This is a genomic window from Streptococcus mitis, assembly GCF_009496285.1.
Lineage (GTDB): Bacteria > Bacillota > Bacilli > Lactobacillales > Streptococcaceae > Streptococcus > Streptococcus mitis_BP.
The window spans coordinates 1-57671 of the sequence record NZ_WIJK01000008.1; the positions used below are offsets into that span (position 1 = coordinate 1).

The 57671-nt window shown below is 41.4% G+C and carries 48 protein-coding genes; 5 read left to right on the forward strand and 43 right to left on the reverse strand.

Annotated elements, in window-relative coordinates; translation table 11 throughout:
• Positions 1-266: 266 nt before the first annotated feature.
• The 14 genes from GEZ89_RS03750 to GEZ89_RS03805 form a co-directional block, all read right to left on the reverse strand.
• A complete protein-coding gene (locus tag GEZ89_RS03750; RefSeq protein ID WP_153225013.1) occupies positions 267-1526 on the reverse strand; it encodes a TRZ/ATZ family protein in 1260 nt (419 codons plus the stop codon).
• A gap of 276 nt (positions 1527-1802) precedes the next feature.
• Positions 1803-3551, reverse strand: a complete 1749-nt coding sequence (locus GEZ89_RS03755; RefSeq protein WP_153225014.1) for an ABC transporter ATP-binding protein — start codon at positions 3549-3551, stop codon at positions 1803-1805.
• A 1-nt stretch (position 3552) separates the two neighbouring features.
• A complete protein-coding gene (locus GEZ89_RS03760) occupies positions 3553-5277 on the reverse strand; it encodes an ABC transporter ATP-binding protein (RefSeq protein ID WP_153225015.1) in 1725 nt (574 codons plus the stop codon).
• A 55-nt stretch (positions 5278-5332) separates the two neighbouring features.
• Positions 5333-6271, reverse strand: a complete 939-nt coding sequence (gene msrB, locus GEZ89_RS03765) for a peptide-methionine (R)-S-oxide reductase MsrB (RefSeq protein WP_153225016.1) — start codon at positions 6269-6271, stop codon at positions 5333-5335.
• Between the two features lie 229 nt (positions 6272-6500).
• Positions 6501-7370 carry a homoserine kinase gene (thrB, locus tag GEZ89_RS03770; protein ID WP_153225017.1) on the reverse strand — a complete coding sequence of 290 codons (870 nt, stop codon included), beginning with the start codon at positions 7368-7370 and terminating at the stop codon, positions 6501-6503.
• A gap of 1 nt (position 7371) precedes the next feature.
• Positions 7372-8658 (reverse strand): homoserine dehydrogenase, encoded by a 1287-nt coding sequence (locus GEZ89_RS03775; protein WP_153225018.1) that lies wholly within the window; start codon positions 8656-8658, stop codon positions 7372-7374.
• Positions 8659-8798: 140 nt separating this feature from the next.
• Complete coding sequence (yaaA, locus tag GEZ89_RS03780; RefSeq protein ID WP_153225019.1) at positions 8799-9521, reverse strand: peroxide stress protein YaaA; 723 nt, start codon at positions 9519-9521, stop codon at positions 8799-8801.
• 234 nt (positions 9522-9755) lie between these two features.
• Complete coding sequence (locus tag GEZ89_RS09555) at positions 9756-9890, reverse strand: DUF3953 domain-containing protein (RefSeq protein ID WP_228113867.1); 135 nt, start codon at positions 9888-9890, stop codon at positions 9756-9758.
• Positions 9832-9954 (reverse strand): hypothetical protein, encoded by a 123-nt coding sequence (locus GEZ89_RS09785; RefSeq protein WP_265586419.1) that lies wholly within the window; start codon positions 9952-9954, stop codon positions 9832-9834. Before GEZ89_RS09785 ends, GEZ89_RS09555 begins: the two co-directional genes overlap by 59 nt.
• Positions 9955-10039: 85 nt before the next feature.
• The gene (locus tag GEZ89_RS03785) at positions 10040-10450 is read right to left on the reverse strand and encodes a peptide deformylase (RefSeq protein WP_153225020.1); all 411 of its coding nucleotides are present in this window, start codon (positions 10448-10450) and stop codon (positions 10040-10042) included.
• A gap of 108 nt (positions 10451-10558) precedes the next feature.
• Positions 10559-13243 carry a cation-translocating P-type ATPase gene (locus tag GEZ89_RS03790; protein ID WP_153225021.1) on the reverse strand — a complete coding sequence of 895 codons (2685 nt, stop codon included), beginning with the start codon at positions 13241-13243 and terminating at the stop codon, positions 10559-10561.
• A 189-nt stretch (positions 13244-13432) separates the two neighbouring features.
• Complete coding sequence (locus tag GEZ89_RS03795; protein WP_153225022.1) at positions 13433-14401, reverse strand: glycosyltransferase family 2 protein; 969 nt, start codon at positions 14399-14401, stop codon at positions 13433-13435.
• Positions 14394-15425, reverse strand: coding sequence for an acyltransferase family protein (locus GEZ89_RS03800; RefSeq protein WP_153225023.1), 1032 nt, complete (start codon positions 15423-15425; stop codon positions 14394-14396). The genes GEZ89_RS03795 and GEZ89_RS03800 overlap by 8 nt, the downstream gene beginning before the upstream one ends.
• A gap of 1 nt (position 15426) precedes the next feature.
• Positions 15427-17037 carry a hypothetical protein gene (locus GEZ89_RS03805; RefSeq protein ID WP_153225024.1) on the reverse strand — a complete coding sequence of 537 codons (1611 nt, stop codon included), beginning with the start codon at positions 17035-17037 and terminating at the stop codon, positions 15427-15429.
• Positions 17038-17194: 157 nt separating this feature from the next.
• Here GEZ89_RS03805 and GEZ89_RS03810 point away from each other — a divergent pair, with 157 nt between their 5' ends.
• A complete protein-coding gene (locus GEZ89_RS03810) occupies positions 17195-18385 on the forward strand; it encodes a cation diffusion facilitator family transporter (RefSeq protein WP_153225025.1) in 1191 nt (396 codons plus the stop codon).
• 39 nt (positions 18386-18424) lie between these two features.
• On the opposite strand, the gene scrK is transcribed toward GEZ89_RS03810, so the two are convergent.
• Together scrK and GEZ89_RS03820 are read right to left on the reverse strand one after the other, a co-directional pair.
• Positions 18425-19312, reverse strand: a complete 888-nt coding sequence (gene scrK / locus GEZ89_RS03815) for a fructokinase ScrK (protein WP_153225026.1) — start codon at positions 19310-19312, stop codon at positions 18425-18427.
• Between the two features lie 140 nt (positions 19313-19452).
• On the reverse strand, positions 19453-21333 hold the full coding sequence (locus GEZ89_RS03820) for a sucrose-specific PTS transporter subunit IIBC (RefSeq protein WP_153225027.1): 1881 nt from the start codon (positions 21331-21333) through the stop codon (positions 19453-19455).
• Between the two features lie 363 nt (positions 21334-21696).
• Between GEZ89_RS03820 and GEZ89_RS03825 the strand changes: the two genes are divergently transcribed.
• Complete coding sequence (locus tag GEZ89_RS03825; protein ID WP_153225028.1) at positions 21697-23151, forward strand: sucrose-6-phosphate hydrolase; 1455 nt, start codon at positions 21697-21699, stop codon at positions 23149-23151.
• Positions 23132-24097: a LacI family DNA-binding transcriptional regulator gene (locus GEZ89_RS03830; protein WP_153225029.1), complete on the forward strand. Its 966-nt coding sequence runs from the start codon at positions 23132-23134 to the stop codon at positions 24095-24097. The genes GEZ89_RS03825 and GEZ89_RS03830 overlap by 20 nt, the downstream gene beginning before the upstream one ends.
• A 244-nt stretch (positions 24098-24341) precedes the next feature.
• On the opposite strand, the gene GEZ89_RS03835 is transcribed toward GEZ89_RS03830, so the two are convergent.
• The 26 genes from GEZ89_RS03835 to GEZ89_RS03960 all read right to left on the reverse strand — a co-directional run bounded on the left by GEZ89_RS03835 (position 24342) and on the right by GEZ89_RS03960 (position 47986).
• Positions 24342-24875: a hypothetical protein gene (locus tag GEZ89_RS03835; protein WP_075231433.1), complete on the reverse strand. Its 534-nt coding sequence runs from the start codon at positions 24873-24875 to the stop codon at positions 24342-24344.
• 272 nt (positions 24876-25147) lie between these two features.
• Positions 25148-26422 carry a hydroxymethylglutaryl-CoA reductase, degradative gene (locus tag GEZ89_RS03840; protein WP_153225030.1) on the reverse strand — a complete coding sequence of 425 codons (1275 nt, stop codon included), beginning with the start codon at positions 26420-26422 and terminating at the stop codon, positions 25148-25150.
• Complete coding sequence (locus tag GEZ89_RS03845; protein ID WP_153225031.1) at positions 26422-27594, reverse strand: hydroxymethylglutaryl-CoA synthase; 1173 nt, start codon at positions 27592-27594, stop codon at positions 26422-26424. The genes GEZ89_RS03840 and GEZ89_RS03845 overlap by 1 nt, the downstream gene beginning before the upstream one ends.
• Before the next feature lie 180 nt (positions 27595-27774).
• The gene (locus tag GEZ89_RS03850) at positions 27775-28224 is read right to left on the reverse strand and encodes a threonine/serine exporter family protein (protein ID WP_153225032.1); all 450 of its coding nucleotides are present in this window, start codon (positions 28222-28224) and stop codon (positions 27775-27777) included.
• 1 nt (position 28225) lies between these two features.
• Positions 28226-28984, reverse strand: a complete 759-nt coding sequence (locus tag GEZ89_RS03855) for a threonine/serine exporter family protein (RefSeq protein ID WP_153225033.1) — start codon at positions 28982-28984, stop codon at positions 28226-28228.
• 88 nt (positions 28985-29072) lie between these two features.
• On the reverse strand, positions 29073-30956 hold the full coding sequence (pknB, locus tag GEZ89_RS03860) for a Stk1 family PASTA domain-containing Ser/Thr kinase (protein ID WP_153225034.1): 1884 nt from the start codon (positions 30954-30956) through the stop codon (positions 29073-29075).
• Positions 30953-31693 carry a Stp1/IreP family PP2C-type Ser/Thr phosphatase gene (locus GEZ89_RS03865; RefSeq protein ID WP_075229315.1) on the reverse strand — a complete coding sequence of 247 codons (741 nt, stop codon included), beginning with the start codon at positions 31691-31693 and terminating at the stop codon, positions 30953-30955. Before GEZ89_RS03865 ends, pknB begins: the two co-directional genes overlap by 4 nt.
• A 15-nt stretch (positions 31694-31708) precedes the next feature.
• Positions 31709-33022 carry a 16S rRNA (cytosine(967)-C(5))-methyltransferase RsmB gene (gene rsmB / locus GEZ89_RS03870; protein ID WP_322741477.1) on the reverse strand — a complete coding sequence of 438 codons (1314 nt, stop codon included), beginning with the start codon at positions 33020-33022 and terminating at the stop codon, positions 31709-31711.
• Positions 33015-33950 carry a methionyl-tRNA formyltransferase gene (gene fmt, locus GEZ89_RS03875; RefSeq protein WP_153225036.1) on the reverse strand — a complete coding sequence of 312 codons (936 nt, stop codon included), beginning with the start codon at positions 33948-33950 and terminating at the stop codon, positions 33015-33017. The genes rsmB and fmt overlap by 8 nt, the downstream gene beginning before the upstream one ends.
• Positions 33951-33962: 12 nt before the next feature.
• A complete protein-coding gene (locus GEZ89_RS03880) occupies positions 33963-36359 on the reverse strand; it encodes a primosomal protein N' (RefSeq protein ID WP_153225037.1) in 2397 nt (798 codons plus the stop codon).
• 84 nt (positions 36360-36443) lie between these two features.
• Positions 36444-36758: a DNA-directed RNA polymerase subunit omega gene (gene rpoZ, locus GEZ89_RS03885; RefSeq protein ID WP_045763172.1), complete on the reverse strand. Its 315-nt coding sequence runs from the start codon at positions 36756-36758 to the stop codon at positions 36444-36446.
• A gap of 24 nt (positions 36759-36782) precedes the next feature.
• Positions 36783-37409 (reverse strand): guanylate kinase, encoded by a 627-nt coding sequence (gene gmk, locus GEZ89_RS03890; RefSeq protein ID WP_000775049.1) that lies wholly within the window; start codon positions 37407-37409, stop codon positions 36783-36785.
• Between the two features lie 136 nt (positions 37410-37545).
• Positions 37546-39159, reverse strand: a complete 1614-nt coding sequence (locus tag GEZ89_RS03895) for a ribonuclease Y (RefSeq protein WP_075231441.1) — start codon at positions 39157-39159, stop codon at positions 37546-37548.
• 217 nt (positions 39160-39376) lie between these two features.
• Positions 39377-39631 (reverse strand): Txe/YoeB family addiction module toxin, encoded by a 255-nt coding sequence (locus GEZ89_RS03900; RefSeq protein ID WP_153225038.1) that lies wholly within the window; start codon positions 39629-39631, stop codon positions 39377-39379.
• A 3-nt stretch (positions 39632-39634) separates the two neighbouring features.
• Complete coding sequence (locus tag GEZ89_RS03905; RefSeq protein WP_186822552.1) at positions 39635-39889, reverse strand: type II toxin-antitoxin system Phd/YefM family antitoxin; 255 nt, start codon at positions 39887-39889, stop codon at positions 39635-39637.
• A gap of 130 nt (positions 39890-40019) precedes the next feature.
• Positions 40020-41117, reverse strand: a complete 1098-nt coding sequence (locus GEZ89_RS03910) for a nucleotidyltransferase (protein ID WP_153225039.1) — start codon at positions 41115-41117, stop codon at positions 40020-40022.
• A gap of 9 nt (positions 41118-41126) precedes the next feature.
• The gene (locus GEZ89_RS03915; RefSeq protein ID WP_322741478.1) at positions 41127-41867 is read right to left on the reverse strand and encodes a class I SAM-dependent DNA methyltransferase; all 741 of its coding nucleotides are present in this window, start codon (positions 41865-41867) and stop codon (positions 41127-41129) included.
• A 274-nt stretch (positions 41868-42141) separates the two neighbouring features.
• A complete protein-coding gene (gene rsfS, locus GEZ89_RS03920) occupies positions 42142-42492 on the reverse strand; it encodes a ribosome silencing factor (protein WP_153225040.1) in 351 nt (116 codons plus the stop codon).
• Between the two features lie 12 nt (positions 42493-42504).
• Positions 42505-43005 carry a cysteine hydrolase family protein gene (locus GEZ89_RS03925; protein WP_016465503.1) on the reverse strand — a complete coding sequence of 167 codons (501 nt, stop codon included), beginning with the start codon at positions 43003-43005 and terminating at the stop codon, positions 42505-42507.
• Positions 43006-43599, reverse strand: a complete 594-nt coding sequence (yqeK, locus tag GEZ89_RS03930; RefSeq protein ID WP_153225041.1) for a bis(5'-nucleosyl)-tetraphosphatase (symmetrical) YqeK — start codon at positions 43597-43599, stop codon at positions 43006-43008.
• Complete coding sequence (locus tag GEZ89_RS03935) at positions 43599-44228, reverse strand: nicotinate-nucleotide adenylyltransferase (RefSeq protein WP_075231452.1); 630 nt, start codon at positions 44226-44228, stop codon at positions 43599-43601. The genes yqeK and GEZ89_RS03935 overlap by 1 nt, the downstream gene beginning before the upstream one ends.
• 51 nt (positions 44229-44279) lie before the next feature.
• Entirely contained in the window at positions 44280-44591 is a 312-nt protein-coding gene (yhbY, locus tag GEZ89_RS03940; protein ID WP_000060171.1) for a ribosome assembly RNA-binding protein YhbY, read from the reverse strand.
• A gap of 210 nt (positions 44592-44801) precedes the next feature.
• The gene (yqeH, locus tag GEZ89_RS03945; RefSeq protein WP_153225042.1) at positions 44802-45908 is read right to left on the reverse strand and encodes a ribosome biogenesis GTPase YqeH; all 1107 of its coding nucleotides are present in this window, start codon (positions 45906-45908) and stop codon (positions 44802-44804) included.
• Between the two features lie 2 nt (positions 45909-45910).
• Positions 45911-46438 (reverse strand): YqeG family HAD IIIA-type phosphatase, encoded by a 528-nt coding sequence (locus tag GEZ89_RS03950; RefSeq protein WP_153225043.1) that lies wholly within the window; start codon positions 46436-46438, stop codon positions 45911-45913.
• A 24-nt stretch (positions 46439-46462) separates the two neighbouring features.
• Positions 46463-47368 (reverse strand): magnesium transporter CorA family protein, encoded by a 906-nt coding sequence (locus tag GEZ89_RS03955; RefSeq protein WP_049508908.1) that lies wholly within the window; start codon positions 47366-47368, stop codon positions 46463-46465.
• A 51-nt stretch (positions 47369-47419) separates the two neighbouring features.
• Entirely contained in the window at positions 47420-47986 is a 567-nt protein-coding gene (locus tag GEZ89_RS03960; RefSeq protein ID WP_153225044.1) for a mechanosensitive ion channel family protein, read from the reverse strand.
• A 150-nt stretch (positions 47987-48136) separates the two neighbouring features.
• Here GEZ89_RS03960 and sstT point away from each other — a divergent pair, with 150 nt between their 5' ends.
• Positions 48137-49342: a serine/threonine transporter SstT gene (sstT, locus tag GEZ89_RS03965; protein WP_000821317.1), complete on the forward strand. Its 1206-nt coding sequence runs from the start codon at positions 48137-48139 to the stop codon at positions 49340-49342.
• A 213-nt stretch (positions 49343-49555) separates the two neighbouring features.
• Positions 49556-50527: an aromatic acid exporter family protein gene (locus GEZ89_RS03970; RefSeq protein WP_153225045.1), complete on the forward strand. Its 972-nt coding sequence runs from the start codon at positions 49556-49558 to the stop codon at positions 50525-50527.
• A 133-nt stretch (positions 50528-50660) separates the two neighbouring features.
• Here the strand turns inward: GEZ89_RS03970 and GEZ89_RS09685 are convergent, their stop codons facing one another.
• Positions 50661-57341 carry a G5 domain-containing protein gene (locus GEZ89_RS09685; RefSeq protein WP_228113865.1) on the reverse strand — a complete coding sequence of 2227 codons (6681 nt, stop codon included), beginning with the start codon at positions 57339-57341 and terminating at the stop codon, positions 50661-50663.
• Positions 57342-57671: the final 330 nt, after the last annotated feature.

The window sequence follows — 57671 nt, forward strand, 5'->3', positions numbered from 1 at the left end:
TTATAATCAGGTTTTTCTTTGTGAAACATAGGGAACACCTCACAACTTTTCTTACCTCTATTATACGACTTTACACAAAGAAAAGCCCTTAGAAACTGGACTTCCAAGGACTTTGTCTTCAATCTGAAAGAAGACTCACAAGGTCTTCTTTTTCTATGCATCCAACAGCATTACGGACAATACATATTCACTCAATGAACATGTTAGACTAAACTAGGTTAAGGCTAGACTAACCTAGCTTGAAAATGTTTTTAAAGAAAATCACTTTACAAGGCTACTGTTAATACTTGCCCTGCTCTTACAACCTGCTCTCCTGCAATGTAAACATCGTCGACATCACTGGATTTCACGGCATAAACGAGGTGAGACAGCATGTTTTCTTGAGGTTGAAGATGGATTTTTCCTTGGGGCTGGATGACGAGAAAATCAGCCTGCTTACCGACTTCTAGACTACCAATCTCATCTTCCATTCCCAACACCTTAGCTCCTTCAATCGTCAGTGCCTTGAGGGCATTTTCGATTGGAAATTGGCTGGCATCACCACTCTTCATCTTCTGTAAGAGTGCTGCAGTCCGCCCTTCCTCAAACATATCCAGGTTATTGTTAGAAGCAACTGAGTCCGTCGCAATACCAACTGCTACTCCTGCCTTTTGAAGTTGAACGACTGGTGCAATCCCTGAGGCTAGTTTGAGGTTGCTGATAGGATTGTGGGCGATAGCGACTTGCGAATCTACCAAGCGCTCAATTTCCTTTTCATTTAACTCCACACCATGGGCAAAGACCGCTTTATGATCTAAATATCCGAGCTCATCTAGAAAGGCTAATGGGCGTTTGCCATAGCGTTTCAGGATAATGCCTGACTCTTCCTGTGTTTCTGCAACATGGATATGAAGTGGAATGTTTTCTTCTTTTGCTAGCTCAAGACTTGCCTCCAGCAAGTCTCGACCACAACTATAGGGCGAATGAGGGGCCACCATAACCTTGAACTTGGGATCCTGGTAGCCTTTGATTGACTCAATGATAGCTCGAGTTCTAGCTATGGTTTCAGCCGTCGTCTCCACATCTGAAGAAAAGAGGGTTGGAGAAAAATAGCAACGCATCTTGGATGCCTTGACTGCCTCATAAATCTCAGCTATATCCACTCCATTAGGATTATACATGTCGTTGAAGGTTGTTGTTCCAGACTGGAGCATTTCTGTCAGAGCCTCTTTGACAGCTTTTGTGGTCATCTCTGGTGTAAACTGAGCTTCTGCTGGCCAGATATAGTCATTGAGCCATTCGTGGAGATTGCTATCATCACGAATCCCTCTCAAGCCTGTCATGGCAGAGTGAGTATGGCAGTTAACCAAACCAGGCATGATCCAAGCACCCTTATAATCTATGATTTGATCTGCTTGTTTAAGAATCTCTTGATTTTCCTGACCGACATAGACGATTTGAGAATTTTCAAGAACTAAGATACCATCCAGGTAAACATGGAAATCCTGGTCACAAGTCACAATATTTACATGCTGAAAGACTTTCATCAATAGGTTCCTTTTCTAAATTATACTCTTCGAAAATCTCTTCAAACCACGTCAGCGTCCCCTTACCGTATATATGTTACTGACTTCGTCAGTTCTATCTACAACCTCAAAGCAGTGCTTTGAGCAACCTGCGGCTAGCTTCCTAGTTTGCTCTTTGATTTTCATTGAGTATTAGCTTTCATACTAGATAATTTTTCTAGCTATTGTAACAAAAAAGTCACCCGAAGGCAACTTTTATTCTGTATTTGCTTATTTGCTTTATAAACGATTAAAAATCTATTCTGGACTAAATGCAGCTGCTTCTTGCATTTGATAATATTTCCCTTTTCTCGCCATGAGTTCCTGATGATTGCCATACTCGACAATATCTCCATCCACCAAGACAAGAATCAAATCAGCATCTTGAATGGTCGATAAACGGTGGGCAATGATGAAACTTGTCCGCCCCTTCATGAGTTTGGCAAAGGCATCCTGAACCAGAACCTCGGTACGGGTATCGATGGATGAAGTCGCCTCATCTAAGATAAGAATCTTAGGAATGGCTAGAAAGACACGGGCAATAGTTAAGAGCTGAGCCTGACCAACAGACAAGGATTCCCCTGCATTTTCAAGCTTGGTATCATAACCATGTGGCAACTGTTGGATAAAGAAGTCTGCGTTAGCTGCCTTGGCTGCCGCAATGACCTGCTCTCGGCTAGCATCAGGATTGCCAAAGGCAATATTGTCATGAATGCTTCCTTGCTTGAGCCAAGTTTCTTGAAGCACCATTCCAAACTGCTGTCGAAGAGAAGCTCGAGTATAGTCATAAATCGAATGACCATCTAGCAAAATATCTCCAGAGTTAATCGGATAAAAACGCATGAGGAGATTGATGAGGGTGGATTTCCCAGCACCCGTTGGTCCAACGATGGCAACCTTACTGCCAGCTGGAATGTCAATAGACAAGTCCTTGATTAAGATTTTTTCAGGATTGTAACCAAAAGAAACATGTTTAAAGGAAATAGCTCCACTGACTTGGTCGCTGTTCAATTCTTTAAGACCAGTTTCTCTAATCTCAGGGCTTTCTAAAACAGTATAAACACGTTCTGCACAAGCCAAGGCACTTTGCAACTCAGCTAAGACCGATGAAATATCATTAAAAGGCTTGGTGTACTGCTGCACATAATTCAAAAAGGTCACTAAACGCCCAACCGTCAAAGTAGAACCTGCCATGATGCGTAAGGCTCCAACACCAGCAAGTAGGGCATAAATGAGGGCATTGACAAAACGGGTGGAAGGATTGACTGTCGATGAATAAAAGATAGCCGACTGAGAATAACCTGCGTAGTTGTCATTTGCCTCATGAAGTCTCTCGATAAATTCTTCCTGAGCATTGAAGGACTGGATAATGGCCTGTTGGGTGAGCGATTCTTCTATCAACTGAGTCTGAATCCCCCTAGTCTCTGTCTGCTTTTGAAAGAGATGGTAGGATTTCTTAGCGATAAAGCGTGAAATGACCATAGATAGAGGTGTTAAGAGCAGAACCAAGAGAGTCATCAATAGATGGATTTGGAGCATAGCAAGGATGCTGACCAAAATCATCAAAACTCCTATGAAAAATTGGTTGAAAATCATATTCAGACCCGCTGCCAACTGCTCGATATCTGTCGTTACACGGCTGACCATTTCCCCACTACCTTGTCTATCTACAAGGGCAATCGGAAGACGATGGAGCTTTTCAATGATTTTTTCGCGCAAATCTCTAGTATAGGAGAAAATCAGTCGATTATAGAGGAGAGGATTGGCCCATTGTACCAGCGTATTTCCTATCACCACCAAAATCATCTGGAGGAAAAACTGCCAAAATAGCTGAGATGAACCATCGACTAGGACTTGGTCAATCACCTGTCCTATCAAGATTGGTAGATAGATTGATAGGGCTACCTGAGCAATGGTACCTAAGAAAGCCAGGAAAAGAAGGACGGGATGGCCAGCTAAATCTTTTGCTAATCGTTTAAGGGTTTGACTTGCATGTTTGCCTTTCATTCTAGTCCTCCTTTCCATGTTGGGATGCATTGATTTCACGATAGACTTGGCTAGTCTCCATCAATTCCTTATGATTTCCAAGTGCTAATTGCTCCCCTTTCTCTAAAAGGAGAATTTGATCAGAAATCTTCAAGGTTGAAGTTCGTTGGGAAATCAAAATCAAACTGGTATCTGGCAAGTTCTCCTGAATAGCCTTTAGAAGATTGGACTCGGTGATGGTATCAAGGGCTGAAGTCGCATCATCCAAGACGAGAAAAGGTGCTTGATGCAAGACTGCTCGGGCGATAGACAGACGTTGTTTTTGCCCACCTGAGAAATTTCGCCCTCCTGCCTCAACTAGGGCATCCAAGAGTCCTTCCTTTTCACTGACAAAGTTCTTGGCTTGCGCAATCTCCAAGGCCTGCCAGAGTTCTTGATCAGATACTTCTTGATTTAAACCCAAAGTCAAGTTGGAACGAATAGTTCCCTTAAAGAGTTCGACTTTTTGAGGCACATAGGCAATCCAGGACCGCCACTGCTCAAGATTACGAGGACTAGATCCATTTCGATAAAGGTCAATGCTTCCCTTGTCTGCTGGGTAAAGTCCAAGTAAGACTTGCACCAAGCTTGATTTACCAGAACCCGTCCCTCCGATGATACCAAGGATTTTCCCTTGCTTCATATCAAAGGAAATGTCTCTTAGAGAAGGTTGGGCCGCATCAGGATAGGTAAAGGTCAGTTCTTGGACTTGTAAAACCTGATCACTGGTAGCTTGTTCTTGTTCTAATTCTGAATGAATATCTTCTGGAGCTTCGGCAAAGACTTCCTCGATTCGCTTAGCTGAGATATAGGACTGGTTGAGGGAATTGATCAGCATGGCGAGCTTGACCAATTCCACCAAAATTTGTAAGAGATAGTTGATTAGGGCAATAAGAGCACCCTGACTGAGTAAACCTCCTTGAATAGAAATATAGCCCTGCCAGATGATGACGAGGAGAGTTCCATTGACAATCAGATAGGTCAGAGGAGTTAATAAACTAGACCAGAAGCCTGTCTTTTCTTGTAATTTGGCATAAACTTGATTAAGGGTTTGAAAAATCTGTAACTCTCGTTTTTCTTGTCCAAAAGCACGAATGACCCGCATGCCTTGTAATTGCTGGCGCGTTTCCTGAACTAGCTGGTCTGTTTTCTTTCTGAGACTGCTGTAGAGAGGATTGACCAGTCGAGAGAGCCCGACAATGACAATCGTCAAAATCACAACCATGACCAAGAACCAGAAAGTCAGCTCAGCTGAGATTCGATAGGCCATAAAAATGGCTCCAAAAACGATAATAGGTGCTCGCAAAAAGAGGCGTAGGAATTGATTGATACCAGTCTGAATCTGATAGGTGTCAGAGGTCAAGCGGGTCACCAAGCTAGAAGTTGTCAAACGATCTCTGCTATCCTTGGGCAAGGAAAGAATATGACGATAAAGGTCGTTTGTCAGTTCTTTGGCAAAACCAACCGCAGCCTTGGCTGAGTAAAACTGGGCTATCAAGGCCACTAAAACGCCAATCACTGCAAAGATAAGGAGCAGGCCAATCTGCATCCAGAGGTGTCCTTGATCTCTCTGGGGCAAGGATTGGTCAACAATTCCTGCAATCACCATAGGAACCAAGAGTTCAAAAACAGCTTCAAGTAGCTTGAACAAGGGTGCCAAAATCGATTCCTTGATGTAGGGTTTAAAATAAGATAGTAAGTGTTTCATAAATCCCTTCTATTTTCTAAAATGAAGAAAGTGGGAAGCTCCCACCCTCTCAATTTTATTTGTTTAAGTATGGCAATAGATCGCCATATCCTGCTTCGTCCATCTCATCCTTGGCCACAAAGCGTAAGGAAGCAGAATTGATACAGTAACGAAGTCCACCTAACTCCTGAGGTCCATCAGTAAAGACATGTCCCAAGTGAGCATTGCCAGAACGTGAACGGACTTCGATTCGCTCCATACCATGACTTAAGTCTTGGTAGTAATGGATGAGCTCTTTAGAAATTGGTCTACTAAAACTTGGCCAACCGCAGCCTGATGCAAACTTATCCTTGGCAAAGAAGAGGGGCTCTCCTGTCGTGATATCGACATAAATTCCTTCCTCAAAGGTTTGATCATAGGCATTGCTAAAGGGAGCTTCCGTCGCAGCTTCTTGCGTAACTCGGTAAGACTCTTCTGACAAATTTTCTCGTAACGTTGCCTGACTAGGCTTTTCATAGTTGGCGGCATCTATCAGTGGTTTTTCAGCATCCCTCACATCAATGTGGCAATAACCACCAGGATTTTTCTTGAGGTAGTCTTGGTGATAGTCCTCAGCCAGGATATAGTGACGGAGTTTCTCCACTTCTACCGCTATCTTGCGACCGAGCATGCGCTCCTGCTCTTGGACAAGGGCATAGATAGTCGGTAAATCCTCTTCATCTTGATAATAAATCCCTGTACGATATTGACGGCCACGGTCATTTCCTTGTTGATTGACAGACAATGGATCAATGACTCGGAAATAATAAAGCAAAATCTCACGGAGCGAGACTGCCTTTTCATCATAAATAACTTGAACAGTCTCTGCATGATCTGTTTCTTTGATTAATTGATAATTGGTGGTTTCAACTTGACCATTAGCGTAACCAACACTTGTTTGCAGCACTCCAGAAATTCTGGAAAAATATTCTTCCAAGCCCCAAAAACAACCACCTGCTAAATATATTTCTGCCATCTCATACCTCCTTGACCATCTATCGGTCATCAAATACGGGAAACATTTCATACTCTTCGAAAATCAAATTCAAACCACGTCAGCTTCGCCTTGCCGTACTCAAGTACAGCCTGCGGCTCGCTTCCTAGTTTGCTCTTTGATTTTCATTGAGTATCAGTTCCCACGTTTCATTTTCAAAAAAAGGACAGGAAGCCCTCTAATAGAGAGTTTCCCCATCCTATCGCTATATTTATTTTTCTTCGATGCGCACGCCTTCTGTGTCTACTTGCAAATCATGAAGCTTGCCTTTGAACGGTTGTTTTTCAAGCTCTGCCTTAATCTTCGGCATCTTATCAGGATCAGCTAGAACCATGACAGTAGGCCCAGCGCCAGACAAGTAGGTCGCATAAGCACCGTTTCTCTTGGCAACTTTTTTAATTGTCGCAAATTCTCGAACCAAATCTTGACGATAACGCTCGTGGAAAAGGTCACTCTCGATAGCTTGACCAGCTTTGACCATGTCTCCTGTCAATAGAGCTGCGATAGCCACATTGGCGATTGAACTTGCTGCAACAGCTTCCTTGTATGATAATTTCTTAGGCAAGACACCACGACTATCGCGAGTTCGCAATTCATAGTTTGGAATATAAGCTAGGAAAGCACACTCTGGGAAAGGCGCCACAACAGCTGAAACCTGATCTTCGACTGAGCTGGCAATGACCAGATTACCGTAGATGGCTGGTGCAACATTATCAGGATGGCCTTCAATCTTAGTCGCCAATTGCAATTTGTCGTGATCGCTTAATTTAAGATTTCCTAATTGATTTGCCAGTTCAATTCCTGCAACGATGACAGAGCTCGATGAACCTAGTCCACGCGCAAGCGGAATATCACTAATCATTTTCAGACGTCTTGGTTGTAGGTCTGGAACAATTTGTAAAGCAATCTTCAGCAAAAGATTACGTTCGTCACGTGGGATCCATTTGCCTAATTGGTGCTCAATCATCCATTCTTCACGTTCTTCACAAACCTGAATTTCTAGATACTTCGTTACAGCTACACCAACTGAGTCAAATCCAGGACCCACATTGGCACTTGTAGCAGGTACAATAATCTTCATCTTAGTCTCCTAAAACCTTGAAGGTGTTGAGAAGTTCAAACTCAGATACACCCTTCAAAGCTGATGTAATATTTTCAAGCTGTGCCTTGTTGATTTTATGAGTGATGATAACGACACGAGCCTTGCCTTCTTGCTTGCCATCTTGAAGGATTTGCTTGAAGGAAATATCTTCCACGTTAAAGAGTTCAGCCAATTTCAAGACTTGACCTTTTGAATCTGGTGCCAAGATTGAGAAATAGTAGTTGGCTTTGACATCTTCTGGCTGAGCCAAAACAAGGTCACGATGATATTCATTAAAGGCTTTTCCAATTGTACCGTCATTCAAACGACGAACGATACGAACTATATCAGCTACGACACTCGTTGCAGTTGGTTTTTGTCCGGCACCTGGTCCATAGTACATAGACTCGCCAATCCCGATAGACTCCACAAAGACTGCATTCATAACCCCATTGACACTTGCAAGCGGGTGAGCCTTAGGAAGAAAAGTCGGTGTAACCTCAGCAGCGATTCCAGAAGCTGTTTCTTCGATAGAACCTACTAATTTCACAACATAACCAAGTTCTTGAGCTACTGCTACATCTTCTGGAGTGATGTTGCGAATTCCTTGGTGGCCAACATCTTCAAACTTGACATTCATCCCAAAAGCAAACTGGCTGAGGATGACCATCTTGTAAGCCGCATCAATCCCGTCAACATCATTGGTAGGGTCACTTTCAGCAAAGCCAAGTCGTTGGGCTTCTGCCAAAGCATCTTCATAAGACCAGCCTTCTGTTACCATTTTGGTCATCATGAAGTTAGATGTTCCATTGACAACACCAAGAACACGTGTGATTTTGTCTGATGCTAGTGAGTTAACCAAGGTACGAAGGATTGGAATTCCTCCCGCAACAGCTGCTTCATAGTAAAGAGCAACATTATGAGCTTTGGCAATCTCAAGCAATTCTACACCATGAACAGCCAAAAGGTCCTTGTTGGCTGTCACAACATGCTTCCCTGCTTCTAAGGCACGAGTAATAAAAGTTTTAGCAGGCTCGATACGTCCCATCAACTCAACAACAATCGTGATGTCTTTGTCTGACAAGATTTCATCGATATTTGTTACAAAATTAAAATCATTTCCTGCCTCAAGCAAGCGTGCTTTCTCCTCATCGTCTTTGACCAAAACCTTGGCTACTTCAATTTCTGAATGTGCTGCTTGAACAATTTTTTCTTCATTTTCCTTTAGTAAGAATGGCACACCACTGGCTACTGTACCAAATCCAAGTAAAGCAATCTTAACTGACATATTTGTCTCCTCGAAATTTTCTAATAGTCCTATTATACCAAAATTGTGAGAAAATTCCTACCATTCTGAACTAAAAATAGGAGCGTCAAATCATAAAAAAGCCTGCCCTGATACAACCTAGGGCAGACTCTATTTTCAATCTATTTCACAAAAGCCAATTCCTTGCCAGTAGACAGGTCTTCTCGATAGTGGAAACCTGCAAAGCTGAGCTTTTTGATTTCTTCTACCGAAGTCACCTGATTTTCCATCAAGGCTGTTAAGAAAGCCCCTCTGGCTTTTTTTGAAATGGTTGAGTGGACCTTAAGTTTTCCATCTCTGTCTTCCATAAACTTAAAGGTCACCATTTGCTCGCGAACCTCTTTAGGGAAGACAGTTTCGAATTCCGAAGACAAGAGTGAAAAGATTAGTTCTTCACCCTTCACCGACTCTTCATATGCTGATTGCCAGTGACTTTTCAGGCTTTTCCCAGCGATTTTAAGCTTCATCAAAAAGTCCAGTCTGTGAGGTGCAATCGGTGCAAAGGCTGGAATCACACCGTAAAGAGCTGACGTTATCATGAGGTGTTTCTCCAGATAGGCTTGTTCAGCTTGGGTTAGATTGTCCCGTTTGATGTTGCGATACATAAGTCCATCAAAGATGTACAAGGCTGGATAGTTTCTAGCCGTTCCATTTTTCAAGGCTTGGATATGGTCATACTCCTCTTGCGCCTTTTCGGCAGAGATTTTATAAAAACTCTCTAGTTCTTGGGCAGAATATCTAGCTAATTCATCCAGAACAGCCTGACTCTCAGGAGACAAAGGTTTTGCCTCTAAACTAGGAATTTCAGTGTTCATTTCTTTTGCAGTTGGGATTAAAATTTTCATAGTGTTAGTGTAGCATATTTTTCTAGGACTACCAAGGATTTGTACTTAAAAGAGAGTGGGACAGAAATCGGTAATTCGTTAGAATTCGATTTCGTCGTCCCACCTCCGCACAGTTGAGTAGGGTTGTAAAAGCTGATGAAATCAGCGTAGTAGAGCCCACTCAACCACTGCGTCTTGCTCGACAATCCAAAGACAATTGAGAGGCTAGGACTTTTGTCCCAGACTCTTCTTTCCTTATTTTGGCAATCCTAACCAGATTGCAAAGAGAACTAGTGCTGTCCCAAGGCAGCTTGCCAAGATAGATGACAGATTAAACTTTTTCTCCTTTAGATGAGAAAATCCTATCTTCAAAGCGAAAAGACCAAGCAACATCGAACCAATCATCAGATAAAATCCCATTTGACTGTCCTCCATTTATTATTCTTTCTTTCATTATCACAAATTTCAAACAAGAGTGCAAGAAAAACGAGGTTGTTTCCTTAAGCTTGAAGGATGTACCCTGATCTGGGATACAAAGCCTATATGATAATCCCTTCCAAATGATCCAATTCATGCTGACAAATCTGAGCCGGAAAACCTGTCAGGGTAATGGTCTTCTCTTGCCAATGAATATCTCTGTAACTCACTGTAATTTTTTCATATCTGGTTGTTGGTCTTACACCTGTCAAAGACAAGCAACCTTCCTCGGTCTCGTAAGGCCCTTCAAAAGACTTGAGAACGGGATTAAACATAACCATGGGAATCATGCCAATATTAAAAATAATAACACGTTTTTGTACCCCAATCATATTGGCTGCTAGTCCTACACAGCTTTCACGGTTAGCCTGCAGAGTATCTTGCAAATCCTTTGCTAGGGGTAAATCTTCTTGGCTTGCAGGCTGGGATACCTGCGATAAAAACATCATATCTTTGACAATTTTCTTTTCCAACTACTCTTTCCTCCATCTTTCTCTCTACTTGATTATATCACAAAATCTTTGTCAGTTTATCTTATATAAAACCAAAAAAAGCCATCCGAAGATGACTTTTCATAGTGCTTAAATGGCGTTTTTATCTTTTCCGAGTGCTCGTTGGATTGCCTTAACAATTTCAACAAGGACAACAATCATAAGTGCTCCTACAGCAACCACTATCCATTGAGTCAAGCTCAAGTGAGACACGTGGAAGAGGTTATTAAATCCAGGAACCAAAATTGTCACCACAAAGAGAACAAAGGCAACTGGGATAGACCAGTTAAAGGTCTTGTTGGTAAAGAGTCCCACTTTAAAGATAGATTGGTAAACAGACTTAACGTTAAAGGCATGGAGCAATTGAATCAAACCGAGAGTTGCAAAAGCCATGGTAAGGGCATCCGCATGGATTTCTGCATGACTTTGGTGCTCTGGGAAGAGAAGAGCCCAAGCATAAACACCTAGAACGAGCATAGTTTGGAAGATACCTTGATAAATGATTGCTCCGAAGACACCACCATCAAAGAAGTTAGACTTACGCCCACGAGGTTTGTGAGTCATGACGCCTGGCTCAGCTGGTTCCACACCAAGGGCGATGGCTGGGAGCGTGTCTGTTACCAGGTTAATCCATAGCAAATGCACTGGTTGAAGCACATCCCAACCCAACAAGGTTGCAAAGAAGATGGTGAAAACTTCAGCCATATTAGCAGACAAGAGGTATTGGATGGATTTTTGGATATTTGAGAAGACCTTACGTCCTTCTTCTACCGCTACGATAATGGTTGCAAAGTTATCATCAGCAAGGACCATATCAGAAGCTCCCTTAGAAACTTCTGTACCTGTAATCCCCATACCGATACCAATGTCAGCTGTCTTAAGTGAAGGCGCATCGTTGACCCCATCACCCGTCATAGCGACAACCTTACCTTCATTTTGCCATGCTTTCACGATACGAACCTTGTGCTCAGGTGATACACGAGCATAAACAGAGTATTGCTTGAAGACTTTTTGGAATTCTTCATCAGTGAGTTCATTCAACTCAGCACCAGTGAAGACATGGTCTTCTGTATCATTTGGATCGATGATACCGAGACGTTTAGCGATAGCTTCCGCTGTATCTTGGTGGTCACCCGTAATCATGATTGGACGGATACCCGCTTCCTTAGCGACACGAACAGCTTCTGCTGCTTCTGGACGCTCAGGGTCAATCATTCCGACCAAACCAGAGAAGATGAGGTCAGACTCAACGATTTCAGATTCCAAGGTTGGAATTTCGTTACTTGTCTTGTAAGCCATCATCAAGACACGGAGGGCTTGTTTAGCCAAGTCTTTGTTGGTTGCAAGGATAGCATTCTTGTCTTCTTCTGTGATTGGACGAACTTCCCCATTAACTTCAATACGAGACACACGCTTGAGCAATTGGTCAGGAGCACCCTTGACAGCGATAAAGTAAGAACCGTCTGCTTCCTTATGAATGGTAGACATGAGTTTACGGTCTGAGTCAAATGGCAATTCAGCTACACGTGGCTCATCCTTCAAGACTTCACGAACATCAAAGTTGTGGTCCAAACCAAACTGTACAAGAGCTGTCTCCGTTGGATCCCCAATCAGCTTACCAGATGGATCCACCTTGGTATCGTTGGCAAAGTTCATGATACGTAGCGTATTGTTGTTTGCAGCAATTTCAGCTGCAGAGCTTTGCAATTGACCGTTAGTATAAACTTTTTCAACAGTCATTTGGTTCATGGTCAAGGTACCTGTTTTATCAGATGCAATGATTTCTGTTGAACCAAGCGTTTCAACTGCTGGTAATTTACGAACAATCGAATTACGTTTAGCAAGGGTTGTTGTTCCCAAAGAGAGAACGATAGTTACAATAGCAGGGAGACCTTCTGGAATCGCTGCAACCGCAAGAGCAACCGCAACCATCAAGCCTTCCAACGGATGTTCACCACGAACGAAGACACCAACTAAGAAAGTGATAATCGCAATCACAACGATTAAGTAAGTCAAGGCTTTAGATAATTGTTCCAAGCTTTGCTTCAATGGTGTTTCTGTCTCATCGGCATTAGCCAACATATCTGCAATCTTACCAACTTCTGTATACATACCAGTATTGGTTACGACACCAATACCACGACCGTAAGTTACGTTTGAGTTTTGATAACCCATGTTAACACGGTCCCCGATACCAGCATCCGTTTCAACAAGTCCTGTCACATCTTTTTCAACTGGGACAGATTCCCCTGTAAGAGCTGCTTCTTCAATTTTAAGAGAAGCTGCTTCAAACAAACGCATATCTGCAGGCACGACATCTCCCGCTTCAAGCAAGACGATGTCCCCAGGTACCAATTCTTTCGAGTCAATCTCAATGACATGACCATCACGACGAACACGGGCCATCGGGCTAGACATATTTTTCAGAGCTTCAATGGCTGCTTCTGCTTGCCCTTCTTGGTAAACCCCAAAGGCAGCATTCAAGACAACAACGGCTAAGATGATAATGGCATCCGTTAAACCGTCCATTCCTTCTGTAATCACAGAAAGTGCCGCTGCCGCAAGCAAGATGATAATCATCAAATCCTTAAATTGATCAAGGAATTTAGCTAGTAGGCTACGTTTCTCTCCCTCTTCCAACTCATTTCGACCATAAGTCGCTAAGCGTTCTTGAGCTTGGGCAGTTGACAAACCTTCAACAGATGAGTCCAGATTCTTTAGGACTTCTTCTGAGGTTTGTGTGTAAAACAAGTCTTTATTTTGTTCTTTTGACAAAACAGTCTCCTCCTTTTTGGCCTCTTTTACAAAAAAAGAGACCTGTTTTTTAAAAAAACAAGTCTCGCTGTTTAATATAGTGCCGGAAATAATTCGGAATGACGACACTATCGCGGTTAACCGCCAGCTACTCCCTTGAGTAGTTCTATTATATCAGAATTTCAAAAGTTTTCAAGTTTTGAGGTGAGGTTACTCATCACTCTCATCATAGGTGCGATCGCTGATAATATATCTTGGACGTTTTTTCGTTTCTAGATAGATTTTTCCGATATATTCCCCAATTACACCAAGACTAATGAGTTGAACCCCGCCAAGTAAGCTTACAATTGCGTAGGTACTGGCCCAACCAGCTACTACTGTACCAGCAAATTTGCTCCACAAAACCCAGATGATCAACAAAAAACTAAACAGTGAAGTCATAACTCCCAAGCTAGTAATCAAACGGATTGGTTTAATCGATAAGCTAGTAATTCCATCCATAGCTAGACCAAGCATTTTAGAGAGTGGATAGTGACTCTCACCAGCAATCCGTTCATGACGTTTATAGGTCACGTAGGAATACTTAAATCCTACAAGAGGCATCAGTCCACGAAGGAATAAGTTGACTTCTTTAAACTTGGATAATTCCTGTAGAAATCGTTTTGAGACTAAACGATAATCAGCATGATTAAAAACGACATCCGCTCCAAATAAATGCATCACTTTATAGAATCCCTCTGCTGTAATACGTTTAAAAGCCGAATCTGTCTCTCGGTTATCACGAACGCCGTAGACAATCTCTGAACCTGACTTATATTCAGCAATCATCTGATTCATACAATCAATATCATCTTGACCATCTGCATCAATGGTAATCACGATATCCGCAAATTCTGCAGCTTCATACATCCCAGCAAGAACACTACTTTGATGACCACGGTTTCGACTTTGAGAAATACCTACAACAAATGGATTCGATGAAGCATATTCTTGGATAAGTTCCCAAGTTTTATCCTTACTGCCATCATTGACATACATGACCTTACTTAATGGATGGACTTCTTGGTTTTTCACAAGCTCCTCTATTTTTCCCACAAACATTGGGTTAGTATGAGGCAATACCTGCTCTTCGTTATAACATGGAATCACGATATATAAAATCGGATTATTTCTACTCATTTTTGTCTCCTAACCTCTTAAATCCAAAAGGGAAATTAGTCCCTCTAAATACTCTGACAATCAATTCACACCCTACCAAAGTCAATATTGTCACAACACTTGTTGTAATATAGGCATTCACAAAAATACCGGTATATCTTGTAGATAATTGTAAAACTAATTTTTCTACCAATACTAAAACAATCGGGGCATGGACACCATAGTAAATCAAGGTTCTTTGACCGATTGATTTCAAGAGAGTCATTTCAGGAATTGACTTAAAGAATATGAGGGTGGACCATATACCTGAAATTGCAGCAATGTAAAACAAGAGATGGTTTCCAATCTGTTGATAGTAAAGATCAACAATCTGTTTCCCGCTCAAATTATAGTTTAGTTTACCTATCACCATAGTTAGCAATAAGGCAAGCGGCAAATAATAAATTGCAAAAAACTTTTCCATCTGCGCTAAATATTTTCTCACTCCGACACCTAAGAGTGTAAAGATAATGGCTACAGGGACCAGGTCAATATTCCAGATAAGATAAAAATGCCAAGCATAGATTTTTTGCCCTAAAATGACTAGAAGCAAGAGTGATACACTAATCAAAAACCATTGGATAATGGTCCATTTTTTTCTGAGAATAAAGTAACTAAAAACATGTGCTAAAAACATGACATTCAGAAACCATAACTGAAAATAAACATGCAAGCGGTCTGACAACAATAACTGTTTAGTAAAATGAATAAGATTAAAACTAAACACTTGTTCAGGATACATGACAAAGAGTTGAAAGAGAAAAACAAAAATATTCAGGCAAAAAAAGGGAACGACCAAACTTTTCACCTTGCTAAGAAAATATTCCTTAAATGTTTTGTATTTAGTGACATTTAAAGTAAAACCTGACAAGAAGAAAAATAAGGGGATATGAAAAACATAGAGGAGTATTTTTGCACCAAGAGGCACAAAACTGCTATGCCCTATAATAACAAGTATAATCGCTAGCCCCTTAGCCATATCTAGGTAACCTATGCGCTTTTTCATCCTATCTATCTTCTCCTGTTCTTAGTCGATAAAGATTCATATCAGAAGTGACCAACTCAACTTCTTCAAAATAAACATCTTTCTGGTAATGTTCTTTCATAATTTTTTTGACCCGATCCATATTTCCTGAGGAAGGTGACCAAAAGAATAGGATGTTCTCCTTATCTAAAGCCGATGAAAGAAGATTACTAGGGTCCTCCACATTGTAGTTTTCCATTAATTGATAGTAATGTGGCGAAAAAGTTTGCCAGTTACCTAAGGTTGTTGTATTTTCAATCAACTGATCAGGCTTCCTTCTAATCGTAGCCAAGCTCGGTTGAGAATTGACAAGTGTTCCATAGCCACCAAAAACAAGCAATTTATCAGAATGTTTTTCCACTACATCATGATACTCTGTTACCATTGATGATTGAATGATTGGAAACCAGTAAAGTTCTTGTCCCACACTATTTACCCAGGCCATACTCGCCAGCATTCCTACAAGTTGTAAACTATAAAAAATTCCTCTTTTTTTCAACAGTTTGCGCTTAGTGTAAAATAAAGGAGCATAGTAGATAAAAAAGATTAAAAAGCTAATGATAATTGGGATATAGACACGTTCTACTACTCTCTGCCTAACAAATAGTGCACCGATTAGTACAAATGGAACAAGCGGGAGTAACCAGCCATAGACTTTCTTAGGCTTAAAGAACAAAAACCAGCCAACCATAACAAGAAGAAAGGTTGTCAAAATGATATTTTGGAAATAATCTTTCACCATCTGAAATACATTAAAGGAGTATTTCTCAGAGAAAGAACGTACGGATTGAATTTTTGTTAACAACTCATTGTTCAAAGCATCTTTTTCTGCAAACAACCAGTAGGTTGAAGCAGATAAGTCGTTTTCACTGACCCCCAATTCTTGAAATTCCTTGGCATGCTTCTCATACTCAATCGCAGGGAAATCTCTCAAATTGGTACTTAGAGTATTCCAATTTAGGTATTCTTGAACACCTGGTCTCATTAAGGTATAAATTTTATTGGAAGCAAAGATAAATAAAATGGCAGCAGATAACAAGAATAATTCTTTTTTCTTTTTTCCTTTGATGACTTCAAAAGCTAGAAACGGCAGTAAAAGTAGCAATAAACTGGCAATGATTTGCGGTCTAATCGACAATCCAATCAGAGACAACAGAGCTCCTACGATGTATTTTCTATCGAATAATAAAAGTATCCCTGCTGTAGACAACAAATAAGCAATTACTGAAAACGAGAAATACTTCATCAAAATCATTTGAAGTATAACAAGTAGGGGAAGAACAAAATAAAGTTTCTTCCTGAAAAAAGAATCCAAGTATACACTAAAGCTCAAGCAAAAACTAAGGGCTAGGAAAATAAAATAAACATTCCAAGTTGTAAACAATTGCTGAAGGAATACTAAAGCAGATGACAACATAATCCCAATGTAAGGGAGCAACATATTATCACCAGATAGTATGGTTTGATTGACCATGATATCATCTACGACTGGATATTCAAAGCCTTTCATCAATCTATATCCATAAAAAATAAAAAATGGTAGCACAATCAAACCAATGCGAATCATTCTATCTGTGATTTGTTTTTGGGTCATGGAAAACTCTCTCTAAAATTATGATTACTTTATATTCTATCATATTTCAATCAAAAAATCTGTTGAATCAATGCAAATCTCCCCAACCACTCCATTTGAATTTTCCTTACAAAACCAGTATAATGATAGAATACAAAAATTCTAGGAAGAGAGTCAGATGAATCAATCAGTTTCAAATTTGAAATTAGCTGAGCGAGGTGCTATTATTAGCATCTTGACCTACCTTTTCTTGTCAGCAGCTAAGTTAGCAGCGGGCCACCTCCTTCACTCGTCCAGTTTGGTGGCGGATGGTTTCAACAACGTTTCTGATATCATCGGAAATGTTGCCCTCCTCATAGGGATTCGATTGGCCCGACAGCCAGCAGATAGAGACCATCGTTTCGGTCACTGGAAAATCGAGGACTTGGCAAGTCTTATCACCTCTATCATCATGTTCTATGTTGGTTTTGATGTTCTTCGCGATACGATTCAAAAGATTATCAGTCGCGAAGAAACTGTGATTGACCCACTTGGAGCGATTTTGGGAGTGGTTTCTGCAGTGATTATGTTTGGAGTCTATCTCTACAACACTCACCTCAGCAAGCAATCCAAGTCTAAGGCACTGAAAGCAGCTGCCAAGGATAATCTATCAGATGCCGTCACCTCACTTGGAACCACCATCGCCATCCTAGCCAGCAGTTTTAACTTCCCTCTCGTGGATAAATTGGTTGCCATCGTTATTACCTTCTTTATCCTCAAAACTGCCTATGATATCTTTATCGAGTCATCCTTCAGCCTTTCAGATGGTTTTGATGAACACTTGCTCGAAGATTACCAAAAGGCTATCATGGAAATCCCTAAGATTAGCAAAGTCAAATCACAACGGGGTCGTACTTATGGAAGTAATATTTATCTAGATATTACTCTCGAGATGAACCCGGATCTCTCTGTTTTTGAGAGTCACGAAATTACTGACCATGTCGAATCCATGCTGACAGAACGCTTTGGTGTCTTTGATACCGATATTCACATTGAACCAGCACCGATTCCTGAAGATGAAATTCTAGATAATGTCTATAAAAAATTGCTCATGAGAGAGCAACTAATTGACCAAGGAAATCAATTGGAAGAATTACTGGCTGAAGATTTCATTTATATTCGCCAAGACGGACTAGAACTAGACAAGAAAGCCTATAAGGAGGAAAAAGAATTAACCTCTGCTATCAAGGAACTTCACTTGACGTCCATTAGTCAGAAGACAAAACTCATCCGCTATCAGATTGGGGACACCATCCATACAAGTATCTGGCGCAGACATGAAACTTGGCAAAATATATTCCATCAGGAAACGAAAATTGAAAAAGACTAAAGAAAGAGGCCGGGACAAATCCCGACCTCATTTTTATGCTTATTTTGCTACGCTCTTAGCAAGAACGAAGTTTCCAAGTGTAGCCGAACCATTACCTGCAACAGCTGGTGTTACGATATAGTCACGTACATCCGGAACTGGTAGGTAACCATTGAGCAAGGATGTGAATTTCTCACGCACACGGTCAAGCATGTGTTGTTGGGCCATAACCCCACCACCAAATACGATGACATCTGGGCGGAAGGTTACAGTTGCGTTGACTGCAGCTTGAGCGATATAGTAGGCTTGAACATCCCATACAGAACTATTCAATTCGATGTTTTCACCACGAATTCCTGTACGAGCTTCTAAGCTTGGACCAGCCGCAAAGCCTTCCAAACATCCTTTGTGGAAAGGACAAACACCGTTGAATTCTTTTTCAATATCCATTGGGTGTTTAGCCACGTAGTAGTGACCCATCTCAGGGTGACCCACGCCACCGATAAACTCACCACGTTGGATGACACCTGCACCGATACCTGTCCCGATTGTGTAGTAAACCAAGTTCTCGATACGGCCACCAGCATTGTTACGGGCAACCACTTCACCGTAGGCAGAGCTGTTTACGTCTGTAGTGAAGTACATTGGCACGTTTAGGGCGCGACGAAGGGCACCAAGCAAGTCCACATTTGCCCAGTGAGGTTTTGGAGTTGTTGTGATAAAGCCATAAGTTTTTGAGTTTTTGTCAATATCAATGGGACCAAATGAACCAATTGCAAGACCTGCAAGATTATCAAATTTTGAAAAGAACTCGATGGTTTTATCGATTGTTTCGATAGGAGTTGTTGTTGGGAATTGTGTTTTTTCTACAATGTTAAAGTTTTCATCACCGACAGCACAGACAAATTTTGTACCGCCCGCTTCCAAGCTTCCGTATAGTTTTGTCATGATAAACCTCTAGTTTTTATTTTCTCTATTATAGCATATTTCAAGGAGGAAAGTTGCTCTATATTTTAGTTTTTCCTCTGTAAATTTTACGATTCAATCAAAAACGAACAAACATGACATTTGTTCGTTTTTTTGATTTATTAAGCTTTAACTTCGATGATTGCATCACCCTTAGCAACTGTTCCAGAAGCAACTGGATTTACTGAAGCAAAGTCTGCAGTGTTTGTCACGATAACCATTGTTGTGTTATCAAGACCTACAGCAGCAATCTTAGCTGAGTCAAATGTTCCAAGAACATCTCCAGCTTTAACCTTGTCACCTTGAGCAACTTTTTGGTCAAATCCTTCACCGTTCATTGAAACAGTGTCGATACCCACGTGGATCAAGATTTCAGCTCCGTTTGCAGTTTTCAAACCATAAGCATGTCCTGTTGGGAAGACGATTGTCACTTCAGCATCAGCTGGGGCGTAAACAACATCTTGACTAGGTTTTACAGCGATACCTTGTCCCATAGCTCCACTTGAGAAGACTGGGTCATTAACATCTGAAAGGGCAACTACGTCACCAACGATTGGTGTTTGGATTGTTTCGTCTGTTAGCTTAGATGCAGTTTCTACTACTTCTTCGCTAACTTCAGGCTTTTTTACAGTTGATTCTCCATCAGTTTCATCTTCATAACCAAACATGTAAGTAAGAGCAAAACCAAGAGCGAATGATACAGCTACCATAAGAAGGTATTGTGGAAGTTGTCCGTTACCAATGTAAAGCATTGTACCAGGGATGATTGTGATACCATTACCAGTACCAGCAAGACCAAGGATAGATGCCAATCCACCACCGATTGCACCAGCAATCAATGAAAGGAAGAATGGTTTACGGAAACGCAAGTTAACCCCGAAGATAGCAGGCTCAGTAATACCTAGGAAGGCAGAAAGAGCAGCTGGGAAAGCAAGTGTTTTAAGTTTAGGATTTTTAGTTTTCACACCAACGGCTACTGTCGCAGCACCTTGAGCAGTCATGGCAGCTGTGATGATAGCGTTGAATGGGTTAGCATGGTCAGCAGCAAGCAATTGAACTTCAAGCAAGTTGAAGATGTGGTGAACACCTGATACGACGATTAATTGGTGAACTCCACCAATCAAGAAACCACCAAGTCCGAATGGCAAGTTAAGAATTGCTTTAGTTCCAATGAGGATGTAGTTTTCAACAACGTGGAAGACTGGTCCGATAACAAACAATCCAAGAATTGACATTACAAGGAGTGTTACGAACGGTGTTACCAAGAGGTCAAGTACATCTGGAACAACCTTGCGAACTGCTTTTTCAAACTTAGCTCCGACAACCCCGATAATGAAGGCTGGAAGAACTGAACCTTGCAAACCTACAACTGGGATAAATCCGAAGAACTGCATTGCAGTTACTTCACCACCAGACGCAACAGCCCAGGCATTTGGAAGTGAACCAGAAACGAGCATCATACCAAGAACGATACCAACGGCTGGGTTACCACCGAATACACGGAAGGTTGACCAAACAACCAAACCTGGCAAGATGATGAAGGCTGTGTCAGTCAAGATTTGAGTGTAAGTTGTCACATCTTCTGGAAGTGTCATTCCAAGAGCATTCAAGAGACCACGAACACCCATGAAGAGACCAGTTGCTACGATAACTGGAATGATTGGAACAAAGACGTCACCAAAAGTACGGATGGCACGTTGGAACCAATTTCCTTGTTTAGCAGCTTCTGCCTTCATCTCATCCTTAGATGTCGTTGGCAAACCAAGAGCTACGACTTCGTCGTACATCTTGTTTACTGTACCTGTACCAAAAATGATTTGGTATTGACCTGAGTTAAAGAAAGCACCTTGAACTTTTTCCAAGTTCTCGATAGCATCTTTGTTGATCTTCGCTTCATCTTTCACCATAACACGAAGGCGAGTCGCACAGTGGGCTACACTGTTAACGTTCTCACGTCCACCCAAGGCTTCGATGACTTTTTTTGCAATTTCTGTATTGGTCATTTGCAAAAATCTCCTTATAAAAAAATTTGTTCTTGTTTGAAAGCGATTTTACTCGCCTCACGAATATTATTCTATCACGTTTTAAAAATATGTCAAGCGTTTTGCAGAAAAAATTTTGCTATTTTTTATTTTTTGATTGTTTTTGCTATTTTTTTCATCAACACAGCCATAACACCCTCTAAAATCAAGGTTTTTACTTTAAAGTTTTCAAAAACTTCCATATTTTCATCATTTTTCATAAAATTACGTTCCTAGATTCTGTCAATCGTTTGACATTTTTTTCTTTAATTTAGTGTAAAAGACTTGCTTTTTTATAAGGAAACGTTTACTATTAAGATAGTAGAATTTATGGAGGAAATAGAAATGGAATGGACTACTGAACGTCGTTACAGACGTTATGAAGATTGGACACAAGAAGAAAGAAAAGAAATCCAAGAAAAGATGGCGCAATCCCCATGGCATGTCAGCTATCACATTGAACCAAAGGAAGGACTTCTCAACGATCCAAACGGTTTTTCTTATTTTGATGGTAAGTGGATTGTCTTTTACCAAAACTTCCCCTTTGGAGCAGCCCACGGCTTGAAATCTTGGGTTCAACTTGAGAGTGATGATTTGGTGCACTTTACTGAAACAGGTGTTAAAATCTTACCTGATACTCCACTGGATAGCCACGGCGCTTACTCAGGATCTGCTATGCAGTTTGATAATAAATTGTTCCTATTCTATACAGGAAATGTCCGTGATGAAAATTGGGTACGCCACCCTTATCAGATTGGTGCCTTGATGGATAAGGATGGAAATATTAAAAAGATTGATAAGGTCTTGATTGATCAGCCTGCTGATGCTACTGACCACTTCCGCGATCCACAGATTTTCAACTTTAAAGGACAATACTACGCTATCGTTGGTGGTCAAGACTTGGAGAAAAAAGGTTTTGTCCGTCTCTACAAAGCGGTCGATAACGATTATACAAACTGGCAAGAAGTTGGTGATTTGGACTTTAACAACGACCGTACTGCCTATATGATGGAGTGCCCGAACCTCGTCTTTGTTGGAGAACAGCCTGTCCTTCTCTACTGTCCACAAGGTTTGGATAAAAAGGTTCTTGACTATGATAATATCTATCCAAATATGTACAAAATCGGTGCTTCCTTTGATCCTGAAAATGCACGTATGGTAGATGTGTCTGAACTTCACAATCTTGATTATGGATTTGAAGCCTATGCCACTCAAGCCTTTAACGCTCCTGATGGTCGCGCCCTAGCAGTCAGCTGGCTTGGTTTACCAGATGTTTCTTACCCATCTGACCGTTTTGACCACCAAGGAACTTTTTCATTAGTCAAAGAACTTACCATTAAAGATGGCAAACTCTATCAGTACCCTGTAGCAGCTATCCAGGACCTCCGAGCTTCAAAAGAGGAATTTTCAAATCGTTCTGAAACTAAAAATACCTATGAACTTGAGCTTAACCTTGAAGCAAATAGCCAAAGCGAAATCGTTCTTCTTGCTGATAAAGACGGTAAGGGACTCTCTATCAATTTTGACCTTGTCAATGGTCAAGTTACCGTTGACCGCAGTAAAGCAGGTGAGCAATATGCTCAAGAATTTGGAACTACTCGCTCATGCTCAGTTGCTAATCAAGCTACTACTGTAAATATCTTCATCGATAATTCAGTCTTTGAAATTTTCATCAATAAAGGAGAAAAAGTATTTTCTGGTCGTGTATTCCCACATGCGGATCAAAATGGAATCCTCATTAAATCTGGAAACCCAACTGGAACTTACTACAAATTAGAATATGGTCGCAAAACTAACTGATGTCGCAAAATTAGCTGGCGTCAGCCCAACTACTGTCTCACGTGTTATCAATAAAAAGGGCTACCTGTCAGAAAAAACTATTCAAAAGGTTAAGGATGCCATGCGTGAATTGGGCTATAAACCCAACAACCTAGCTCGTAGCCTCCAAGGGAAATCAGCCAAGTTAATTGGGTTGATTTTCCCAAAAATCAGCCATGTTTTCTATGCTGAATTGATTGACAAATTGGAACACGAACTCTTCAAAAAAGGCTACAAGACAATCATCTGTAACAGTGAGCACGATTCAGAAAAAGAACGTGAATATCTTGAAATGCTAGAAGCCAACCAAGTGGACGGCATTATCTCTGGTAGCCATAACTTAGGGATTGAAGACTACAATCGCGTAACAGCTCCTATCATTTCTTTTGACCGAAACCTATCACCAGACATTCCTGTCGTTTCCTCTGATAACTATGCTGGTGGAGTCCTTGCAGCTCAAACTTTAGAGAAAACTGGAGCCAAGTCTGTCATTATGATTACAGGTAATGACAACTCCAATTCACCAACTGGACTTCGCCATGCGGGATTTGCTTCTATCTTCCCCAACGCTCCCATCATCAATATTTCCAGTGACTTTTCACCCCTTCGAAAAGAAATGGAAATCAAAAATATCTTGACTAAGCAAAAACCAGATGCTATTTTCGCATCAGACGATTTAACAGCCATCTTGGTTATGAAGATTGCCCAGGAGCTTGGTATCTCTGTTCCAGAACAACTCAAGGTTATTGGTTATGATGGAACTTATTTTATCGAGAATTTCTATCCTCATCTTACTACCATTAAACAACCTTTAGAAGAAATTGCTCGCCTGACAGTTGATTTACTACTTCAAAAAATCGAAGGAAAAGAAGTTGCCACAACCGGTTATTTCTTACCAGTTTCCCTCCTACCAGGAAAAAGTATTTAAACAAAAAGAGTCTGAGACAAAATAGTTCTCAGACTCTTAATTTAGTATACTATCAATAAATAATATTATAGAAGCAATAATAACTATAATTTTACCTATTTGGATAAGCTTATTTTGAGATTTAAATATATTTTCTAACAAAAATATTTGGATCACACACATTATAGGAATTAAATTTTTTGAAATTGAGAAGTACCCAAACAAATAGACTATAAATAATAAAAATAAAACTATATTGTATTTCTTATTCAAAACAGTTATCACTAATTGCCTTAATTCCCAAAATAGTAGATCCCATGTCAACTACAGCATATCCGAATTTTGTAATATTGTCGTAATTAGCTCCAGATTCAGCAATGGATATTAAAGCAGAAGCGGCTGCCTTGATACCTCCTACTGCTGCTATAAATTGTTTAATTTTAACAAGCATACCAATACCAACAGCAGCAGATCCTACTGCCCAAGCAACTGCACCGACACATCCCCAAAAGTCTCTGAACTGTACTTCATTATCAAATTTTAAATCTATACCTTTACTAAGCATATATTTATCAATTTCTTCCTGATTCCCTCTTTCCAACATTCCTTGTGGCATTTCATCTACTGCTTTTAAAATTAATAAAATAGATTCTTCCGATAAATCTTTAAAAGTATTTCCAAGTTTTGTCGCTGAAACCACCTCATTAGCATGAACAACTGAAACACCTTCTGTAAGTGCTATATTCAATATTACTGTACTAAGTAATGCAACACTCACCATTTTTATTTTTTTATTCATAATCAAAAATCCTCCTCTCTATATTTTTTTATTCATAATCAAAAATCCTCCTCTCTATATTTTTTGATTAAGAATCTTAATAATTTACAACTATGTTATAACAAAAAATGAAAGCGCTGTCAATACATACGTCTTGTTTTTTTGAACAAAAACAGAAAAACTGGCAAATAATGTCATTGAATTAAGAAACTCAAATACGATTCTGTATTTGAGTTTCTTTTATTTGAAAAAACAGTAAAAAGCGCTAAAAATCAAACCAGTCTAAATTTTTCTTATGATCTTAAATGTTTCAATAGCGTTTGCGCTTTTTCTAGATTAAAGGTTTTTTCAGCAATCAAGTTTTCTACTAACTTGGGTACTTCTGCCTCAGTCGCACCTGCTAAAAGCGCTAAAGATTTCGCTTGAAGCTTCATGTGTCCATGCTGAATCCCTGTACTGACAAGAGCTTTAAGTGCTGCAAAGTTTTGAGCGAGACCAATCGAAACGATAATTTGAGCCAATTCTTTGGCAGATGGTTGACCTAGCAACTCATGACTGAGTACAACTCGAGGATTGAGACCAATCGAACCGCCCTTAGTGGCAACTGGCATCGGCATGGTCATCTCTCCAATTAGCTCTTCTGTTTCCAAATCCATAGTCCAACGACTAAGACCTTGATAGACACCATCGTGGCTCGCATAGGCATGCGCTCCCGCTTCAATAGCACGCCAATCATTTCCAGTAGCAATCAAGAGAGCATCAATTCCGTTAAAGATTCCCTTGTTGTGAGTCGCTGCACGATAAGGATCGGCTTGGGCAAACTGGCTGGCTAAAACCATTTTTTCTGCCAACTCACGCGCCTCATCCTTCTGTCGGCTCAAATAACGAAAAGCAATCCGACAAGTTGCTGTTACTAACGAATCAGTTGCGTAGTTGGATAGGATCCCCATTAAACTTTGCCCTTGACTGAGAGCCTCTAGACTTGGTTTTAAAGCTTCAAGCATGGTATTGAGCATATTAGCTCCCATGGCTTCCTGAGTATCGACATGGAGATAAACCACTAAAAAGTCAGCCTCACCAGAAATTTTTTCAACTGTTAGCTCTCTAGCTCCACCACCACGTTTGACAATAGAAGGATAGGCTTGGTTTGCTTGTTCCAGCAATTCCGCCTTTTGACTCAAAATAGCCTGGCAAGCTCGCTCTCTATCCGGAACCTGATAAAGAGCAACCTGACCTATCATTTGTCGCTGATGAACTTGAGCTGTAAAACCTCCAGCACGTTTGATAATCTTACTGGCAAAACTAGCTGCAGCAACTACAGATGGTTCTTCGGTCACATAGGGAACTGTGTATTCTTGACCATTTACCAGAACTTCTGGAACGATTGAGTATGGAAGTGAGAAGGTTCCTACTACATTTTCACTCAATTGGTCCGCTACTGCTAGACTGAGATTTTCATTCTGCTCAAGACTTTCTTGGGCTTCCATAGAAGTAAGCGCCTGAGACTTAACTAGCTCTAGGCGCTCTTGAATTGATTTTTTAGCAAATCCATTCCAATTTTTTTTCATTATTTTTCAACCTTGCTGTAGCGACGTTGGTGGTCTACAATCTCAACAAGGGCATAGTCTTGCCCTTCATAACCTGACATCGTTGCTGATCCAGACTCATCTAATTGGGCTTCCTCAAAGAAGATTCGTTCATAATCAGCTACGCTCAATGCTTGACGTTGGTCTAGCAACTCTAAGCGATTTTTCCGCAATTGCTTTTCAAAACCTTCAACCAATACTACACTAAAGAACTCAGATACAGCACCACTACCATAGCTGTAGAGAGCAATCTTATCCCCAGCTTTGAGACTATCAGAATTTTCAAGAAGAGACAAGAGACCTAAGAAGAGTGAACCTGTATAAATGTTCCCAACTTTTTGGCTATAAATAATAGATTCATCAAAGTGCTTTTGAAGCAAGTCCTTCTTCTCTTGAGGCAAGGATTTGTCGAGAATTTTCTTCAAACCCTTGAGAGCTAGCTTTGGATATGGCAAGTGGAAACATACAGCTTCAAAATCGTCCAAGTTACAGTCATAACGCTTTTGGTACTCTTCCCAAGTCGTTTTCAAACTATCAAGATACTGCTGTGTTGAGTAGACTCCATTTACAAATGGTGTCGTTGAATAATTTGGACGCCAAAAGTCCATGATATCACGAGTCTGCGCAACGTTATCGTTGTTGAAGACCATAACACGTGGATTTTGGCTAATCAACATGGCAACACAACCTGCTCCTTGAGTTGGTTCCCCAGGAGTTTCAACACCATACCTTGCAATATCACTGGCTAGTACCAAAACTTTTGATTTTGGAGAATTTTCTACGTGTAACTTAGCATAGTGAAGGGCCGCAGTCGCACCATAGCAAGCTTCTTTGATTTCAAAACTACGAGCAAAAGGTTGAATTCCAAGTAGACCGTGTACAAAAACCGCAGCCGCCTTACTTTGATCGACTCCAGATTCTGTCGCTACGATAACCATATCAATCTCTTGCTTCTCTTCTTCAGTCAGGATAGAATTTCCTGCACTGGCAGCCAAGGTAACAATATCCTCTGTTAAAGGAGCAATACTCAATTCTTTTAAAAGGAGTCCTTTACTCAATTTTTCAGGATCAGTCCCTCGAGCTTCTGCTAAATCTTGTAATTTCAAAACGTATTGACTGGTCGCAAAACCAATCTTATCAATACCGATTGTCATATTTACCTCTATTTTTATCATTCATTGTAAAAAATCGTTCACCTCTATTTTATCACAATTGAAGTCAAAAGCACGAAAAAAGACTTGATTCCCCAAATCAAGTTTGCTCATAAATTTAAGTATCAGACTTTAATCAAGCAAGGTCCTAGCATAAACCGATCAGCACAAAAAAATCGAGTCTTAAGCAGCCCGATTCTTTTTGAGATAATGATACAATTTCAACAGAACTGTCCCACTGGCCATTCCTATAGAGATAACAAGAGCCAACATGACCACTAGCATTGCACTGGTAATGGCGTGGCTGAAGTCGCCTGTCACAAAGAAAGAAGTTGTCCGATAGGACAGATATCCTGGCACTAGAGGCGCCAAGGTAGCAAGAGCAAAGACAACTGCTGGTGTCTTATAGAGGATACTCATAATTTGGCTGACACAAGAACCAATCACAGCAGCAATAAAGGTTGCCAAAATAACATTGGTTGGTTCCTTGAGTATCAGATAGAGTAGCCAGATAGACATCCCTAAAACTCCACCGGGGATGAGCATGGAACGCTGGACATTTAAAACGATTAAAAAGGTGATAATGGCAAGCAGACTAGCTAGAGCTTGCAATAAAAATGTTGTTAGTGTCATATTAGTTCATGAGTATGAGGGCGACTGATGTTCCAGCCCCTAAGGCAAGGGTAATCAGCAAGGATTCAAACATCTTGCTCATACCAGAGTTAATGTGATTGGTCATAATATCTCGAACAGCATTGGTCAGAGCAATTCCAGGTACAAAAGGCATAACCGCACCCGCAATCACCAGATCAGCTGTTGACGGTAAACCAGAATAGCGCGCCCAAAATTGTGCAATCAAACCAAAGACAAGAGCACCTGCAAAAGCTGTCATAAAAGGAATACGAATAAACTTCTCTACATAGAGAGAGCAAGTAAAGGCAAATAAGGTCGCCACTCCCGCTCCGATTGCATCGTAGACATTCCCACCAAACATGATTGAAAAGAAAGGAGCACTGAGAGTCGCTGCAGCAGTTAGTTGAACATTGGTATAGGGAGACGGTTTGGCATTTAATTCCTTTAGTTGGATAAAAGCTGTATCCAGATCAAGCTGACCAGCCACGATCTGCCTTGAAATTTGGTTAACATCACAAACCTTCTCAATATTATAAGAGGAGGATGTCACTCGCTTCATACGAGATATATTTGTATTTTCAATGGAGAAAAAAATGGCGGCAGGCATAGCTAAAACATTACAATCCATAATGCCCTGTGAATGAGCAATCCGAATCATGGTATCTTCAACACGATAAATCTCAGAACCATTGCGAAGCAGAATCGTTCCTGCTAGCATGATGACATCAATGACTGCATTCAGTTTTTTTGATTCGTCCATGTTTCCCTCCTTTTTCAAACTCCATTTTATTTTATCATAATTTCGAAGGAAAAAAAATCTTTGCCACAAAAACTGTGACAAAGATTATTTAGTTATCAGTGTTATGTTCGTCCGCATGAGTTTGCGTAGACGAAGATGGAGTAGATGAACTTTGAGATGGCACCGTATTATCTGCCCTGTTAGAGTTACGCTGGCTCGAAGATGGAACAGAAGAAGATGATGGTGGAGTTTTTGGTTTATAAATAGAGATCTTTATACGTGTCGTACTTAGATCAACTTTCGCACCTAGTTTTGGACTTTGATCGACAACAGTTCCTTCAGCAGTGCCCTCAGGTGCTGTCGAAACCTCTACTACTTCGATATTAGCTTCCTTGACACCAACAATCTGAATTAAGTTATTCTTTGTAAATTCAAGACTTGAGCCAATATAACTTGGCATGGTCACGGTTGTCACCTTTTTAGCAACAGTCAAAACGATAGAAGTTGCCTTGGTAAGATCATAAGTCGTACCTTCTGCTAAGCTCTGTTTTAAAACCACACCTGGTTCTGATTCACTGGACTCTTCTTCTTCAATCTTAATCAGATTTTCAGGAACTTTTTTCCCTTTCAATTCTGCAATAACATCAGTAGATTTGCGTCCAATATAGTTTCCAATCTTAAATGATTGTTTACCTGAAGATATGATTAGATTAACTTTAGACCCTTCTTTGCGAGCTGAGCCAGCATCTGGATCTGTTCGGATAACCCGACCTTCCTCTACGGTATCACTAGCTTCCGTTTTTTCCTCACCAATTTCAAAATTCGCTTTTTTCAGATTTTCTTTTGCTTCAGCGACAGTTTGACCTGCAACTTTTGGAATCTCAACAGTAGCTGGTGTTCTGGATAAAATCCACACCAAAGAAGCGACAACCAGTACGAAACTTGCTAGTAGAACCAGATAACGTGCTTTAAAATGACGTTTTTTCACTGGTTTTTCCACAGATTTTTTAGCACTTGCTTCTGGGCTATCTTTAGTTGCCTGATGGCTATCTGTCTGTGGTTGCACCTTAGGAATGGAGGTCAAGGTTGTTTGAGGAACCTTTGGCAATGTCTTTGTGTCCGCCTTAGTAGCATCATCAAAAACAAGTTTTGGTTCATTTCTGCGGTTATAAGATAGACTGCTAGACAAATCAACATACATCTCTGAAACCGACTGGTATCGATCCGTAAGCTTTTTAGCAGTTGCTTTGATGACCACATTCTCCAAAGCTTGGGGAACAGATGGATTTTCAGCTATAACCGAAGGAAGTGGTTTTTGAAAATGCTGGAGGGCAATGGTTACTGCACTATCGCCATCATAAGGGATATGCCCTGTCAGCATCTCGTAGAAAATAATCCCCATGGCATAGATGTCACTCTGGACAGTTGCCTTAGAGCCACGAGCCTGCTCAGGTGACAAGTAGTGGACAGAACCCAACATAGAGTTGGTCTGAGTCAGACTGGTCTCTGCAAAGGCTACAGCAATCCCAAAGTCCGTCACCTTAGCCGTTCCATCAGGAGTTAAAAGAATATTTTGAGGTTTTAAGTCACGATGGACAATACCTTTAGTGTGCGCCAAGCGCATCGCTAAGAGAATCTGACCCATGATACGGACAGCTTCTTCATTTGAGAGGGGATAGTGTTCTTTGATATAGCGCTTGAGATCAAGACCAGCTACATATTCCATAGCTAGGTACTGTTGACCGTCCTCTTCGCCGATATCCGTTATCCGAACGATATGGGGATGATCTAAGTCAGCCATTGCACGCGCTTCACGTTGAAAACGCGCAACAGCAATCGGGTCAGTCTGGTAGTTAGTCCTCAAGACCTTAACAGCTACCTCTTCCCCGTCTAAAATCAAATCCTTGGCCAGGTAGACATCCGCCATACCTCCACGGCCAATTTGTTTGACAATCCGATACCGCCCGGCAAAAATCTTGCCGATCTGGATCATTGTGCCGCCTCCTCCTCAATCGAAACAAGGGCAACTGTAATATTATCAAGGCCACCAGCATTGTTAGCAAAACGAATCAAGGTCGCCGCTTTATCATCAAGTGAGATATCACTTGTGACAATATCACAGATTTCACTAGCTGAAATCATATTTGTCAGACCATCGCTATTGAGCAAGAGATAGTCTCCTGCTTCCAAACTGACAATTCCTAAGTCAGGTTGAATTTCGTCTTTTTGTCCGATAGATTGGGTGATAATATTTTTTTGTGGATGCGCTTCTGCCTCTTCTGGTGTCAGTTGACCTGCCTTGAGCAATTCGTTAACCAAGGAATGATCACTTGTCAGTTGACGGTACTCTTCCCCTCGAATGAGACCGATTCTAGAATCTCCGATATGGGCATAAATTGCCTGATTTCCGATAACCGCAAGAGCTTCGAGGGTTGTCCCCATTCCCTTGTAGGCTTCATCTCGTCCTAGTTGATAAATCTTTTGATTTTCAACTTCTAGATGGTGGGCAAACCATTCGCGAACTTCATTAACGGTGTCGATCTGGGTATCTACCCATGACACACCCAAGTCAGTCACAGCCATTTCGCTAGCAATATTTCCTGCGCGATGACCTCCCATCCCATCAGCCAAGATGATCATCGTGCGACCGGCACGGTTGACAAAAAGATTGACATAGTCTTGATTATTTGTACGCTTCTGACCCACATCTGTTAATAATGAAATCTCCATTGTGTCAGTTCCTTCCTAATTGGACATCTTACGAAATTGGCTGATGAAGAATCCATCACTTCCGTATAATTCCGGAGTAATAAGGATACAGCCATCTTTTAGAATATCCTTGCATTCGTGTTCTAGTTTAACCTGCTCGAACTCGGGATGACTTTCTAAAAATGCTTGAACCACTTGAAAGTTCTCTTCCGAGACAATAGTGCAGGTACTATAGGTTATTATACCACCTTTTCGTAGTGTTTGACAAACACTACCTAATATTTCCAGCTGAATTTCCTGTAATGACGCGAAATCTGCCGTTTCTTTATTGTATTTGATATCTGGTTTTCGACGCAATAGACCAATCCCTGAACAAGGAGCGTCTACTAAAATTTTGTCAAATTGATCATTGCCAAAAAATTCATGCACTTTTCGAGCGTCCAGTTTTTGCGTTTGGACACGGTCCGCTACACCTAAACGCTGAGCATTTTCTTGAATTAAGGTGAGTTTGTGGTCATAGAGATCTAAAGCCGTTACCTGACCTGTCGTCAGATAGGATGCCATATGGGCGGTCTTTCCGCCAGGAGCTGCACAAGCATCTAAAACCTGCTCAGTGCCTTGTAAATCAAGAGTTGGAGCAACCAGTTGACTAGACTCATCCTGGATAGTAATAGCCCCTTCAGCAAACAAGTCATGACTAGCAAAATGCCCCTGTTCCTTAACCAGACCAACAGGAGATAAATGAGAATCACTTGCACCGAGCCATTTTTTGATTTCTTCTTTTCGGCTCAAATCAGTCACACGTATACTGGCCTTGTTACGCTGGAGTAGGCTTTCAAAAATCGCTTGCGCTCGCTCTTCTCCATACTCTTCCTTGAGCTTAGAAACTAACCACACTGGCAAAGAGTAGGCAATGGAATCACGCTTGTTCTTACGTTTGATAGAGGCAATATCTGGCAAACCTTCTCGCAGGATACGGCGCAGAACAGCATTGACTAGTTTTTCGCTCCCCTTTTTTCGAAATTTAGCAATTTCAACTGCTTCATTGACCACTGCATGATCTGGAATCTTATCTAGATATTGGAGTTGGTAGACGCTCATGAGAAGCAAAACATAGAGCCAACTGTCTAGCTTGTCTCTATCCTCAATAAAGTGAGACAAATACCATTCTAAAGTTAGTTTACGAGCTACCGTTCCATAGACCAATTCGGTCACTAAGCCTTTATCTGTTGCTGACAGCTGACTGGCTTTTAGGTGTTTATTTAAGGCGATATTGGAGTAAGCTTGTTGGATAAAGACATCCTCCAATACCTCTAGGGCTAAACTTCTAGCCGTTTCTACTTTAGTCACCAAATCGTTCTCCTACTGCCAAAGTTCGTCCCACACCGTTGAGGAAGGAAGCAATGTCCATCTTAGGTTTTCCTGCTGGTTGAACCTGTTTGAAAGACAGGGCTCCTTCTGCTGTTGCGACAATCAATTCCTTCTTACCGATGAAAAGAATCTCGCCTGGAGTTCCATGACCTTCTACAGGCAAGGCTTCATAGATTTTGAAACGTTCTCCTTTGAGGAAGGTGTGGGCAACTGGCCAAGGATTCATACCACGAATTTGGTTGAAGAGTTGACGATTGGTCTTGTTCCAGTCCAATTTTTCTTCCTCAGGTTTGATATTTGGCGAAAATGTAACCTGACTTGGGTCCTGTGGTTGAGGCTGAATTTCACCAGCTATATAAGCAGGTAGAGTATCCAAAAGCAGATCACGACCAACAATTGCCAATTTTTCAAATAAGGTTCCAACATTGTCCTCATCAGTAATGGGAATACTGCGACGAGAAATCATGTCCCCTGCATCCATTTCCTTGACCATTTCCATAATGGTCACTCCTGCCTCCTCATCACCCTGAATCAAGGCATAATGAATAGGAGCTCCACCACGGTGCTTAGGCAGGAGAGAAGCATGAACATTGACTGCAAAATCCATGCTATCAAGGAGTTTACTTGGGAGAAATTGCCCAAAGGCGGCTGTTACAATCCCATCAGCTCCCAAATTCATGATAGCTTCCATCTCTGGACTACCCGATAATTTTTCAGGTTGGTAAATAGGAAGTCCTGCCTCTTTGGCTGCTTGTTTGACTGGGGTTTCTTGGATGACTTTTTTACGTCCAACCGCACGGTCTGGCTGAGTTACAACTGCTAGAATCTCATAGCGATCATCTGACAAAAGTCCCTTCAAAACGGTTGCTGAAAAATCGGGAGTCCCCATAAAGATTAATTTTGTCATATCTTCTCCTTCTTATAAAAACTGTTGCGGTTCGTGATCAATACTGAGACGAAGTTCGCTATTTTCCCGTTCTTGTGTCAAAGCCAAGACCTGGTTAAGGGTTGGACCAAGCTCATCTTCTAAACGGTATTTAATTAAAATCTGATAATGATAGAGGTTATGCGTACGAGCAATCGGTTTAGGGGTCGGTCCTAGGATTTTACTAGCATCCGACAAACCAGACCTCAAAATACCCATGACTTGATAAGCACGTCTCAGAACCTCTTCCTCTTTTTTATGAGACAAGGTAATCCCAATAGTGAAATAATAAGGCGGGTAACCCAACTGACGTCTGATACCCATTTCATAGGCATAGAAACCTTCGTAGTCCTGATCCTTGGCGAAGCGAATGGCATAATGCTGAGGATTGTAAGACTGGATCAAGACCTGCCCAGCTTTTTCAGCCCTTCCTGCTCGTCCTGCCACCTGGGTCAAGAGTTGAAAGGTTCTCTCAGAAGAACGAAAATCAGGTAGATTCAAGGCAGTATCCGCATTGAGGACACCAACAAGGGTTACATCGGGAAAATCCAAACCCTTGGCAATCATCTGGGTTCCCAGAAGAATATCCGCTTCACCCTTGCCAAACTGCTCAAGAAGTGCTTGGTGACTACCTTTTTTGCGAGTTGTATCCACATCCATGCGCAGAATACGTGCCTCTGGAAAGAGTTCAGCTAGTTCATCATAGGCCTTCTGAGTTCCTGTTCCATAGTAACGAATACTGCGACTCTGACAGTTGGGACAGACATGAGGAATTTCTTTGGAAAAACCACAATAATGACAGTTCATAGTCTTGGTATCCATGTGCAGCGTCAGAGAAATATCACAGTTCGGACAGGTATCCACGGTCCCACATTCTCGACACATGACAAAACTAGAATAGCCACGGCGGTTGAGCATGAGAACAACCTGCTCTTTTTTAGCCAATCGATCTTGTATTGCCTCAATCAGTGGTGGTGTAAAGTTGGACGTTTCATTCTGCCCAATATAATCACGGAAGTCAATCAGTTGAACCTCAGGAATACTTGCTAAAGGATTGGCCCGTTGCGTCAGGCGTAGATGTTGATAAACACCCTTACCAGCACGCGCACGACTTTCTAAACTCGGCGTTGCAGAACCAAGGACTAATGCTGCTTGATTGTACTGTGCTCGTAAACCAGCCACATCTCTAGCATGATAACGCGGATTGCTGTCTTGCTTGTAGCTAGCCTCGTGCTCTTCATCGATAATGATAACACCTAGATTTTTCAAAGGTGCAAAAATAGCAGACCTGGCCCCAACCACTACCTGGGCTTCTCCACGCTCCACCTTGCGCCATTCATCGTACTTTTCACCATTTGACAAGCCAGAGTGGAGAATGGCGACTTTATCTCCAAATCGAGCAATAAAGCGCTCGGTCATTTGAGGTGTCAGAGAGATTTCCGGAACTAGAACAATCGCTGTTTTTCCCATATCCAAGGCCCCTTGGATAATCTGCAAGTAAACCTCTGTTTTCCCACTACCTGTGATTCCTTGAAGAAGAAAAGGAGGATGTTTCTTTCCAATCGCTCCAACAACCGCCTCACAGGCTTCTTTTTGTTCTGGATTTAACTCTAAGGATTGGCTAGCCTCAATGCCTTCAAAATAAGCCGCTGAACGTTGGACTTCCTTTTGCACGATGCTGATAGCACCATGTTCCACAAAGAAATTAACTTGTTCACGTGAGTAATGTTCTAACAAATCAGCCAAAGGAACTGTTTCAGGATGTACTAATAAGTATTCTCGCAGTTCCAATTTCTTCTTGGCACGATTTGAAATTTCTAGCTTTTCTAACTGTTCAAGATGAACTTCAACCCAAGACTGCATCTTAACCTTCTTCTGATCCACAGCCTGGTACTCTAGTTTTAAAAGCCCTTTTCGAGTCAATCGCATCATCTCAGCCTGCTTTTCTAAGTCTAGAGATGAAAATGCTAGAGACTCCTGTGAACCGAATAAGCGTTCTCTATCTTCTTGACTTAAGCCTTCCAGAGGATAGAGGATCTTATCATAGCTAGAGTTCAAAAATCCAGGGAGCATAGCTTTTAGAATGGAAATTTTGTAGGAGAAGACTGATTTACGTAACTCCTCTGCTAGCCAGAGTTGTTCCTCTGTTAAAACTGGAGAAAAGTCAAGTACCTCGGCAATCTCTTTCAAATCTTCGTCTGCCACATCTGCATCAGATTGAGACTCCATTCCAAGAACAATACCCTGAATCAAGCGATTGGCCTTCCCAAAAGGTACATGAACTCGCATGCCAACTTCCAGCATCCCCTCAAATTCCTCAGGAATTTTGTAGCTATAGGGCTGGTCTGTCTGCATCAAGGGAACATCCACAATGATTTTTGCAATAGCCATATCCTCACCTCCTTCTCTTCTTAAATCCTTTTAATTAATTGAGTATTCTTGCAATAGAAAAAATAAGATTGAGTCCCCCCAACCTTAAATTTTTTCACCTTCTTCTTTTTCTTTCGCGATTTGCTCTTTGATTTTCTTTTCTTCTTCTTCTTTCAATCGTCTTTCTTCTTCGATACGACGACGAACAGCTTCGCGTTTTCCTTCTGGATCTGGATGGATGGTTACATTCCCTGATTCAATTTCTTCCAAGGCACGAAGAGTAGATTTCTCAGATTTAAATTCTTGAGTTGGAGGTGCTCCAGCTTCTAATTCGTGAGCACGTTTTGCTTCCAAGATTACGAGTGAATATTTTGATGGTACCTTGTCAAGTAAGGTATCGATAGAGGGTTTAAGCATCATTTGTTTGTACCTGTTTTCTATAGTTTATCGAATAGTCGGAGACTTTGGTAGCATATCCTGATAATGACCAATCACACGGTCTACACGGAAATGTTCTGCTTCAATCACACGTTTCACACGCTCGGCCGCTAGAGGAACATGGTCATTTACAATAGCGTAGTCATACTCACGCATCAAAGCAATTTCTTCCTTGGCTTTTTCGATACGCTGAGCAATCACTTCTGCACTATCTGTACCACGGCCTACGAGACGGTCTTGCAATTCTTCCAAATCTGGCGGTGTTAAAAAGATAAAGACCGCATCTGGAACTTTTTTCTTGACCTGAAGAGCTCCCTGCACTTCAATTTCAAGAAAGACATCGATTCCCTTATCAAGCGTTTCATTAACATAAGTCAGAGGAGTTCCATAATAGTTACCCACATACTCTGCATACTCTAACATTTGCCCTTGACGGATCAACTCTTCAAATTCCTCCCGTGTACGGAAGAAATAATCAACACCATCTACTTCACCTGGACGTTGTGCCCGCGTTGTCATAGATACAGAATATTGAAATTGATTTTCAGAACTCTCAAAAATTTCTCGTCTAACCGTTCCTTTTCCAACTCCAGAAGGACCTGAAAAAACGATTAGTAAGCCTCGGTCTGCCATTATGTCTCCTTTAGATAGTTTGTGAAATGACTTGAAAATTTCTGTAAGATTATATGTCTAAAGCCATTTCTGCACACTACAATCTTTCTATCTAGTGTAACAAAAAAGCAGTAATTTTTCAACTGCTCTTTCTTATTTATTTTGCATAATCAACTGCACGAAGTTCACGAATCACGGTTACCTTAATATTTCCTGGATAATCGAGATTGTTTTCGATTTTCTCACGAACTTTATGAGCCAAGATTGTGACCTTGTCGTCCTTGATTTGACCTGGGTTTACCATGATACGGATTTCACGACCTGCTTGAAGGGCAAAGCTATTTTGAACACCTTCAAAGCTATTAGCAATTTCCTCTAAATCATGGAGACGTTTGATGTAGCTTTCAAGTGATTCACTACGAGCTCCTGGACGGGCAGCACTCAAGGCATCCGCCGCAGCAACGATCACTGCAATCACACTCTCAGGTTCTACATCTCCGTGGTGACTGGCAATAGTATTAACCACAACTGGGTGTTCCTTGTACTTGCGAGCCAATTCTGTACCAATCTCAACGTGGCTGCCTTCTACCTCACGGTCAATGGCTTTACCAATATCGTGGAGGAATCCCGCACGACGGGCAAGTGCGGCATTTTCACCAAGTTCGCTGGCCATGATACCAGCCAACTTAGCCACTTCAATCGAATGACGCAAGACATTTTGTCCGTATGACGTACGGAACTGCAGGCGACCCATGATCTTCATCAAGTCTGGGTGAAGGTTCGGTGCACCAATCTCATAGGCTGCAGCTTCACCATATTCACGAATCTTGTTATCAATCTCTTGACGATTTTTCTCAACCAACTCTTCGATACGAGCTGGGTGAATACGTCCATCCTTAAGCAAGGTTTCCATAGTCATACGGGCAATCTCGCGACGGATAGGATCAAAACCTGACAAGGTTACCACTTCTGGCGTATCATCAATGATGACATCAACCCCTGTCAAACTTTCAAAAGTACGGATGTTACGACCTTCACGACCAATGATACGACCTTTCATCGTATCATCAGGCAGATGAACCGTAGAGTTGGTAGACTCAGCCACATACTCACCAGCAATTCTCTGCATAGCTTGGGACAAGATGTCCTTAGCCAATTTGTCTGAACGTTCCTTAACTTCTTGCTCAGCCTCACGAATGCGACTAGCAATTTCCTTAGTCAAGTTTTCCTCTGTCTGGGCCAAGATAATGTCTTTTGCTTCCGACTGAGTCAGAGTTCCAATACGCTCTAGTTCAGCTTGCTTTTGTTTCTCAATTTCTTCTAGTTGCTCTTCACGTACATCAAGGTTTTTTGCTCTATCAGAAATACTTTGTTCTTTTTGTTCAAGTGTTTTTTCTTTGTTCGTCAAATTGTCATCTTTACGATCAAGACTGCTAGCACGTTCGGTCAAACGACTTTCGATCTGCTTGAGTTCTTGACGTTCTGATTTAAATTCAGCGTCCACTTCTTCACGGTATTTTCTGGCTTCTTCTTTGGCCTCCAATAGTGCTTCTTTTTTAAGAGACTTGCTTTCGCTCTTAGCTTCATTGAGTAATAAATCCGCTTCGCGCTCAGCTTGTCCTCGTAAATTAGTTGCTTCTTGTTCAGCATTTAAAAGCATCAGCTCTGCAGCCTCTTGTGATGATTTCATCTTGACTGAGATGCTGACATATCCAATGACTAAACCAATGATGACGGCAAAAACAACGATAACAATCGCCATAATTTCCATGTTTTTACCTCAATTTATTTGTTTATCCGAATGATATGCATTCTTATACATTCTACCATAAAAAATCATTTTTAACAAACCTTAATTTGAAGTTGTTTTGGTCATTTCAAGGTTAAAAATCCTTATTTTCCCTAATAAAATAGGCTATTCTCCCTAAGTAAATTTTTAAAGATTTTTTTAGAAAAAAATAAGTTAAAAAGCCTACCTTTCAGTAGACTTAATAATGATCTTTAAAGGATAAGAAAGCGACGCTATCTGCATCCATCATGTAAATCAAGCAATTTTCTGCTTCAATACGACGTGACCAAGCTCCTTGGTAATCATACTTGAGCGGTTCTGGTTTACCAATTCCTGTAAAAGGGTCGCGTTGAATATCCTTGATTAGTTTATTGATTCTTTTCAATGTTTTCTTATCTTGGTTTTGCCAGTAGCAATAATCCGCCCAGGCATCTTCTGTAAACTTGAGTAGCATCCATCACTCCTCTATCACATGCACCTGAGTATGTCCTGCACGAACTTGGGACATTCCTCGCAAGACCTTGTCAGAAAGCTCCTTATTCTGAGCAATTCTCAAGGTTTCTTGAATACTATCCCACTCACTCTTTGAAAGAACTACAATGTCTTCATCAGGATTTTTATTAACTACTGTCAAAGGCTCAAACTCATCGTTTACCTTCTTCATATAGTCCTTTAAATGATTTCGGAATGTTGAGTAAAGAACTGCTTCCATAACCATACCTCGTTTTACCTCTATTCCATTATTATACACGAAAAGAAAAAATTGTCAGGAACTTGTACAAGATTTTTTCCTTTCTTTCTATTTATTCGAAAAAAACAAAAAAGCCTACCTCAAAGTAGACTCAGTTTGATTCGATTTTAATTGGCACTCGACCAAAATTCTGCTCTAAGAGATTGGGATTTCCTAGTTGGTAGACTTGATCTGCCTTTTGAGTCATAGCATCCCAGGGTTCTTTACCGATGCGACTAACTAGCTGGACTTGGTCTTTCAGAGATTTGAGATGTTGTCTGCCTTTTTCTGTAAAGCCAAAGACATGTATGCCTTCTGGTAAGTCGCTTTCTCTAGCCTGGACCAAGATATAGGTCAAAAGTCGTCGTACACGAGCCTTGGTGTATCGTTTGGTGGCAACTGCCTCTACCAACTCTTCCACAGACTGAGCTATCTTTATAGCATCCTTGATGCGCACCGCCATTTCTTGATTGACCTGATAAATGTTAGTTAGGTCAGGATTTGACAAAATTTGATAGCAGAGCAAGGGAAAATAGTTATCCCAGCTCACCTTACCAGCATTTTTAAAGATTTCAACCGAAGGCATAAAACGTTCTAAGAAATTTTGATCATTTTGATGTTGACGAAGAGCTGTCGCTGAGGCAAAGTCCACATCCTTGTCCACAGAATGATAACCTGCTCCCTGACGTTGAATTGGATGAAGTTTGATGTTGCGCCCCGCGACTGCCTTGGCATAGGCGAGAGCAAGAACATGATTGGGCGTATCACCAGAAAAATCAAGACCTGCAAACTCCTTCCACATAGCTTGGTTTTTCTGGGGATAAGAAAGAGAATCAGGTAAGTTTTCCATGAAAAGTTCCATCTCTTGACCACGTTCTGAGTATAGGGCAGTAATTTTCTGATAATCCAGAACTTCCTCTGTCCCAAAGGCTAAGGTATCAATTCCCAAACGAGCCAAGATAGCCACTGCACCTTGGCCGAAAAAATCCGCCGCTTGGACACTGACTAAAAAGGGCAATTCCACGACCAAATCCGCGCCATGTTCCAGCGCCATCTGCGCCCGTGTCCACTTATCCACGATAGCAGGCTCTCCACGCTGCATGAAATTCCCAGACATGGCAACGATTTTCAGTCCCTCTGCCTGTTCCAGCAGGTATTTATGTCCATTATGAAAGGGATTGAACTCCGCGATAATACCTGTAATGGTCATGGTAATCTCCTACTTCTGTGCGACGAAAAACCAACGGGTACTGGTTTCTGTTGGCTCCTTGTCTTCAAAGTCCGCAAAGAGTTTAAAGGATTTAAAGCCAGCCTGCTCCAGCAAAATATCATAGGTCAAGACCTCATAAGTACGCTCTTCATGGACTTCATCATGACGACTAAAGGAACCGTCTGTCTCCTTGACAAAGAAGGTCAGTTCATGCACGATAGAATGTGGTGCTGCATCCTCATAGGTATCCCAAAGCATGGCAAAATCTTCCGCATTTTCATGATAAGAATAACCTGGAAAGACCTCATCAGTCTGGTAGGTCGAATGCACATCAAAGATAAAGACACCATCTTCATTGAGGGCATTATAGACTTCTTTAAAGACATCCCCTACTTCCACTTCATCCTGCATATAGCAGATAGAATCGGAATAGCAGGTCACAAAGTCGTATTTACCTGCCTTGGACAAATCCAGCATATTACCTTCAATGAAATCAATCTTTTGCTTGGCTGAAGCCGCTCTCTTTTCGGCAATCTTCAACATATCCGCACTCAAATCAAGTCCAGTCACATCAAAACCAGCTTGCGAAAAGCGAACGGACTGGATCCCTGTCCCACAAGCCAATTCCAAAAGCTTCTTTCTGTCCTTGGTTTTAGGCAAATGGCGTAGCGAAAAGTCCGTCCATTTGTCATATAAACTATCATCCATGACCGCATCATAGACCGCCGCAAAAGTTTCATAAGTTGCCATAATCATGATACCAAGAGCGTCCATGGCAAACACCACTCGCCCTTTACCTTTCAATCAATTTTTCTAAAATAAGCAAATAAAACCCAGTTGACTGCAACTGAGTTCAATTGTAACGCTATAGTCTTTTCGTTTGCTTTTAGTACTAGGAAACGAATTGCAGGCATAACTAGAGTTTGCTCAATCAGTCTGGGAGACTGATTGAGGTTATAAATCAGACAAGCTTAGCTTGTTTCTCGTTTCGAGTTAACGCCGTAATAAAAGATAAAGGAAAAGACTATAGAGTTTCTGATAAATCTACAGAATTAGCCTCATGCCATAGCTTTTCGAGGTTATAGTGGGCACGCATTTCTTCTGAGAAGATATGCACAACGACACTGCCGAGGTCTAGCAAGACCCAGCCTCCAGCTGCATCACCTTCGACATGGCTGCCTTTAAAGCCTGCTTCAGCAACTTTTTCACGGATATTGTCAGCGATAGCATCCAACTGACGGCTATTCATTGAGCTAGTGATAACAAAGTAGTCTGTCACGCTGGTCAAATCTTGTACGTCAAGTGCGAGGATATCCTCCGCGCGTTTCTCATCAGCCGCTTTCACGACTAGTTCTAGTAATTCTTTTTCTTTCATTTAATCCTCTTTCTAGAAAATATGTTTGTAATCTAGGACATCTGCAAAGCGCCCCTCCCAAATGCCCTCATAAAATTCATTTATCGTTTCTGCTGGAATGTCATCGCCATCAAACGTTGTGCAAGTTCCTTCTGGAATAATAAGCTGATAGCCATATTCAAAGGCAACCTTGACAGAGGTATCCACACAATATTCTGTCTGCATACCACATAAAACTAATTTTTCAATCCCCTGTTTATCCAAGTATTCTTTTAAACCAGTTTCTTTGAAAATACTGTTATACTTCTTCTGAAAGACCTTTTCATTAGGTTTTCGACTTAAAAGCTCAGATAACTGCCAATCTTCTGATGTTTGAGCTTCAGAGTTCTCAATATGTTGAACATAAATAATTTCGATATTCTTGCTTCTAGCCTGGTTTTGTAAATAAGAAATTTTTTCCAATAGACTTTTTGTCTGAAACCCAGTTTCCACTAAAATATTCTGAACATCAATGATTATAAAAGCCGTCTTCATTTAGTCCTCTTTCAAATAGTGCACATAGGCGTTATAGGTTCCAAGGGTTTGGGGATAGATGGGGAATCCCTGGTGAGCCAAATGCTCCACTGTGTGAGCTGTTTCGTAGGCCACCGCCTTATTAAGTGACAAACTTGCAATCTCACGCGCCACATCCACTCCTGGAAAGGTACGATTGTGCTCGATGTAGTCTGCGACGTAGATGACCTTATCTAGGTCCGTCATCTGGTCAGCCCCAACTGTATGGATTTCAATGGCTCGCAGGATTTCTGAATCATGCAAATCCAAATCTTCCTGAATCTTGTAGATGCCAACCATGCCATGCCAGACATTATTGCCCCAGTTTTTGAGGTCAGGGTCTAGCTGATAACGATCAATCAAATCCAGAAATTCCTGATCTGACAGCTTTTTAGCATAGTCATGAAGAAGGCCTGCTAGACCTGCTTTCTCAACATCGACTCCAAAGCGCTGAGCCAGTTCTATGGCTGCACGCTCCACACCCAAGCAATGGGTTAAGCGTTTTTCAGGTAGAAGCTCTGCCATTTTTTCCAACAATTCCTCACGGGAACAGTTGATATAGTCTTGGTATGCCATCAGTAAAGCCCTTCTTTCTCAATATAGTCTAGCACTGGTTTGGGTAGGAGAAAGTTAGGTTTTCGTCCTTGGGCAATGAAGTCACGCACCATACTAGACGAAATATCCATGAGAGGCACATCCACCCAGATAACTGGATAAGAAGTCCCTGCCTTGTAACGCGGACGTTGAACCCCTACAAACTGAACTAGTTCCACCAACTCATCAATTCGGTACCACTTAGGCAAATAGTCTACCATATCGGCACCGATAATGAAATAGTAATCTGTATCTGGATTCTTCTCTGTTAGAAGCTTCATGGTGTCGTAGGTGTAGGAAATCCCCTTACGCTCTAGCTCGATGGTCTCAATAGCTATACCTTCGATTCCATCAATCGCCAATTCTAACATCTTGAGGCGATGGTGTTCAGGAATGGTTTCCTTTTTATCTACGTGAGGTGGTTGGTATTCGGGCATGAGCAGAACCTGATCCAATCCCAACTGTTGGCGCACTTGATCTGCAACAATCAGATGGGCATTATGAACGGGATTAAAATTCCCTCCTAAAATACCGACTTGTTTCCGTTTTTTATCCTTGATTTCTGGCTCTAACTCCACTTTCGTAAAGGGAGTTAATAATTCGATTGCCATAGGTTAATCTCCTTTACTCTTCTGTAAAAACAGCTTTTGGGAGTATCGTTCTTAGATTTCTTTAACTTTTTTAGAAATCTTGCGATTTTCTTTTTTGCTTGATTGTTTATACAAAATCAAGATGCGTCCAATTTTTTGGACTGTATCCACACCGATTTCTTCTTCCAAGATTTCAGCTACTTCGTGGATATTCTCATCTGTGTTTTGCAAGAGTGTAACCTTGATCAATTCACGAGCATCAAGAGCCTGACGAACACTGGTTTTGATTTGGTCGTTGAGACCATTTTTCCCGATTTGGATAATGGGTTTGAGGGTGTGTGCCTGGCTGTTGAGGAAGGCACGTTGTTTCGATGTTAATGACATATTCTTTCTTCCTTTTTTGATAGTTATTTTAGGTGGTGAGGGACGGTCGGAACTAATTTTTCAATGATTTCATCTTTGAAAAATGGATTTCCTAACCTCACAATTGAGCCTAGGTCTCAATTGTGCCCCTTGCCAATCTAAAGATTGGCAAGACACCACGGCAATAACTATCTTTTTATGAGCTCACTTTGTTCGCTCGGTGATTTTATTTTAAATAATTGCTTTTCGTGTGACGACGGCGACGCCTTCTGGTGCCCAGACGGCGACTTTGGCGGTGCCTGTCACTCGAATCCAACCTAGTCCTGAGATGACTAGGTCAGTTTTGTCCTTGATGGTAAATACATGTTGGACTAGTTTTGGAAAATCTTCTTTTTCCTTGCTATTTGGTGGCGTAAGGAGGGTTCCAAGGTGCTTGTCGTAAAAGACACTAGCTCCCTCTAGCTTGGTACGATGAAGTTTGAGTTCATTGTCAAAGAAGGCTGTAAAACCTTGCTTTTCTCCTGCAATAAAGTCAAAGCGTCCCAATCCACCTAAAAATAGGGTTTGTTCAGGGTTTAGCTGATAGGTTTTTGGCTTGATTTCCTTTTTAGGACTGACATACTTGAGGTTTTTAGCAGTCAAGTAGTGAGCCATCTGGTGACGATGGATAATCCCTGGTGTATCGTAGATATAAGTTCCATCATCGAGTGGAATTTCAATCTTATCTAGAGTTGTTCCTGGGAAGCGTGAAGTTGTGATGACGTTCTGGTCACCTGTAATTTCTTGGATAATGGCGTTGATAAGGGTTGATTTCCCGACATTGGTCACCCCAACAACATAGACATCACGTCCCTTACGGTAGTGCTCGATCTTGTCAATGACTTCCTTAATGGCATGCTTGTTTGGGGCTGAAGTCAAGACGACATCAACAGGACGCAAGCCTTCCTCGTGAGCACGCTCCATCAGCCACTGGCTAATCTTACCTGGTTTCACCGACTTAGGTAGGATATCTTTTTTGTTTCCAACCAAGAGCACATCATTTCCCGACACAAAGCGTGGCAAACCTGGGATAACAGAGCCATTGAAATCAAAAATATCAATGACATTGACCACCAAGGCATCGCTATCTCCAACCTCGTGCAAGAGTTTGAGGAAATCATCATCCGTTAACTGAACATCTGTGATTTCATTATAATGACGAAGACGGAAACAACGCTGGCAATAAACTTCTCCAGTTTCCAAACCTTTTTCAAGTGCTGACTGAGGTGTAAAACCTAAACCAGTCTTATCTTCCGTCTGAATGGTTGCTCCACAACCAATACAGAGAATTTCTTCCATAATTAGATTCCTTTTTTATAAGTAATAGGGGCGTACTTTTCAGCGATTTTTCTCATCACACGACGCTCACGCGCTCGGTTAATCTGAGTCTTAATAGAGTCGTGCTGAACCAAGGGTTTAACCAAAATCGAGCGAATACCTGCTCGATGGGCTGCTCGAATATCCGTCATCAGCTGGTCGCCTACCATGACAACTTCGTTCTTTTTATAGTGGAAGTGTTTCATGGCACGGTTAATTCCTAAAGTAAAGGGCTTCAGTGCCCAGTAAACATAGTCAATATCAAATTTTTCAACTGCTCGTTTGACACGTTTGGGAGTATTGTTAGATACCACAATGATACGTATCCCAGCATCACGCAGATCATACAACCATTGCTTCATCTCTACTGTTCCATCTGGATTATTCCAAGCAATCAGGGTATTGTCCAAATCCACCAAAACAGCTTTGATTCCCTGTTTTTGCAGGCTTTGAACTGTCAGATCATAAACTGCTTCCACAGCAAAATCTGGCATGTAATTTTCAATCGCCATTCTGGCTCCTTTTCTTTCTATTTTTTAGTTTCTAGCAATTTTCTTTAGATACTGAGCCAAGATTGCCCATAAAATTAAACTAGCAATTAAAATATATATCCAGGCATTAGGCTCTTCTGTAAATGGCAGAGGGACATTCATTCCGAAAAATCCTGTAATGACTGCAAGAATGGCTAGCAAAACTGAGATAATGGTCAAGGTTGTCAAATTATCATTCAGATTGTTGTTTAGGATATTATTGTAAGATCCTGAGAGTTGTTGTAAAACCTGAGAAATCAAATCTGTCATGGACACCAACTGATGAGCTTCAATCATAGCATCATCAAACTGCTCTCTTTCCACTTCGTTAAAGTTCCGATAAAGCGCATGTCCCTGGATATGCTCCAAGAGGAGGCGATTTTGTTTAGCCGCAGCTGTTAAGTAAACCATACCAGTTTCCAAGTCAGAGAGGGCAAAAAGATTTTTTTTAGTGGTTGTTTGACGCAACAAGGCACTGATTTCATCCTTACTTTTATCCATCTGTTCAATGACAGGATAATAGGCATTGCTAATAAGCTCTAAACCAGCAAATAGAAACTTGTAGATTGAAATGATTTCATGATTTTCAAGATAGCCTAGCATCTGATCAATGACATAAGCATTCTTATGGTTGCTGATGGTAATCATTCGTTGCTTTTCCACGATAAAGGTCATAGGAATGGCTTCATAGTATTCCTTGTCCCTTTCTAAGTCAAGAACGTTGTAAATAAAGGTCACTGTCCCATTTTCACGGTTATAATCCATGTGAGCTCGTTCGTTTCTATCCAGCGCATACTCGATGGTTTCTTTATCCAATCCATAGATTTCAGATAAATCTTCAAGATTTTTGATGATTTCCACATCTAGATTAATCCAGGTACAACCATTCCCTAACTGCTTATCTAAAAACATCGTTTCTCCTTTACCAAACTCTTTCTATTGTACCATAAATCAAGTAAAATTTCAGTTCTCTTCTTTCCTTGAAAAATTACTCACAACGGTAATATTGCGGTTAGGAACAAAGTGAAGGGCTTGGTCATCACTTCTCAGTTGAGTCGTTCGAATTCCGACACTAACTACTTTTCCCGATACAGTAATAGGACCATTGGTCAAAACAACTTCATCTCCTACATCCAACTGGCGTTCAAAGAGAATAAAGAAGCCATTGATGACGTCTGATAGAAAACCTTGTGCTCCCATACCGATAGCCACTCCAGCAATCCCCGCACCTGCAAGTAAGCTAGAAACAGGCAACCCTAAGATAGACAAGATACAGTAAATCAAGAAGAAATAAAGAATATAGTTAAAAATATTCTCAAGCAAACGAGAAATGGTCTTTTGTCTACCAGCATCTCGATTTGAAAACTTAAGTGAAGGTTTAACAATCTTTCCTACAGCAATATGGAGGAACTTTTTAGCAATATAAAAGGTAAGAATCAGTAGCAAAAGGGAAATCACCTTGGTCAAGAGATTCTCTAAAACAGTTGCTACATCTAATTTATCCAGATAACGTTGAAAAAATTCTTGCATATAAAACTCCTTTTCTATTCATTATACCATAAATCCTTCCTCGCCATCCTTTTCATAAATATTCATTTATTCTAATAAAATCTATAAGACACTTGCTTTTCAAGTATATTTATACTATAATCATAAACAATACACAAAAAGGAGACCTTTATGAAAAGAATTATTCGTGCTTGGAACAAAACAAATCTTATCAAACGGATCGGAATCGGAATGACCTTAGGAGCAATTCTGGGTCTACTCGTTCCTAATCTAACTGGCATCGGTTTATTGGGAGATTTATTTGTAGGAGGACTAAAGGCCATCGCCCCTATCCTAGTTTTTGCTTTAGTCGCTAACGCCCTTTCCCAACACCAGAAAGGTCAAGATAGCAATATGAAAAAAGTCATTTTCCTCTATTTGCTGGGGACCTTTGCTGCGGCTCTTGTAGCAGTTTTGGCTAGCTTTCTCTTCCCTGTTCAGATGGTCTTGAGTAGTGCTAGTACAGAAGTTACTCCTCCAGACGGCATCGGACAAGTCCTCAGTAATCTCCTACTAAAAATAGTAGATAATCCTGTCAATGCCATCATCGAAGCTAACTATATTGGAATTTTATCTTGGGCTATCGTCTTTGGAGTTGCCATGCGTGAAGCTAGCAAAAATAGCAAGGAACTACTCAAAACAATGGCCAGTGTGACTTCAAAAATCGTCGAATGGATCATTAACCTTGCGCCATTTGGTATCCTCGGATTAGTCTTCGAAACCATCTCTGGCCAAGGTATTGCGAGTTTAGCAAATTACGGAATCTTACTCGGACTTTTGATTGCCACTATGGTTTTCGTTGCCCTAGTGATCAATCCTCTGATTGCTTTTCTATTTATCAAGAAAAATCCTTATCCACTTGTTTGGAAATGTTTGCGTATCAGCGGAGTCACAGCCTTTTTCACCCGAAGCTCAGCTGCAAATATCCCTGTTAATATGAAACTCTGTGAGGATCTAGGTCTTAATCCAGATACCTATTCTGTTTCTATCCCACTTGGATCAACTATCAATATGGCTGGAGCTGCTGTTACCATCAACATCTTAACCCTAGCTGCTGTCAATACCCTTGGAATCTCAGTTGATTTTGCAACAGCCTTTGTACTCAGTATCGTTGCAGCCATCTCTGCCTGCGGTGCTTCAGGAATCGCCGGAGGTTCACTCCTACTTATCCCGGTTGCTTGCAGTCTCTTTGGAATTACCAATGATATCGCTATGCAGGTTGTGGGTGTCGGATTTGTCATCGGTGTTATCCAAGACTCTTGCGAAACAGCCCTCAACTCCTCAACAGATGTCCTCTTTACAGCAGTAGCTGAATTTTCCTCTGCTCGCAATAAATAATCAAGGAGGTTGGGACAAAAAATCCCGACCTCACTTTTCATTAACAATCAAACTTTGACGCGGTAGCTGATTGAACTTTTTGTTCGTCTTTTAGACTCCAAAAAGCTCCTAATCATCCTCGCGGGGCTGGGACGACGAAATCGAGACTTTGTCTATCGATTTCTGTCCCACCGCCTTTGTCTGGTTTCTATCATTCATTTTAGGAAATGTCTCATGTCTATCACTCAACGTACTTTTAAACTTGTTTTAGCCACTTGTCTAGCCTGTGTTCTAGCCTACTTTCTTGATTTATCTTCGGCTGTTTCTGCTGGTATCATCGCCCTTTTGAGCTTATCAGATACCCGTAGAAGTACGATCAAACTGGCTAAAAACCGCTTATTCTCAACCCTGCTGGCTCTGTCTATCGGCGTCTTAGCCTTTCAACTGACTGGCTACCATATTTGGAGTTTTGGTCTCTATCTCGCCCTCTATGTCCCTCTGACCTATAAACTGGGCTGGGAGATTGGCATTACCCCTAGTAGTGTCTTGGTCAGTCATCTCTTAGTTCAAGAGTCTACCTCACCAGAACTGCTAGTGAATGAACTTCTCCTATTTCTCATCGGTACTAGCTTTGCCTTGACAGTCAATCTCTATATGCCTTCTCGGCAAAAAGAGATCCATCTCTACCATCTCAAGGTAGAAGAAAAACTCAAGCATATCCTCCTCCGTTTTGAATATTACCTTGGAAAAGGTGATGGTCGTAACCGTGCCCAACTTGTTGAAGAACTGGACCAGCTCCTTGAAGAAGCTCTAAAACTCGTCTACCTAGACCATTCGGATCATCTTTTTCACCAAACCGATTACCACATCCACTATTTTGAAATGAGACAGAGACAGAGTCGCATTCTTCGCAATATGGCCCAGCAAATCAACACCTGTAATCTAGCCGCAAGTGAAAGCCTGATCCTTGCTCAACTTTTTGCGAAAATTGCGGATCAACTCAGCCAGACCAATCCTGCCGATGATTTGCTAGCTGCCATCGAAGGCTATCTTGAAGTTTTTCGTCATCGCACCCTCCCAAAAACAAGAGAAGAATTTGAAACACGCGCAACCTTGCTCCAACTCCTACGCGAATTGGAAAACTTTATCCAACTGAAAGTTGACTTCTATCAGCGGTATACTGAAGACAAAAGTAATTTATCTTAACACACAAAACACCTTTCGATCTGCAAAAACTTGCCATTCGAAAGGTGTTTTTCTGTTTCGAACCTAGCTCACTAGTGAATCTTACTGAGTTGCAAAATTTCTATGAACTCCTAATGATAGACTTATCTTTCCCTTAAGAAGTATAGATGGAATTTCTAAACTCATTTGATTCCTTGAGATATGCCTTGTATATAGCTTTTTTCAACGTCTGAACAGGAGTTTCAATAAATCGGTATTGTTTTTGGCTGATATTTCCTACTTTAATCTGAGCAAGTTCTTCTTTTACCGCTTCTTCCATCAATTGCTTCATTCTTTCAGGACTAGAAATCAGTTCTTGCTTACCTTTGTAGTCAATGGTAATCGGTTTTAACTTACTGATATTAGCAATCCGTTCATCCATTTGTTCCTTCTTAAATTGAGCATAGGTCTTACCAGCTAAGATCTTTTCAAAGATGTACTGGTCTGACAAGGGACGATTCTCTTTTTCTGCATCTTGCTTGTATTGATTAGAGACATAAGGAACGAATCCTTCGTAGTAACCAAGACCTGCCATGAGTTCAAAGGCTTGTTTTCTAAAGCTGATATCGCCACTCATCCCCTTATCATTTTCGTTGACACCATAAATCGTATCAAACATATCAACGGTATAATAACCATTGGCATCTACTTTCCCTGTAGCCGTAAATCCTTTAATGATATAGCGATTTACCACGATGTGATTGTCAATCAAACTATGAACATCGCCTAGCTTGCTAGCATCTGCCTCGGTCAAGGCCTTGATTTCCTCACTCTGGTGAGTTGGTTTGACCGATGGATTTGGATAAGGAACAGGTGTTCTTGAACCACTTGTCGCACTTGGTAAGAGTTGCTTGAAGTAGACTGCCTTATCCGTTGCTGATAATCCTCGACTCGCCTCAGCTTCTAGATAATCTAAAGTATAGAGAACATCGAAACTACCGTGCATATATTCTTTCAAATCTGCGGCTGATTTAAAGCGCTCTGGTGTCTTGTTGTAGAAACTGTCTTTGTCACTCTCATCATAAACAAAGTTCAAGTTAAAGTAGCTATCCGTTTCAGGAGTGTAGGAGTTTTCAAAGATTCCACGTGCATAGAATTCTGCCCCTGTACCATCTCGTCGACCATAATTGTTAAAGAGAACTGTACGATCCAACAAGTGAGTCATTTCATGAGAATAGGTTGCTGACCCTCGATCGTCCAAAACCCTATCAATAAAGTAGCGAACACCAGCCCCATTAGCCTCAGCACCTACTGATTGAGGCGGAGAATACATGCCTAACGGAGACATGAAGTCCTTGACTCCCTTATCCGCCTCTGGACCAAACTCCTTGGACCAGGTTTCCTTGATGCCTACATTTTGCTTACTAGTATACTTTTTCATAGTATCCACAATCAAACGGTTGGTTACTAGTTTTGATTGATTGTCTTTTTTAGTGATTCTATAAAGCGTATCAACATAAGCAGCCTGACGCTCAGCTGTCAATTCAACCAAAGCCTTCACTTTTTCCAATTCAGCCTTATATTGAGCAGGATTGCTCTGAGCCAGTGAGGTATCCATATAAGTTCCGATATTTCCGTAAGAAACGGTTGCCATATTTGTAATGGCATAAACGCTTGGTTCCTTGATATTCACTAGTCCTAGAAGGGTAGCCATGTTATATTGTTTGCGATTATCAATCTGTTGAGGTTCTGCTCCATACTTGGCAGGATCAGAGGTCAACTTCGTGTAGAGACTTACATTTTCGTCTGTTTTTTCTTTAGATTGCTTCTCAACAACGATGGCTTTTGTAGCATCCTTCAACCAAGTATCGCCATCCATGTTTGTAAAGGTTGTTCGGTTATAGTCAAGGAAGTCTAATAGGCTTGACTTATCTGTTACTTTTCCAAAGTATGTTTCAAATGTTCGTGGACTATTGACCAGCTTCATCTCATCATAGCTCATTGAACCTAGAGATGTTAGCCATTCTAATGACGTCACCTTCTTGCCAAAAGAGCTTGGATTGTAGGCAAGAATATCACGGATGTTGGTTTTGCCAAAATCAATATTGTAGAAACGATTGATATAGGTTAAACCTAGGAGAATCTTTTCCTTATTAGCTTCTAAATCTGCCTGAACCTTGGCTCTGGTTTCTGCTGTGTTTCCGAGTACACTCAAGGTATGGGCTACAACTTTTTTAAGGTCTGTATCTAGGGTCTTTTTCGTTTCTTCAAGCGTATCTTTAATAGATAATCTCTCTAGATATTCTTTGCGAAGGACTTCTTTAACCTCTTCATCTGTAATAGTAGGATTAGTTTTTTTGAGTTCAATCTTCTTACTAATTACATCCCGTCCCAGAATATTTGGTCTGAGGGCATTTGTCACGTAAGGATTGGAAAGCAAATCTACAGCCTTCATTCCTTGGCTAGCCGGTCTTACATCAATGGCATTTTCCAACTCCGTATTCACTGGAAGAAGATGAGGTTTGTTTTCTTTGCTTCCCACCAAGATGATCTTTGGCTTCATTGCTTTTGTCACAGTACTTGTTTCCGTGTGTGATAGCAATTCACCTGTTTGAGAATTTACTTCATAGACTCTGGTAGTGGTGGTCTCGCCAGGCTCGCCCTGGCTTTCTACTTTTTCAAAATCCTTATCAAGTGTTGGATCCTGACGACGTTCCTCCTTGATTGGAATTGGGGTCACAATAGTCTGGACATTTCCGACCTTCACTACCTTATCAATCGGAGCTGTTACTTCTTTTTGGTGTTCTCTTTCTGTAACCTGACCTGTCTGAGCATCTACTTGATAGGTGGTAGTCGTTTTTTCGCTTCCTTCCTTACCTGAAACAGCAACTTTTTCTGTTTGATAAGGAAGCGCAGGGTCCGCTTCATATATCGTTTTATTGGTGATAACCTTCATTTCCACACTTGGTTTGCTTCCAACTAGAATAATCTCATCTACCTTTTCCACCAAGGTTTTTGATGTACTAGACTCTGCAATCTGGCCACTTGTTTGATCTCTTGTATATCGGGTAGTGGTTTCTACTTGTCCATTGACACCATGTGTTTTCGTTTTTCTAGAACCGACCTCTTGACTGTCATCTGCTTGATAAATTATTTTGTAGGGGATTGTTTGGGTTTCAACTTTTGGTTGTGGTAAAGGCAGAGGCTCTTTTTTGGTCCCTACAAGGATGATTTCTGGAATCGGGGCTGTTGTTATTTCATTAGAGACCTGCTTGCGATTTTCCTTGCCATCTACACTCGTAACCTCGGTTAAAATAGTACGCTCGCCGGCTACTCCTACTCTGATGACACGGGTTTGACCCTTAAGCAAGTCTGGATCTTCCTGATGAATAGTGTCATAAGCAACGGATTCTGTCGTTACTTCAAGATCTGGCTTCTCCTCGACCAAGCTTGGAGAACCTTCACTTGGAATTGAGGTCGATTCTACCTTAGTGCCTACTGCGATGATTTCGGTAACTGGCGCCAAGGTTACAGTGTTGGATTTGACTTGGCGGTCTTCCTTGCCATCTACAGTCGTGACTTCCGTTAAAATAGTGCGCTCGCCTGCAACGCCTGCTCGGATAAGGCGGGTTTGACCCTTAAGCAAGTCTGGATCTTCATGATGTATTGTATCATAGGCAACGGATTCTGTCGTAACTTCAAGCTCTGGCTTCTCTTGGACCAAGCTTGGAGAACATTCACTTGGGGTTGAGGTGGATTCTACCTTAGTACCTACTGCGATAATTTCGGTAACTGGTTCTAAGGTTACAGTGTTGGACTTGACTTGACGGACCTCCTTGCCATCGACAATCGTCACTTCCGTTAAAATCGTGCGCTCGCCTGCAACGCCTGCTCGGATAAGGCGGGTTTCACCCTTAAGCAAGTCCGGATCTTCCTGATGAATAGTATCATAAGCAACGTTTTCTGTCGCAACTTCAAGCTCTGGATTCTCTTGGACCAAGCTTGGTGTACCTTCACGTGGAGTTGAAGTGGATTCTACCTTAGTGCCTACTGCTATGATTTCGGTAACTGGTTCTAAGGTTACAGTGTTGGATTTGACTTGGCGAACTTCCTTGCCATCTACAGTCGTCACTTCCGTTAAAATAGTACGCTCACCTGCTACGCCTGCTCGGATGACACGGGTTTGGCCCTTAAGCAAGTCTGGATCGTCCTGATGAATAGTGTCATAGGCAATGACTTCTGTCGTAACTTCAAGCTCTGGCTTCACCTCTTCCAAACTTGGAGTACCTTCACTTGGAATTGAAGTGGATTCTACCTTAGTGCCTACTGCGATAATTTCGGAAATTGGCTCCAAAGTCACAGTATTGAATTTGACTTGACGGACCTCCTTACCATCTACAGTCGTGACTTCCGTTAAGATAGTGCGCTCGCCTGAGACTCCCGCTCGAAGGACGCGGTTTTGACCCTTAAGCAAGTCCGGATCATCCTGATGAATAGTATCGTAAGCAACGGTTTCTGTCGCAACTTCAAGCTCTGGCTTCACTTGGACCAAGCTTGGAGTACCTTCACTTGGAGTTGAGGTGGACTCTACCTTAGTGCCTACTGCTATGATTTCGGAAATTGGCTCCAAAGTCACAGTATTGGATTTGACTTGGCGGACTTCTTTGCCAGCCACAGTCGTCACTTCCGTTAAAATAGTACGCTCACCTGCTAGGCCTGATCGGATAAGGCGAGTTTCACCCTTAAGCAAGTCTGGATCGTCCTGATGAATAGTGTCATAGGCAATGGCTTCTGTCGTAACTTCAAGCTCCGGCTTCTCCTCGACCAAGCTCGGAGCACCTTCACTTGGAATTGAGGTGGATTCTACCTTAGTGCCTACTGCTATGATTTCGGTAACTGGTTCTAAGGTTACAGTATTGGATTTGACCTGGCGGACTTCCTTGCCATCTACAGTCGTCACTTCCGTTAAGATCGTGCGCTCACCTGCGACGCCTGCTCGAACAACACGAGTTTGACCCTTAAGTAAGTCTGGATCGTCCTGATGAATTGTGTCATAAGCAACGGATTCTGTCGTCACCTCTAACTCTGGCTTAACCTCGACCAAGCTTGAAGTACCTTCACTTGGAATTGAGGTGGATTCTACCTTAGTGCCTACTGCGATAATTTCGGTAACTGGCTCCACAGTTACAGTATTGGATTTGACCTGGCGGTCTTCCTTGCCATCGACTGTCGTCACTTCCGTTAAAATAGTACGCTCACCTGCAACGCCTGCTTGGATAAGGCGAGTTTGACCCTGAAGCAAGTCTGGATCTTCCTGATGAAGAGTGTCATAGGCAACTGCTTCTGTCGTAACTTCCAATTCTGGTTTATCTTCGACAAGACTTGGAGTACCTTCACTTGGAATTGAAGTGGACTCTACCTTAGTGCCTACTGCGATAATTTCGGTAACGGGCGCGGTTGTTATTTCATTAGAAACCAGTTTGCGAGTTTCCTTGCCATCGACAGTTGTCACCTCAGTTAAGATGGCACGCTCACCGGCTACTCCTGCTCTGATGACACGGGTTTCACCCTTAAGCAAGTCTGGATCGTCCTGATGAATAGTTTCATAGGCAACGGCTTCTGTCGTAACTTCCAATTCTGGTTTATCTTCAACAAGACTTGGTGCACCTTCACTTGGGATTGAGGTAGATTCTACCTTAGTGCCTACTGCTATGATTTCGGAAATTGGATCCAAAGTCACAGTATTGGATTTGACTTGGCGGTCTTCCTTGCCATCTACAGTCGTCACTTCTGTTAAGATAGTGCGCTCGCCTGCAACCCCTGCTCGGACAACACGAGTTCGGCCCATAAGCAAGTCTGGATCGTCCTGATGAATAGTATCATAAGCAACGGCTTCTGTCGTGACCTCTAGCTCTGGTTTCACCTCGACCAAGCTTGGTGTTCCCTCACTTGGGATTGAGGTGGATTCTACCTTAGTGCCTACTGCGATAATTTCGGTAACGGGTGCGGTCGTAACTTCATTAGAAACTACTTTACGGGTTTCCTTGCCATCTACAGTCCTCACCTCGGTTAAAATAGTGCGCTCACCTGCAACCCCTGCTTGAATGACACGGGTTTGACCCTTAAGCAAGTCTGGATCGTCCTGATAAAGAGTGTCATAGGCGATGGTCTCTGTCGCAACTTCAAGCTCTGGCTTCACCTCTTCTAAACTTGGGACACCTTCACTTGGAATTGAGGTGGATTCTACCTTATCTGCTTGTGGAGAATGAGGTTTTGTATTTTCATTTCTAGAAACTTCTCCATTCCCGCTTACAAAATAATAGCCTGTAAATTCATACCCCTCGATCCTTTCTGGTCTAGGCAAAAATTCTCCTGCAACTGTTTTGACAAGAGCTGGACGAAGCTCTACTAAGTTCTCCAAGGCAGAAACTGATAGTGCAGTACCACCTACAGCCAAAACTGTCACTAGAAAGAGAGAGGCTCCTTTTCTCTTTTTAATGAGAGTGAGCGAAACTAACAAGATACCTGTACCTAAGACAGGTAGGATAGCATTTGAAAACAAGCCAGTATCAGGTAACTTAGTAGCAGACTTACGGTAGACGAAGTAATAATCCTTACCTTCCTCCACTTGGATAGCATTCTCTTCAAACCAACGTAGTTCAGCCTTCAAAGATTCAGGAAGATCTTTATCTTCCACATAGTGTGACACTAGCTGAGGAATTCTTTCCTCTGCAAGCACGGCATTTCCACCTGTGCCTACAAAAAACAAACTCGTTCCCAATAAGACGGAACAAGTTCCTACTGCATACTTTCTCAAAGAAAAGCGTTGTTTTGCTTTAAAATGATGTTTCTTCATGACAAACTCCAATTTCGTATCTATTCCTTTTCCCAGTATATCAAAAATAGTAAACGTCTACAAAGGATTTGAATAATAAAATTGCTATGGTTAGCTTCTTTATCCAATTTTTAAAGAAAAGTATCCTTATTCTTTGTAAACATTCACAGTAAGAACGTAATTTCCTCCCAGAAGTTCTTCTATTATCTGCTACTTAATAAAAATCTAGTGAATGAAAGTAGGAGGCCGATGAAGCTTAAAGAGCCTAAATTTCTAGATTCTACAAAGCAAAAACCACAAGTAAACTCAGTTTTACTGACTTCACTTGTGGTGGTTGTTTTTATCAAAATA

What these genes read in the sequence shown, in the direction of transcription:
- GEZ89_RS03750 (WP_153225013.1), bottom strand. Translation starts at nt 1,526, where the DNA reads ATGAAAGTCTTTCAGCATGTAAATATTGTGACTTGTGACCAGGATTTC.
- GEZ89_RS03755 (WP_153225014.1), bottom strand. Translation starts at nt 3,551, where the DNA reads ATGAAAGGCAAACATGCAAGTCAAACCCTTAAACGATTAGCAAAAGAT.
- GEZ89_RS03760 (WP_153225015.1), bottom strand. Translation starts at nt 5,277, where the DNA reads ATGAAACACTTACTATCTTATTTTAAACCCTACATCAAGGAATCGATT.
- msrB (WP_153225016.1), bottom strand. Translation starts at nt 6,271, where the DNA reads ATGGCAGAAATATATTTAGCAGGTGGTTGTTTTTGGGGCTTGGAAGAA.
- thrB (WP_153225017.1), bottom strand. Translation starts at nt 7,370, where the DNA reads ATGAAGATTATTGTACCTGCTACAAGTGCCAATGTGGGTCCTGGATTT.
- GEZ89_RS03775 (WP_153225018.1), bottom strand. Translation starts at nt 8,658, where the DNA reads ATGTCAGTTAAGATTGCTTTACTTGGATTTGGTACAGTAGCCAGTGGT.
- yaaA (WP_153225019.1), bottom strand. Translation starts at nt 9,521, where the DNA reads ATGAAAATTTTAATCCCAACTGCAAAAGAAATGAACACTGAAATTCCT.
- GEZ89_RS09785 (WP_265586419.1), bottom strand. Translation starts at nt 9,954, where the DNA reads ATGAAAGAAAGAATAATAAATGGAGGACAGTCAAATGGGATTTTATCT.
- GEZ89_RS03795 (WP_153225022.1), bottom strand. Translation starts at nt 14,401, where the DNA reads ATGAGTAGAAATAATCCGATTTTATATATCGTGATTCCATGTTATAAC.
- GEZ89_RS03800 (WP_153225023.1), bottom strand. Translation starts at nt 15,425, where the DNA reads ATGAAAAAGCGCATAGGTTACCTAGATATGGCTAAGGGGCTAGCGATT.
- GEZ89_RS03805 (WP_153225024.1), bottom strand. Translation starts at nt 17,037, where the DNA reads ATGACCCAAAAACAAATCACAGATAGAATGATTCGCATTGGTTTGATT.
- GEZ89_RS03810 (WP_153225025.1), top strand. Translation starts at nt 17,195, where the DNA reads ATGAATCAATCAGTTTCAAATTTGAAATTAGCTGAGCGAGGTGCTATT.
- scrK (WP_153225026.1), bottom strand. Translation starts at nt 19,312, where the DNA reads ATGACAAAACTATACGGAAGCTTGGAAGCGGGCGGTACAAAATTTGTC.
- GEZ89_RS03820 (WP_153225027.1), bottom strand. Translation starts at nt 21,333, where the DNA reads ATGACCAATACAGAAATTGCAAAAAAAGTCATCGAAGCCTTGGGTGGA.
- GEZ89_RS03825 (WP_153225028.1), top strand. Translation starts at nt 21,697, where the DNA reads ATGGAATGGACTACTGAACGTCGTTACAGACGTTATGAAGATTGGACA.
- GEZ89_RS03830 (WP_153225029.1), top strand. Translation starts at nt 23,132, where the DNA reads ATGGTCGCAAAACTAACTGATGTCGCAAAATTAGCTGGCGTCAGCCCA.
- GEZ89_RS03835 (WP_075231433.1), bottom strand. Translation starts at nt 24,875, where the DNA reads ATGAATAAAAAAATAAAAATGGTGAGTGTTGCATTACTTAGTACAGTA.
- GEZ89_RS03840 (WP_153225030.1), bottom strand. Translation starts at nt 26,422, where the DNA reads ATGAAAAAAAATTGGAATGGATTTGCTAAAAAATCAATTCAAGAGCGC.
- GEZ89_RS03845 (WP_153225031.1), bottom strand. Translation starts at nt 27,594, where the DNA reads ATGACAATCGGTATTGATAAGATTGGTTTTGCGACCAGTCAATACGTT.
- GEZ89_RS03850 (WP_153225032.1), bottom strand. Translation starts at nt 28,224, where the DNA reads ATGACACTAACAACATTTTTATTGCAAGCTCTAGCTAGTCTGCTTGCC.
- GEZ89_RS03855 (WP_153225033.1), bottom strand. Translation starts at nt 28,984, where the DNA reads ATGGACGAATCAAAAAAACTGAATGCAGTCATTGATGTCATCATGCTA.
- pknB (WP_153225034.1), bottom strand. Translation starts at nt 30,956, where the DNA reads ATGATCCAGATCGGCAAGATTTTTGCCGGGCGGTATCGGATTGTCAAA.
- GEZ89_RS03865 (WP_075229315.1), bottom strand. Translation starts at nt 31,693, where the DNA reads ATGGAGATTTCATTATTAACAGATGTGGGTCAGAAGCGTACAAATAAT.
- fmt (WP_153225036.1), bottom strand. Translation starts at nt 33,950, where the DNA reads ATGACAAAATTAATCTTTATGGGGACTCCCGATTTTTCAGCAACCGTT.
- GEZ89_RS03880 (WP_153225037.1), bottom strand. Translation starts at nt 36,359, where the DNA reads ATGGCTATTGCAAAAATCATTGTGGATGTTCCCTTGATGCAGACAGAC.
- rpoZ (WP_045763172.1), bottom strand. Translation starts at nt 36,758, where the DNA reads ATGATGCTTAAACCCTCTATCGATACCTTACTTGACAAGGTACCATCA.
- gmk (WP_000775049.1), bottom strand. Translation starts at nt 37,409, where the DNA reads ATGGCAGACCGAGGCTTACTAATCGTTTTTTCAGGTCCTTCTGGAGTT.
- GEZ89_RS03895 (WP_075231441.1), bottom strand. Translation starts at nt 39,159, where the DNA reads ATGGAAATTATGGCGATTGTTATCGTTGTTTTTGCCGTCATCATTGGT.
- GEZ89_RS03900 (WP_153225038.1), bottom strand. Translation starts at nt 39,631, where the DNA reads ATGCTACTCAAGTTTACAGAAGATGCCTGGGCGGATTATTGCTACTGG.
- GEZ89_RS03905 (WP_186822552.1), bottom strand. Translation starts at nt 39,889, where the DNA reads ATGGAAGCAGTTCTTTACTCAACATTCCGAAATCATTTAAAGGACTAT.
- GEZ89_RS03910 (WP_153225039.1), bottom strand. Translation starts at nt 41,117, where the DNA reads ATGACCATTACAGGTATTATCGCGGAGTTCAATCCCTTTCATAATGGA.
- GEZ89_RS03915 (WP_322741478.1), bottom strand. Translation starts at nt 41,867, where the DNA reads ATGGCAACTTATGAAACTTTTGCGGCGGTCTATGATGCGGTCATGGAT.
- rsfS (WP_153225040.1), bottom strand. Translation starts at nt 42,492, where the DNA reads ATGAAAGAAAAAGAATTACTAGAACTAGTCGTGAAAGCGGCTGATGAG.
- GEZ89_RS03925 (WP_016465503.1), bottom strand. Translation starts at nt 43,005, where the DNA reads ATGAAGACGGCTTTTATAATCATTGATGTTCAGAATATTTTAGTGGAA.
- yqeK (WP_153225041.1), bottom strand. Translation starts at nt 43,599, where the DNA reads ATGGCATACCAAGACTATATCAACTGTTCCCGTGAGGAATTGTTGGAA.
- GEZ89_RS03935 (WP_075231452.1), bottom strand. Translation starts at nt 44,228, where the DNA reads ATGGCAATCGAATTATTAACTCCCTTTACGAAAGTGGAGTTAGAGCCA.
- yhbY (WP_000060171.1), bottom strand. Translation starts at nt 44,591, where the DNA reads ATGTCATTAACATCGAAACAACGTGCCTTCCTCAACAGCCAGGCACAC.
- yqeH (WP_153225042.1), bottom strand. Translation starts at nt 45,908, where the DNA reads ATGGAAGAAATTCTCTGTATTGGTTGTGGAGCAACCATTCAGACGGAA.
- GEZ89_RS03950 (WP_153225043.1), bottom strand. Translation starts at nt 46,438, where the DNA reads ATGGCGATTGAAAATTACATGCCAGATTTTGCTGTGGAAGCAGTTTAT.
- GEZ89_RS03955 (WP_049508908.1), bottom strand. Translation starts at nt 47,368, where the DNA reads ATGTTTTTAGATAAGCAGTTAGGGAATGGTTGTACCTGGATTAATCTA.
- GEZ89_RS03960 (WP_153225044.1), bottom strand. Translation starts at nt 47,986, where the DNA reads ATGCAAGAATTTTTTCAACGTTATCTGGATAAATTAGATGTAGCAACT.
- sstT (WP_000821317.1), top strand. Translation starts at nt 48,137, where the DNA reads ATGAAAAGAATTATTCGTGCTTGGAACAAAACAAATCTTATCAAACGG.
- GEZ89_RS03970 (WP_153225045.1), top strand. Translation starts at nt 49,556, where the DNA reads ATGTCTATCACTCAACGTACTTTTAAACTTGTTTTAGCCACTTGTCTA.
- GEZ89_RS09685 (WP_228113865.1), bottom strand. Translation starts at nt 57,341, where the DNA reads ATGAAGAAACATCATTTTAAAGCAAAACAACGCTTTTCTTTGAGAAAG.